This is a genomic window from Pedobacter sp. 05T44 (assembly GCF_056395985.1).
Map to the genome: position 1 here is coordinate 57672 of NZ_JBFTKO010000017.1, position 52157 is coordinate 109828.

At 36.3% G+C, this 52157-nt stretch carries 41 protein-coding genes (1 of these 41 only partly in view); 13 read left to right on the forward strand and 28 right to left on the reverse strand.

What is annotated here, in order from left to right; genetic code table 11:
• The 5 genes in view from AC1DDK_RS21460 to AC1DDK_RS21480 are tightly spaced (at most 60 nt apart) and all read left to right on the forward strand, a layout consistent with a single transcriptional unit that may run on beyond the window.
• A protein-coding gene (locus AC1DDK_RS21460) for an electron transfer flavoprotein subunit beta/FixA family protein (protein WP_477634038.1) crosses the window boundary here: on the forward strand, positions 1 to 481 show its 3' portion. It extends 257 nt beyond the left edge of the window; the window shows 481 of its 738 coding nt (coding positions 258–738); its start codon lies off the left edge, out of view; the stop codon is at positions 479 to 481.
• A gap of 45 nt (positions 482 to 526) precedes the next feature.
• The gene (locus AC1DDK_RS21465) at positions 527 to 1498 is read left to right on the forward strand and encodes an electron transfer flavoprotein subunit alpha/FixB family protein (protein WP_172663185.1); all 972 of its coding nucleotides are present in this window, start codon (positions 527 to 529) and stop codon (positions 1496 to 1498) included.
• Positions 1499 to 1545: 47 nt separating this feature from the next.
• The gene (locus AC1DDK_RS21470; protein ID WP_172663186.1) at positions 1546 to 2160 is read left to right on the forward strand and encodes a bifunctional nuclease family protein; all 615 of its coding nucleotides are present in this window, start codon (positions 1546 to 1548) and stop codon (positions 2158 to 2160) included.
• A gap of 60 nt (positions 2161 to 2220) precedes the next feature.
• The gene (locus AC1DDK_RS21475; protein ID WP_172663187.1) at positions 2221 to 3486 is read left to right on the forward strand and encodes a nucleoside permease; all 1266 of its coding nucleotides are present in this window, start codon (positions 2221 to 2223) and stop codon (positions 3484 to 3486) included.
• Positions 3487 to 3530: 44 nt separating this feature from the next.
• Positions 3531 to 4664 (forward strand): DUF3667 domain-containing protein, encoded by a 1134-nt coding sequence (locus AC1DDK_RS21480; protein WP_172663188.1) that lies wholly within the window; start codon positions 3531 to 3533, stop codon positions 4662 to 4664.
• 56 nt (positions 4665 to 4720) lie between these two features.
• Here the strand turns inward: AC1DDK_RS21480 and AC1DDK_RS21485 are convergent, their stop codons facing one another.
• The 13 genes from AC1DDK_RS21485 to AC1DDK_RS21545 form a co-directional block, all read right to left on the reverse strand.
• Positions 4721 to 6010, reverse strand: coding sequence for a citrate synthase (locus tag AC1DDK_RS21485; RefSeq protein ID WP_477634039.1), 1290 nt, complete (start codon positions 6008 to 6010; stop codon positions 4721 to 4723).
• A gap of 122 nt (positions 6011 to 6132) precedes the next feature.
• Positions 6133 to 6669 carry a DUF3347 domain-containing protein gene (locus AC1DDK_RS21490; protein WP_288883320.1) on the reverse strand — a complete coding sequence of 179 codons (537 nt, stop codon included), beginning with the start codon at positions 6667 to 6669 and terminating at the stop codon, positions 6133 to 6135.
• A 184-nt stretch (positions 6670 to 6853) separates the two neighbouring features.
• The gene (locus AC1DDK_RS21495; RefSeq protein ID WP_172663191.1) at positions 6854 to 7357 is read right to left on the reverse strand and encodes a hypothetical protein; all 504 of its coding nucleotides are present in this window, start codon (positions 7355 to 7357) and stop codon (positions 6854 to 6856) included.
• Positions 7358 to 7498: 141 nt separating this feature from the next.
• Positions 7499 to 8437, reverse strand: a complete 939-nt coding sequence (gene miaA, locus AC1DDK_RS21500) for a tRNA (adenosine(37)-N6)-dimethylallyltransferase MiaA (protein ID WP_172663192.1) — start codon at positions 8435 to 8437, stop codon at positions 7499 to 7501.
• Positions 8437 to 9234, reverse strand: coding sequence for a hypothetical protein (locus AC1DDK_RS21505; RefSeq protein WP_172663193.1), 798 nt, complete (start codon positions 9232 to 9234; stop codon positions 8437 to 8439). The genes miaA and AC1DDK_RS21505 overlap by 1 nt, the downstream gene beginning before the upstream one ends.
• Complete coding sequence (locus AC1DDK_RS21510) at positions 9225 to 9602, reverse strand: DUF1801 domain-containing protein (protein WP_172663194.1); 378 nt, start codon at positions 9600 to 9602, stop codon at positions 9225 to 9227. Before AC1DDK_RS21510 ends, AC1DDK_RS21505 begins: the two co-directional genes overlap by 10 nt.
• A 60-nt stretch (positions 9603 to 9662) precedes the next feature.
• Entirely contained in the window at positions 9663 to 10754 is a 1092-nt protein-coding gene (locus AC1DDK_RS21515) for an MBL fold metallo-hydrolase (protein WP_477634040.1), read from the reverse strand.
• 57 nt (positions 10755 to 10811) lie between these two features.
• Positions 10812 to 12671, reverse strand: a complete 1860-nt coding sequence (gene topB / locus AC1DDK_RS21520) for a DNA topoisomerase III (protein ID WP_288883317.1) — start codon at positions 12669 to 12671, stop codon at positions 10812 to 10814.
• Positions 12672 to 12673: 2 nt separating this feature from the next.
• Positions 12674 to 13573, reverse strand: a complete 900-nt coding sequence (locus tag AC1DDK_RS21525) for a histone deacetylase family protein (RefSeq protein ID WP_477634041.1) — start codon at positions 13571 to 13573, stop codon at positions 12674 to 12676.
• 1 nt (position 13574) lies between these two features.
• Positions 13575 to 14435: a bestrophin family protein gene (locus AC1DDK_RS21530; RefSeq protein ID WP_172663198.1), complete on the reverse strand. Its 861-nt coding sequence runs from the start codon at positions 14433 to 14435 to the stop codon at positions 13575 to 13577.
• A 20-nt stretch (positions 14436 to 14455) separates the two neighbouring features.
• On the reverse strand, positions 14456 to 15742 hold the full coding sequence (kynU, locus tag AC1DDK_RS21535) for a kynureninase (protein ID WP_337714828.1): 1287 nt from the start codon (positions 15740 to 15742) through the stop codon (positions 14456 to 14458).
• A 92-nt stretch (positions 15743 to 15834) separates the two neighbouring features.
• Positions 15835 to 16440 carry a DNA-3-methyladenine glycosylase gene (locus AC1DDK_RS21540; RefSeq protein ID WP_172663200.1) on the reverse strand — a complete coding sequence of 202 codons (606 nt, stop codon included), beginning with the start codon at positions 16438 to 16440 and terminating at the stop codon, positions 15835 to 15837.
• Positions 16433 to 16909, reverse strand: coding sequence for a GAF domain-containing protein (locus AC1DDK_RS21545; protein ID WP_172663201.1), 477 nt, complete (start codon positions 16907 to 16909; stop codon positions 16433 to 16435). Before AC1DDK_RS21545 ends, AC1DDK_RS21540 begins: the two co-directional genes overlap by 8 nt.
• Before the next feature lie 121 nt (positions 16910 to 17030).
• Here AC1DDK_RS21545 and AC1DDK_RS21550 point away from each other — a divergent pair, with 121 nt between their 5' ends.
• The 7 genes from AC1DDK_RS21550 (at position 17031) to AC1DDK_RS21580 (ending at position 32603) form a co-directional block, all read left to right on the forward strand.
• Positions 17031 to 19199 (forward strand): S46 family peptidase, encoded by a 2169-nt coding sequence (locus AC1DDK_RS21550; RefSeq protein ID WP_477634042.1) that lies wholly within the window; start codon positions 17031 to 17033, stop codon positions 19197 to 19199.
• A gap of 108 nt (positions 19200 to 19307) precedes the next feature.
• Complete coding sequence (locus AC1DDK_RS21555) at positions 19308 to 19559, forward strand: hypothetical protein (protein ID WP_288883310.1); 252 nt, start codon at positions 19308 to 19310, stop codon at positions 19557 to 19559.
• Between the two features lie 319 nt (positions 19560 to 19878).
• Positions 19879 to 20442 carry a hypothetical protein gene (locus AC1DDK_RS21560; RefSeq protein WP_172663204.1) on the forward strand — a complete coding sequence of 188 codons (564 nt, stop codon included), beginning with the start codon at positions 19879 to 19881 and terminating at the stop codon, positions 20440 to 20442.
• 316 nt (positions 20443 to 20758) lie between these two features.
• The gene (locus tag AC1DDK_RS21565; RefSeq protein WP_232325457.1) at positions 20759 to 20920 is read left to right on the forward strand and encodes a hypothetical protein; all 162 of its coding nucleotides are present in this window, start codon (positions 20759 to 20761) and stop codon (positions 20918 to 20920) included.
• Between the two features lie 394 nt (positions 20921 to 21314).
• Positions 21315 to 27911 carry an amino acid adenylation domain-containing protein gene (locus AC1DDK_RS21570; protein WP_477634043.1) on the forward strand — a complete coding sequence of 2199 codons (6597 nt, stop codon included), beginning with the start codon at positions 21315 to 21317 and terminating at the stop codon, positions 27909 to 27911.
• Positions 27912 to 27922: 11 nt separating this feature from the next.
• Positions 27923 to 31900, forward strand: coding sequence for an amino acid adenylation domain-containing protein (locus AC1DDK_RS21575; protein WP_288883306.1), 3978 nt, complete (start codon positions 27923 to 27925; stop codon positions 31898 to 31900).
• Between the two features lie 4 nt (positions 31901 to 31904).
• Positions 31905 to 32603: a 4'-phosphopantetheinyl transferase family protein gene (locus AC1DDK_RS21580; RefSeq protein WP_172663207.1), complete on the forward strand. Its 699-nt coding sequence runs from the start codon at positions 31905 to 31907 to the stop codon at positions 32601 to 32603.
• An 8-nt stretch (positions 32604 to 32611) separates the two neighbouring features.
• Here the strand turns inward: AC1DDK_RS21580 and AC1DDK_RS21585 are convergent, their stop codons facing one another.
• The 6 genes from AC1DDK_RS21585 to AC1DDK_RS21610 all read right to left on the reverse strand — a co-directional run bounded on the left by AC1DDK_RS21585 (position 32612) and on the right by AC1DDK_RS21610 (position 40037).
• A complete protein-coding gene (locus AC1DDK_RS21585; protein ID WP_288883304.1) occupies positions 32612 to 33778 on the reverse strand; it encodes a glycosyltransferase family 2 protein in 1167 nt (388 codons plus the stop codon).
• A 5-nt stretch (positions 33779 to 33783) separates the two neighbouring features.
• Complete coding sequence (locus AC1DDK_RS21590) at positions 33784 to 34695, reverse strand: glycosyltransferase family 2 protein (RefSeq protein WP_172663209.1); 912 nt, start codon at positions 34693 to 34695, stop codon at positions 33784 to 33786.
• Positions 34692 to 36260 carry a hypothetical protein gene (locus tag AC1DDK_RS21595; RefSeq protein ID WP_172663210.1) on the reverse strand — a complete coding sequence of 523 codons (1569 nt, stop codon included), beginning with the start codon at positions 36258 to 36260 and terminating at the stop codon, positions 34692 to 34694. The genes AC1DDK_RS21590 and AC1DDK_RS21595 overlap by 4 nt, the downstream gene beginning before the upstream one ends.
• A gap of 76 nt (positions 36261 to 36336) precedes the next feature.
• Positions 36337 to 37245, reverse strand: coding sequence for a phosphoribosyltransferase (locus AC1DDK_RS21600; protein WP_477634044.1), 909 nt, complete (start codon positions 37243 to 37245; stop codon positions 36337 to 36339).
• A gap of 12 nt (positions 37246 to 37257) precedes the next feature.
• Positions 37258 to 38772 (reverse strand): lipopolysaccharide biosynthesis protein, encoded by a 1515-nt coding sequence (locus AC1DDK_RS21605; protein ID WP_337714831.1) that lies wholly within the window; start codon positions 38770 to 38772, stop codon positions 37258 to 37260.
• Positions 38773 to 38834: 62 nt separating this feature from the next.
• Entirely contained in the window at positions 38835 to 40037 is a 1203-nt protein-coding gene (locus AC1DDK_RS21610; protein ID WP_172663213.1) for a glycosyltransferase, read from the reverse strand.
• Between the two features lie 541 nt (positions 40038 to 40578).
• Here AC1DDK_RS21610 and AC1DDK_RS21615 point away from each other — a divergent pair.
• Positions 40579 to 42006, forward strand: coding sequence for a hypothetical protein (locus tag AC1DDK_RS21615; protein ID WP_477634045.1), 1428 nt, complete (start codon positions 40579 to 40581; stop codon positions 42004 to 42006).
• Between the two features lie 9 nt (positions 42007 to 42015).
• Here the strand turns inward: AC1DDK_RS21615 and AC1DDK_RS21620 are convergent, their stop codons facing one another.
• From AC1DDK_RS21620 to AC1DDK_RS21660, 9 genes are all read right to left on the reverse strand, one after another.
• Complete coding sequence (locus AC1DDK_RS21620; protein WP_172663215.1) at positions 42016 to 43377, reverse strand: lipopolysaccharide biosynthesis protein; 1362 nt, start codon at positions 43375 to 43377, stop codon at positions 42016 to 42018.
• A 29-nt stretch (positions 43378 to 43406) separates the two neighbouring features.
• A complete protein-coding gene (locus AC1DDK_RS21625; protein WP_288883300.1) occupies positions 43407 to 45098 on the reverse strand; it encodes a GMC oxidoreductase in 1692 nt (563 codons plus the stop codon).
• A gap of 7 nt (positions 45099 to 45105) precedes the next feature.
• The gene (locus AC1DDK_RS21630; protein ID WP_288883298.1) at positions 45106 to 45678 is read right to left on the reverse strand and encodes a gluconate 2-dehydrogenase subunit 3 family protein; all 573 of its coding nucleotides are present in this window, start codon (positions 45676 to 45678) and stop codon (positions 45106 to 45108) included.
• Positions 45679 to 45697: 19 nt separating this feature from the next.
• Positions 45698 to 46837: a glycosyltransferase family 4 protein gene (locus tag AC1DDK_RS21635; protein WP_288883296.1), complete on the reverse strand. Its 1140-nt coding sequence runs from the start codon at positions 46835 to 46837 to the stop codon at positions 45698 to 45700.
• Between the two features lie 23 nt (positions 46838 to 46860).
• On the reverse strand, positions 46861 to 47961 hold the full coding sequence (locus tag AC1DDK_RS21640; protein ID WP_337714832.1) for a glycosyltransferase family 2 protein: 1101 nt from the start codon (positions 47959 to 47961) through the stop codon (positions 46861 to 46863).
• Between the two features lie 71 nt (positions 47962 to 48032).
• Positions 48033 to 49235 (reverse strand): glycosyltransferase, encoded by a 1203-nt coding sequence (locus AC1DDK_RS21645; protein ID WP_172663220.1) that lies wholly within the window; start codon positions 49233 to 49235, stop codon positions 48033 to 48035.
• 33 nt (positions 49236 to 49268) lie between these two features.
• Positions 49269 to 49826: an acyltransferase gene (locus AC1DDK_RS21650; RefSeq protein ID WP_477612277.1), complete on the reverse strand. Its 558-nt coding sequence runs from the start codon at positions 49824 to 49826 to the stop codon at positions 49269 to 49271.
• Between the two features lie 171 nt (positions 49827 to 49997).
• Positions 49998 to 51500: an O-antigen ligase family protein gene (locus AC1DDK_RS21655; RefSeq protein WP_477634046.1), complete on the reverse strand. Its 1503-nt coding sequence runs from the start codon at positions 51498 to 51500 to the stop codon at positions 49998 to 50000.
• 9 nt (positions 51501 to 51509) lie between these two features.
• On the reverse strand, positions 51510 to 52157 hold a 648-nt coding region (locus AC1DDK_RS21660; RefSeq protein ID WP_477634047.1), incomplete at its 5' end, for a P-loop NTPase family protein.

The following is a 52157-nucleotide window of genomic DNA, read 5'->3' on the forward strand; positions in this document are numbered from 1 at the left end:
CGCTACTCCGAGAGACGCTTATTTTACAGCTTATCAGATAGCAGAATACGCTAAAACTACTGAATTTGATATGATCCTTTGCGGTCGCGAATCTATAGACTATAATGGGTCTCAGGTTGCTGCAATGATTGGCGAATTCCTTGACATCCCGTCTATCTCTATCATTAAAAAATTAGATTACGATGGAACAACTGMAACAATTGACCGCGAAATTGAAGGTGGTAAAGAAGTTGTTTCTGTAACTGGCAGGTTTATTGCAAGTTGTGCAGAAGGAACTGCAGAACCTAAAATACCTAACATGAGAGGAATTATGTCTGCTAGAACTAAACCTCTTGTAGTTGTTGAAGCTAAAGAAATTGAGCAGGTTGCTAAAGTGCAGCAATTTGAAACCCCTCCTCCACGTGGTGCAGTTAAGCTGGTTCCTGCTGAAGAGACCGCTAAATTAATCGACTTATTACATCAGGAGGCTAAAGTTATCTAACTGAAGTTCTATTTCAGAGTTTAAAAATTATTTAATAAAGATCGTATGTCAGTTTTAGTATATGTAGAACAAGTAGATGGCAAATTTAAGAAATCTGTTTTCGAGGCAGTATCTTATGCAAAAGCCATTGCAGATAAACAAGGTGGCGGTTTAACCGCTATATCTATTGGTAATGTTGATGAAAGTGAACTTAAAGCATTAGGTAAATACGGAGCTTCTAAAGTTTTAAATGTTTCTAATGATCAGCTCAAGAATTTCGTAAATCAGGCATATGCCTCAATTATTGCTGAAGCAGCAAAAAAAGAAAATGCAGACGTAGTTGTGTTGTCAAACTCTTTCTCAGGAAAAGGCCTGGCTCCTCGTGTGGCTGTTAAACTTAAAGCCGGATTAGTAGATGGGGCTGTAGAACTACCTCAATTAGACGGTGGTAAGTTTCTTGTAAAAAAGACTGCTTTCTCAGGTAAAGCTTTTGCAATTACAGAATTAACTTCAGCGGTTAAAATTATAGCTTTAAATCCAAATGCGTTTGGCGTTAAAGAATCAGCAGTTGATGCAGCCGTTGAGGCATTTAATCCGGAAGTTAAAGCAACTGATCTTACTGCTATCGTTAAAGAAATAGTAAGAGCAACCAATAAGGTTTCCTTACCTGATGCAGAACTTGTTGTATCGGCGGGAAGAGGGTTAAAAGGTCCTGAAAACTGGGGTATGATTGAAGAACTAGCTGATCTTCTTGGTGCAGCAACTGCTTGTTCTAAACCGGTTTCTGATGCTGACTGGAGACCTCACTCTGAACACGTTGGTCAGACAGGTATCGCCATCAGTCCGAACTTATATATTGCAATAGGTATTTCAGGTGCAATACAGCATTTGGCCGGTGTTAGTTCATCTAAAGTTATTGTTGTAATTAACAAAGACCCTGAGGCACCTTTCTTTAAAGTAGCCGACTACGGAATTGTTGGCGACGCATTTGAAGTTGTCCCAAAATTAATAGAAGCATTAAAAGCACATAAAGGTTAATTAAATATCCGGCAAGGGCAATCTGCATTTGCCGGATATTATTTAATATGAAAAAAGTAAAACTCGATATTGTTGGTTTATCCTATAGCCAAACCCAATCAGGAGCATATGCCCTGGTTCTTGGCGAAGTAAACGGAAGAAGACGTTTGCCTATAATTATTGGCGCCTTTGAGGCACAGGCTATTGCCATAGAAATTGAAAAAATGACGCCAAGCAGGCCATTAACTCATGACCTGTTCAAAACATTTGCCCAAACTTATAACATTGAAATACAGGAAGTTTTGATTTATAACTTGGTAGAAGGTGTCTTTTTTGCAAAATTGATCTGTACCGATGGTGAAACCACTCATGAAATAGATGCCCGGACTTCAGACGCGATAGCTTTGGCTGTTCGTTTTAATGCCGCTATCTATACCTATGAATTCATTTTATCTTCAGCAGGAATTGTAATTGAGGGAAATGATTTCCTATTTCTTGAAAATATAGATAGCATTCCAAAAGAACAGGGCTCAGAAGATATCAGCACTTCAATTCCAGGCACTAACTACAAAGCTTTGAGTATGGAAGAACTCCAGCAAAAACTTCAGGATGCGATTACTGAAGAAGCTTATGAGAAGGCTGCCAGAATTCGTGATGAAATAAATAAAAGAAATTCAGCTTAACAATTTTAAAATAGTTCTATATTCAGCCATTACTTTAAAAAACCAACTAAACTATTATTTATGAATGTTAAGTTTCGCTTAACTCTAATGAATTTTTTACAATTCTTTATATGGGGTTCCTGGCTCATTACTATCGGAGTTTATTGGTTTCAAAATAAAAGATGGTCTGGCTCAGAGTTTGGAGCAATCTTCTCTACCATGGGTATTTCGGCTATTTTTATGCCCGCTCTTATGGGTATCATTTCCGATCGTTTTATTAATGCAGAGAAACTATACGGAATTTTACACATCCTTGGAGCAGTTAGCCTTTTCTCTTTGCCTCTTGTAGACAATCCCACTACCTTTTTCTGGGTTATATTAGTAAACATGTTCTTTTACATGCCAACGCTATCTTTGTCTATTACAGTAGCTTATTCAGCATTAAAAAGTGCTCAGAAAGATGTTGTAAAAGATTATCCACCTATCAGGATTTGGGGAACTATTGGATTTATTGCCGCTTTATGGGTTGTAAGTCTTTCAGGAAACGAGGCATCCTCTAATCAATTTTATATTGCTTCGGCTGTTTCACTGGCTTTAGGTATTTATGCCTTTACATTACCTAAATGCCCTCCCCTTGCGAACAGAATTGATTCGAAGTCATTTGTTGATGCGCTGGGTTTAAGGGCATTTACATTATTTAAGCAAAAGAAATTTGCGGTATTTTTCTTTTTCTCTATGTTTTTAGGGGCAGCTCTACAGCTTACAAATGCCTACGGCGATACCTATTTGCACGACTTTAAAAATATCCCGGAGTACGAAAACCTACTTGCTGTTAAATACCCTGCAATTATAATGTCCATTTCCCAGATATCTGAAACACTATTTATTCTTGCAATACCTTTCTTCTTAAGGAAATTTGGAATTAAGTATGTGATGTTGCTAAGTATGCTTGCATGGGTGCTAAGATTTGGTCTTTTCGCTTTTGCTGATCCGGCAGGAGGTTTATGGATGATCATCCTATCTTGTATTGTTTACGGTATGGCTTTCGACTTTTTCAATATCTCGGGTTCCTTATTTATGGAAACTCAAATTGATGCCTCAATAAGAGGCAGCGCACAGGGTTTATTCATGATGATGGTAAACGGTTTTGGAGCACTTTTTGGAAGTTTCACAAGCGGGTTAATTATTGATAAGTTTTTTACTTATGCCGACCATAGTAAGGATTGGCAGGGAATCTGGATTACTTTTGCATCATATGCCTTAGTACTTGCTGTTATTTTTCCTTTTATTTTCAAGTATAAACATAACCGTGCAGAGGAATCAGCTATAAAAGCAATGAGCCACTAAGTCAATTGTTTTAGGATTTTTTAGTAACCGTTTTTAATAGATTTATGTCGACTGGTAAATATAGAAAAGAACATAATTGCCTGAATTGCGGGCAGAATGTAGAAAAACATTATTGCAGTAATTGTGGACAGGCTAACCTGGAGCTTAAAGAAAATTTCTGGCAGTTCATAAGTCACAGTATAGCTCATTATTTCCACTTCGACAATAAGTTTTTTCAAACTTTATCACCCTTACTTACAAAACCGGGAGAAGTTACACTGGATTATTTAGCTGGTAAAAGGGCCAGATATATCAATCCGGTTAGTATGTATATCTTTGTTTCTATTGTTTATTTCATTGTAGTTCCAAATAAATTGGAACACAAAGCCGAAGCAGTAGAGTTTCATTCTTCTGCAAGTAAGGATTCAGCAAAATCAAAAACAGAAGCACTAAAAAAAACCCTGGAGGATGGAGATTTTGAGGATGATTCTTTTATTGGAAAATCGGCAACATATGTGCAAAGAAAGCTCGACTTAGCCGAATTTAAATCACTTAGTTTCTCAGATCAGGAAAAGAAAATTACTGAACTTAAACATATAGTAGATAGTTTAAAGACCAATGAATACGACGATGTGTTAGAGTCTTATGAGAAATCACACATTATTAAACAAGACAGTACTTATAGTTCATACTTGCTAAGACAGCAAAAGCTAAATGAAGCAGATCGTGATTCATGGATCGATAGAATTTTTAAGAAACGTGAAATTGCTATAAACCAAAAATCGGCATCAGGTAATTGGTCCGTAAAAGAAGAACTTGAACATTACAGGCCAAAACAATACTTCCTATTGATGCCTTTACTAGCTTTATTTATTATGTGGAATTTCAGAAGAAACCACATCTATTATCTAGATCACCTTATATTTACTATACACGGAACAACTGCTTTTTTTATTACCCAAATAGTTACAGTTCCTTTGAGGAGGGATTTATTCGGTACGGGATCCTCAATAAGTGATCTCATCAAGTGGGCAGTAATTATTGGGATTATCTGGTATCTCTATAAAGCTTTAACTGTATTCTACCAGCGTTCCAGAAAGGTGACCATTAAGAAAATGATAACACTCTGCTTCTTGTATATGATGGCAGCTTTCATTTCTGAATGGGTAATTGAGCGATTCATATATTACTTTGTATAAATAAAAAAGCCTTAGCTGAACAGCTAAGGCTTTTTTATTTAAGATATATGTTTAATCTATTTTCTTTTTTCTATAGCAACAAATTCTCTATTTGTATGACCTACATATATTTGACGTGGACGGCCAATAGGCTCTTTATTTTCGTGCATTTCTTTCCACTGAGCAATCCATCCTGGTAAACGGCCCAAAGCAAAAAGAACTGTAAACATATCCGTTGGGAAACCAAGTGCTCTGTAAATTATACCTGAATAGAAATCAACATTAGGATAAAGCTTACGCTCAACGAAGTACGGATCACTTAATGCTGCTTCTTCTAGTTTCTTAGCAATTTCTAAAACAGGATCATCAATACCTAATTTCTCTAAAATATCGTCACATGCCTTTTTAATGATTTTAGCTCTTGGATCAAAGTTTTTGTAAACCCTATGTCCAAAACCCATCATACGGAAAGGATCATTCTTATCTTTTGCTTTGTTGATCCATTTTTCGGTATCTCCACCATCTTCTTTAATACGCTCCAGCATCTCAATTACAGCTTGGTTAGCTCCACCATGTAATGGCCCCCATAGGGCATCAATACCTGCAGATACCGAAGCATATAAATTACAATCAGAAGAACCTACCATTCTTACAGTTGATGCAGAACAATTTTGCTCATGATCAGCATGAAGAATAAGCAATGTGTTCATTGCACTGACTACTACAGGGTCTATTTCTATTTCTTCGGTGCGTTGCCCAAAGATCATGTTTAAGAAATTACTAACGTAATCGAACTTATTTTTAGGATAAATAAGTGGGTGACCTAATGATTTTTTATAAATGAAAGATACAATTGTAGGAAATTTAGCCAACAACTTAATCATTGTTAAATCCATCGTTTCTGCTGATGAATTTGCATTTAACGATTMAGGATAAAATGTTGATAATGAACAAACCAATGAAGATAATTGCGCCATTGGATGAGATTTTGAAGGGTATCCATCGAGGAACTTCTTCATATCTTCATGAATTAGCGTATGTCTGCTAATTTGAGCCTGAAAATCGTTCAGTTCGTTTTGTTTAGGTAAATCTCCATATATAAGTAAATATGCTACCTCAAGAAATGTTGACTTTTCCGCTAATTCTTCAATTGGATAACCACGATATTTTAGAACTCCCTTTTCACCATCAAGAAAAGTGATGGCACTTTTTGTTGACCCAGTGTTTTTATAGCCAAAATCTAAAGTAATATGACCTGTTAAGTCTCTAAGTTTGGAAATATCTATGGCCTTCTCTCCTTCGGAACCTGTTATAACTGGGAATTCGTATATCTTCCCATCAATCTTAATTTCTGCAATATCTKACATATATATATCTTAAATTTATAATAAACAAAACTAACTAATCCTTTTCTATTAGCATTAAATCAACTATAACAAAGCTGTTAAATAATTATTAAATGTGGGTCAAAATCAAGTAAGATTAACAACTACTTACTGGGTTTGATCTCTTCCAAAACTGCGCCGCAATCCATCATTTCATCTCCATAATAAGGGTTCTGAATCTGTTTTTCGGAAGCCAGCCAATCCCCGCCCTCTCCTTTATTGGCCATAGGGCAATGTTGAACATAAATAGAGCCTTTTTTCAAATCTGCGTGTTTAAACATCGCAATTACATCTGAGCTCAAATAAGTAAATTCTTTTCTTTGCGAGGCTATGTCTTTGGCCGAAGCTATTTTTTCTGCAATTATAGCCGTATTCTCACAACCTGGAAAATTAGTAAGGCTGGTCTTTAATTGTGTTGCAGCTTTTTGGGCATCTTCAAACTTTGATTCTACTAAAGCATCTTTTAAATAGATATAACCATCATAAATATTTTGAACTTTACTATCGGTTAATTCAACAACAGCAGTAGTAGCTACCTTACTTTCAGATATATTATCTGTTGAGGCTTGCGTATTTGTTTTATCTGTATTTGTACAAGACAGAGCCATTAAAAGCACTCCGGCCGCAAGATATTTTTTCATACTTTATCTATATTTTTATGAATCTATGAATCTATTGTAGCTCTAAAATAGCAAAATCATGCTTGTACAGGCCTAAAATAGCTCCATTGCATTGTTTTTTGGTTAAAATACCTATTTTATATTTAAATAACTAAAAAAGCCCCTGAAAAATTCAGAGGCTTTAAATAAATATTCAATTTCAGCATTATAACTTGAACCCGTAAGCTACACGTAAAGCTACTTGTCCTAAATTTCCTCCTCCTTTTGAAAGTCCTTCATATTTCACTCCCAAATCCAAACCATTGCTCCATGAATAACCTAATGCAGGTGAATAAAGAAACGAAGTTCCTGAACCATTGGTAACTCCGAAAGCAGCTCCCAGTTCACCTAAACCGTAAAGACCTGAACCTGTTTCATCAAAGAATATTTTCACACCAGCTTTTAGTGGAATATAACCAAAATCAGGCACATCAACTCCTGCCACTTCTTTTCCAAGAAAATGAGTATAACCTGTAGTTACAGGAATAGATATTTGTTTCGATACGTCAAACTGAAGTCTGGCATCAGCCCCTAAAGCAAAACTATAACCATCGTTCGTTGGAACACCCAGGTTCACTCCAATACCTAGTTTTTGAGCACTGGCATTAGTGGTAAAAAATAACGCCACTGCAGCTACTGCAGTCGCAAAGAATTTTGTAGAATTTTTCATTTGATCGTTTATTTAAATTTAATGCATAGTTTTTTTGCTATACACCTGATCATTTACAAATTGCATGCCATACATTGAAAAGAAATATATTATTATACGAATAACAACTTTTAAATAACACTAACAATTATATCACATAGCTTAACTACGATCCTTATATTTCAATTTATAAATACTTAGAACACCATCAAGTAACTCATCCGGATTTAACTCTGTATTAAACCAGTTTATTTTAACACCATCCTTCTCCATCTTCCTAAAAAAGGTCATTTGGCGTTTTGCAAATTGGCAAATCGCTATAGCAAGTCTTTCTTTTAATTCCGAATAGCTAAGCTCATCGAAAAGATAAGCTGCAATAAATTTATACTCCAGGCCATAAAAAACAAGATCTTCTTTAGTAACTCCTTCAGCAATTAACCCTTTCACTTCATCTATCATACCTTCATTAAACCTAAGCTCAAGACGATTGATCACTTTCTGTCTCCGCAACTCAACATCCGATGTCAAACCAATCACCAGTGGATCAATTCCAGGTCTTTCAATTGATTGCAAATCGTTATGTATCAGGTATTCTGCAATCTCAATTGCCCTGATCATTCTTTTATGGGATGATTGATCTGCCTGTTTTGTAAATTCGGATGGATAAGCAGACAACTTGTTCCTTAATAACTCATTGTTCAGTTCTTTTAAGGTGTCCCTCAGTTCACTATTTACTGGTATAGCGGTGTATTCATGATTTTGAAGAATACTGTGAACATACATCCCTGTACCACCACAAAGTATAGGAAGTACATTTTGGTCAGTTAATTTCTGAAAAATAGCAAAGAAGTCCTCTTTAAATTCGTTTACGTTATATCTTTCTCCTGCTTGTTTAATATCGATCAAATGATATGGAATAATTTTTCCATTCACCGCATACTCACTAAGATCTTTGCCAGTACCAATATCCATACCCCTAAAGATTTGCCTGCTATCTGCACTGATTATCTCGCCATTTAGCGCTTCGGCCAATTTCACAGCGAGCTTGGTTTTACCAGATGCAGTTGGCCCCAAAATGATCAACAAAGGATTTTGATGCATTATAAGTATAAAATATATTTTAAATTACCAGTATTATAAATCTCTAAATACTCCTCTTGGATAAACTCAGCCGGTAACCTATGAGGAAAGTACCTAACCAAAGTATCTTTCTTCAGCCAAATCTCCAAAGGCGGTGTAACATCAGCGAGTTTAAAACCCGATTGCTCGTAAGCTTTCCCTAACGACCAATCCTTATCCGCATAACTCATTATGTCATCTGGCTTATAGGTCTTAATAAAATGTTGTAATAACTTTGTAAAACCTCCGATAACCGTATAACCAGATAAACTGGCAAACCTGATTAGCTCAGCAGATCTGTAGCCTGGACTAAGTCCTTTCATATACCTGAGGTTACTAAAACAAGCAACTGCAATAATCTGATCATCTAAACTTAGCCCGAATTTGTAATTAGATTTGGCCGATGCCTGCAGATGATTATTATTTAAGAAATCATCGGCCTGTTTTTGTGTAATTTGAATAATCTTAGTTTTGCGCGCATGAATACGTTTATTCAGACCAAGAATAGAAGAGATTCGTCCTATTACCTGTGCTTTTCTAGTTTCCCATATATCTTCCCATAAATGCACTACAGAAATATTTTTCAATTGATATTGCTCTTGCAACAATATCAGATCTTCAGGGCGATAAGCATTTATAAGTGGAATAAGGTTAATTACAACCTCCCCTGCTCCAATGGTTAGCAGTTTGTATTCTAACGATTCAATATCATGTGTGGTAATACCAATATTCCCAAAACTGGTAATTACATCTTGTTGCCAAACTGGTTTTATACCCAACCCTTTTCTTTATAAAGTTTAAACCCAGCCGCCAGAGCTTCCTCTATTTGCAACATCAATGCGTCATCCAGTTTGTTGATATGGAAACATGATTTACCATTTAACAACTTAAGCAGATCAGGACCAAAAATCTTTTTCATATCAGGCTCTGTGTATACCGGCATATAATAAAAACCCACATGTCCCTTTTGTATAATTACGCTTGCAAAGAAAACTTCATTTCTTTGCTTTCCTTCAATCACTACATTCTTGTCACTCCAAAGGTCAAAGGAAGTTTCACTGTTTACTCTATTACTAAAACCCACAGTAGCATAAGGCTGCAGCGATGCCCTAATGGTTTGAAAAATTTCTACAAAATCAGTTTTCATTGTTTTAAGTTATAGATGACTATCAGATAAACAACATCTATTTATCAATATTGTTTAAGATTATAAGTTATCGGCCAACCACCATTTGCTAGAAGGATAATTCTTATTTAAAATTACAGATTCACCCATTAATGGAGTAGCAATTTTCAAACTTTCTTCGTTTGCCTTATTAACAACCCTAATAATCGGATCATTCCAGTCGTGCATAGCTAATTTAAATTTCCCCCAGTGAACAGGCAGCAGAACCTTTGCACCCAAATCTATTGCAGCCTTAACAGTTTGCTCAGGGAAYATATGTATTAAAGGCCAGTAGGTATTGTACTGCCCGCATTCCAATATTGCAATATCAAAGGGTCCATATTGCTCGCCGGCATCTTTAAAATGTGTATCATATCCCGAATCGCCCCCTAAATACAATTTATCTTTTGATGTTTGTAAAACAAATGCAGACCATACCGTCTGATTTCTTTTAAACTTCCTTMCAGTAAAATGACGGGCAGGAAGCGCAGTAAATTTCAGCGTATTAAAAACAATTTCCTCTCCCCATGACATTTCAGTAATCCTTGAAGCAGGCACTCCCCACTTCTCCAAATGTGATCCTACACCTAATGAAACTATGAAGCGATTTGTTTTATCCTTTAATTTTAAAATGGCTTCATAATCCAGATGATCATAATGATCATGAGTAATTAACACAATATCCAGTTCAGGAAACTCTTCGACCTTTAAAAAATCTGTCCCTAAAAACCTTTTGGTCCCGATAAATGAAAATGGAGATGGCCTTTCGCTTAACACGGGGTCAACCAATATATTTTGGCCATCTGTTTGTACCAGATAAGAAGAATGCCCAAACCAGGTTATTTTAGTCTCGGAAGCATCTTGTGTAAAGTCGGGTTTAATGGTAGGTACCGGACTTTTAGGAGCCCCATTTACATTGCCCCGTAACATTCCTTTTATCATATCCCAATAACTTACGTTATCAGGTTTCATAGGGGTTGGCGACAAGTTTTCAAGTGCACCATCCCTATAATTAGGTAATTTTTTTATACGCGCTAAGCGAGCACCTTCAGGTACTCGCCCGAAAATAGGAAAGTTAAGCACCCAAACTGTAAACAGCACAAACACAGCAATAAAAATCAGTATGGAATACATAATCTTCTTTTCATATGGTTAATGTAAGCGAATATACTTACAAAAAATTCTGATCTCTTAACTTACTTTCTCTTCCGGCTTCTCGTCTTTTGCGAACTTTTCTGCCAGTCCCATTCCCGATTGTAACAACTCGTTCGTAATAGTCCTGGTATAATCAGTAATTTCAGCTTTAAAATCAGCTACCGACGCGCCTGAGCGGATTTCCTCCAATCTCTTTTCCCACTGTCCGGTTAATTCTGCTTGTGCAATTTTCTGATCTTTTACCACATCATAAACCGCTAAGCCTTTAGTTGTAGGAACAAGGTTTCTTTTTTCCCTAACAATATATTCACGGTTAATCAAGGTTTCAATAATAGCAGCCCTGGTAGCGGGAGTTCCCAATCCGCTGTCTTTCATTGCATACCTCAATTCTTCATCCTCTATATCTTTTCCTGAGGTTTCAAGGGCTTTTAATAAGGACGCTTCATTATACAGCGGTTTAGGCTTTGTTTGCTTCTCAAGTAAAGCCTTATTTACAATGGGAAGCTCTTCGCCTGCCTTTACTTTCGGTAATGATGGATTTTCTTCATCCTTCTTTTCGTCATCCGATTCATTAAATACCGATCTCCAGCCAGCAGAACGAATTACTGTTCCATTTGCCATAAAAACTGATCCGGCTTCAATTGTTATCTTTGTAATTTCTTTTACGCATTCCTGGTGGAACGCTTCAAGCATCCGGCCAACTACCATATCATAAATGGCCTGTTTATCGCCACTCAATTGATAAGGAGATTCTCCTGTAGGCAAAATAGCATGGTGATCCGTTACCTTCTTTGCATTTACACTTCTCTTATTCAAAGGTGCCGTTTGTAGAAAATCGGCCTGTTTCCCAAAATCCTTATGCACCTTCAGCTTATCTATCAGGTTAGGAACACCAGCAAAAACATCATCACCGATATACCTGCTCCCTGTACGGGGATATGTAACCAATTTACTTTCATATAAGCCCTGCAACAAGTTCAGCGTCTGATCTGCTGTAAACCCTTTGCGTTTGTTGGCTTCTTGCTGTAAGCTACTTAAATCATGTAATAAGGGAGGTGGTTCTTTTCTTGGTTTTGCTTCTACAGTTAAGATCTTACCCCCATTTGGAAAACCAGATGCAACGTCCTCAATTTTTGCGAACAATTCTTCTGCTTCCTCCTTCTTATCAAAGTTATTTACGGAAATTGCTTTAAACAGCTGACCATCCTTGTCTAACTGTATGGCAAGCTGATAATATAGTTGCGGCACAAAATGCTTAATTTCCAGAAAGCGGGAGCAGATCATTGCTAAAGTAGGTGTTTGAACCCTTCCCAATGAGAGCACCGACCGCGCTCCTGCCGATATACTAAGTGCCTGGGTTGCATTCATTCCTACCAGCCAATCTGATTCAGATCTGCAATGTGCCGAATTAAAAAGTGTATCATAATCTGTTCCCGGCTTTAGATTTCTAAAACCTTCCTTAATCGCTTCGTCAGTTTGCGACGAGATCCACAGCCTTTTGAAGGGTTTTTTACATTTCAAAAAATAGTAGATATAACGGAAAATAAGCTCACCTTCCCGCCCGGCATCCGTTGCCACAATGATCTCGGTAGCTTCATCAAACAATTTCTTAATGATGTCCAGCTGTTTCCTAACGCCCGGATCTTCCACCAACCCATCCTTGGTTTTTATTTTTCTAATACCAAGCTTAAATTTTTTAGGCAGCATTGGTAAATGTTGCCTCCTCCATCCAATAAAACCATACTCTTGAGGAGGAGCCAATTGAAGCAAATGCCCAAATGCCCAGGTAAAAGAATATCCCTTACCCTCTATATAGCCGTCTTTTTTTGTAGTAGCGCCGAAGACTTTAGCCAACTCACGAGCCACTGAAGGCTTTTCTGCAATAACAATCTTCATAATTATTCAAAAATATCTATACCAACTTTAAATGTGTTGCAATGTGCATCCACTATATCTTTTATATCTGGCGAATACCCTCCGCCCATACTCACCTGAACGGGTAAATTATTGTCTTTACAAAACTGCAATACCATCCTGTCTCTTTCCATACAAGCCGCTTTTGATAAAGCCAGCTTACCTAACTTATCGCTTCTAAGTACATCTACTCCTGATAAGTAAAATACAAAATCAGGTTTATGTTTTAGCAGCGCGGGCAAACGTGATTTTAATTTACTTAAATACAATTCGTCTTCAATTCCATCCTCCAATGCTATATCTAAATCAGATTGCTCTTTTCTAAATGGGAAATTTTTGTCGCCATGCATAGAAAATGTAAATACACGCGGCTCACCATAAAAGATCTCTGCTGTACCATTTCCCTGGTGAACATCTAAATCTACAATTAAGATCCGATTAGCTAAGCCATTATTCAGCAAATAATTGGCCGCGATAGCCTGGTCGTTCAACAAACAAAACCCCTCGCCCCAATTGCTCCCGGCATGATGTGTACCACCTGCAACATTAAAAGCTGTACCAAACTGCTTTGCATAAATGGCACCATCTATCGTTCCCTGGGCAATTCTCACCTCGCGCTCTACCAACTGTGCTGTTAAAGGAAACCCAATCCTTCGCTGTTCCTTTGCAGGAAGCGTTAAATCCCTTAGCTTCTCCMAATACTCTTCCTTATGCGTCAGCAAAATCACCTCTTCACTTACTTTATCAGGAGCAAAAAGGTTCTTACTAGTTATAAATCCCTGGTGTAATAACTGCTCGGGGATCAACTCATACTTAAGCATTGGGAAACGATGCCCCTCTGGTAAAGGATGTGCAAATAAAGGATGCCAGGCAATTTTAACCATCTTATCGCAATATTTGCTCTACATGCTTTTCAATGTTATTACAAATCTCGTCAACAGGCAAATCATTTGCATCAGATCCAAAAGGGTTCTCAATCTCTTCTGCAATGAGCTCCAAACTGGCCAGTACATACAGTATAAATGGCACAATAGGAACCACAAAGTAACCTAAGCTAAACACCCATCCAAATGGCAAAGTAATTACATATATGAAAATGAATTTCTTAATGAAAGCACTATAAGAATACGGAATAGGTGTATTCTTAATTCGCTCACAGCCACCACATATATCAGTAAACTGCTGAACATCTGCATTAAGTATAATTAACTGCTCCTGACTGATAGTTCCTGCTGCCTGCAACTCAAAAACTTTAGATGAAATACTGGCCGCTACCTGATTAGGAATGTGCTTCCCACCATCAACCTCAATAAGGAAACTGTTTTTTCCGAAATACTGTTTTTCCCTCAAATGCTCTTTTAAAGCAAAGGCATACTTCGGAATTCCATATTCAAAAAACTCTACATGTTCTTCTTTTAGTTTTAACGACTTAATCTTTATTGCAAAATTACGACTCACATTGGTTAGTGCGCCCAGAAGCCTCCTACCTTCCCACCACCTGTCGTAAGAAGTATTGGTTCTAAATACCAATAACATAGAGATTACAAAACCCAGCAGGTTGTGCATCATTCCTATATTTTTAACATAGGTAGTTTCTGCCAGTTTCAGATAGTTAAGTTCTAAAAAGGCGATTATAGCCGAAAAAATGGCTACGCTAATCATTAGTGGCCACAATTTCCGAATTGTATCCGCCTTATGGACATGAAAGATAAAAGTGAACCAGTCTTTTGGATTATAGTTTATCATATTAAATCTCTTAAATAGTACTAAATAATACCTTTAGCAATCTGAAGTAAAAGTTCGCCCGTACGAAATACATCTTCAAATGAATTATATAAAGGAACCGGACTCAGTCTGATTACATTAGGTTCCCTCCAATCGCCCAGAACATTATTTGCTGTTAATTTCTCAAAAATCTCTTTTCCATTCTGTTTTGCAATAATAGATACCTGAGCGCCACGATCGTTTTCACTTAGAGGGGTTATAATTTCAAATTGCTCAAACCCCAATACCATATTAACCTGATCTATAATATAAAACAAATAAGAAGTTAAAGTTTTACTTTTAACTCTTAATGGCTCAATAAACCCTGCTTTTTCGAAAATTTGCAATGAGGCAAAATACAATGTCATAGGCATTACCTGAGTGCAGCTCACCTGCCACCCATCTGCACTTGCTTCTGGCAAAAAGCCCTTTTCCATTTTAAATCGCTGCGCTTCCTGATATCCCCACCATCCTGCAAAGCGATTCAGTGTGGTATCTGTAAAATGCTTTTCATGAACAAAAATGCCACTTATTCCACCTGGTCCTGAGTTCTGATATTTATAAGAACACCAACAGGCAAAGTCGATATCCCAATCGTGTAATTTTAATGGAACATTACCTGCAGCATGTGCCAGATCAAAGCCTACAATAGCCCCTTTAGCATGCCCTGCCTTGGTTATGGCTTCCATATCGAACCATTGCCCGGTAAAGTAATTTACCCCTCCAAATAAAACTAATGCTACTTCATCGCCATGTTCGTTAATCTGTGTTAAAATATCTTCTGTTCTTAATGTATATTCACCTACTCTTGGGGCCACCTCAATAATCGCTTCTTTAGGATCATACCCGTGAAATCGAACCTGGCTTTCAACTGCATATTGGTCTGACGGAAAGGCACCTGCCTCCATGATGATCTTGAATCTACCTTTAACGGGTTTATAAAAACTTACCATCAATAAGTGCAAATTAACCGTTAAGGTATTCATCGGACAAACCTCTTTAGCGCTTGCTCCAACCAATGGTGCCATCAGTTTTTTCAGCTCTTTATGATAGAACATCCACGGATTATCACCTTCAAACCAACCCTCTACAGCCAGATTATGCCAGTTGTTTAACTGCTCATCAACTACCTTACGTACAGCTTTAGGTTGCAATCCTAAAGAATTACCACACAGATAAATAAATGGTTTTCCATTTTGTTGCGGAAATAAGAAATCATGCCTAAAACTACTAAGCGGATCTGCCTGATCTAGGCTTTGAGCAAAGGCCAAATTGTTCTCAAAATTCATCGATTCAAATATMAATAAAAAAGGCAGATAAATAAATCACCTGCATCATTTGTTATCAACAATAATGGTTTTACCTACTATAAAAATCAGTTTTATTTGTTGGGTTTGCTCACAAATTTATTCCCCCTGATGTAATATCTCCAGGGAAGCAAAGCATGATCTTCGGCATAATCAACACCAACTCTTGCTGATGAAACGATCTGATCACCAGGAAAAACAATTCCTTTATCTTCAATCCATATCTCATCTCCCAATAGATCTTTTGCATTTAAGCCTTTATCTATCCCCATCGCTTTTGAAAGTGCTCCCGGACCTGCAGTAATATTAGGCTTTAATATTACCATATTCCTCCTCCTAAGCATTATATCTATTCCCTTTACAGGTTCAATCCCTCTAATTAAAACAGCATGTGGCGTCCCTTTTGGTGCGGTAACAACATTAAAAAGATGATGAATGCCATAACAGAGATAAACATAGGACAAGCCACCCTCTTCATAAATAACCTGAGTGCGGTTTGTAAAGCGCCCTCCATACGCATGAGACGCTTTATCATCTATTCCTTTATAAGCTTCTGTTTCAACTATAACTCCAGCAGTCAATTCGCCATCAATTCGGGTAAACAACATCTTACCAAGCAACTGTACAGCAAGATCATTTACGTCGGTATTTTGATAAAAAGAATAGGCTAATTTAGGCATCTATTAAATTAACTATTTCCTTTAGATACTTAGCATCAATATCATCAAAATGAGAAAGATATTCACTATCTACATCTAACACTCCTATAATTTCATTATTGCTAAAAACGGGCAAAACAATTTCTGATCTTGACGCAGAAGCACAAGCAATATGACCAGGAAACGCATCCACATCCGGCACTACCAAAGTCTCTGCCTGTTCCCATGAAGCACCACAAACACCTTTACCTTTTTTTATTCTGGTACAAGCTACAGGGCCCTGAAAAGGCCCAAGCACCAACTCGTCACCTTTTACCAGATAAAAACCAACCCAAAACCACTTAAACTGTTCTTTTAAAGCTGCCGAAATATTAGCCAGGTTAGCAATCTGATCGTCTTCTCCACTTATCAAAGCCTTGATTTGCGGAATCAAAGAGCGGTATTGCTCCTCCTTACTTATATCGGTTATTATGTGTAAATCCTCTGCCATTTTAATCTATGTAAATGAATTGCAAAAATACAAAACCACGCAGTCAATACTGCCATCTATGGGTAAAAGCATAATTAAAATCCCTAAATTTGCGATTTTAACTATCATATTAATCATAAAGATGAATAAGAAAACCTTAATTATCACTTCACTCCTTACGCTCGGAATAATCCAATCGGGTTATAAGCCATGGGAAGAAGGAATGTTCCCATTAAGTGAAATCCATAAACTTGACTTAAAAAAGGCTGGTTTAAAAATTGACCAAAACAACATATATAACCCAAAAGGCACCAGCCTGGTTGATGCACTTGTAAATGTTGGTGGCTGCACTGGATCTTTCGTTTCAAATGAAGGCTTAATCATCACCAACCACCACTGCGCCTTCAGCGCGGTACAACTCGCCAGCACCGCAGAACATGATTACCTGACAAACGGATTTGTTGCCAAAACACATGAACAGGAAATTGAAGCAAAAGGACTAACATGCCGCATAACTGACAGTTATGAAGATGTATCTGATCGCGTTTTAGGAGCTGTAGCACAGATAGAAGATCCTGCCTCCCGATTAAAAATAATCGATGATGTAATGAAAAACATCGTTATCGAAGCAGAAAAGAAAGACCCAAGTATTAAAGCAGAGGTATCCGAAATGTTTATCGGAAAAACCTATGTACTATTCCGCTACAAAACCATTCAGGATGTCAGACTTGTATATGTACCTAACAGACAAATCGGCGAATTTGGAGGCGAAACGGACAATTGGGTATGGCCTCGTCATACCGGAGATTTCTCTTTTATGCGTGCTTACGTAGCACCTGATGGCTCTCCCGCCAAATTCTCTAAAGACAATGTACCTTACACACCTAAAAAATTCTTAAAAGTAAACCCCAAAGGCACTAACGAGGAGGATTTTGTTTTCATCTTAGGATATCCTGGAAAAACATTCCGCCATCGTCCGGCTGCATTTATAGAGTATCAGGAAAAATTTCTACTCCCTTATGTATCCAACCTATATGATTTCCAAAATTCAACAATGGAAACTATTGGCAAAAAGGACAAGACTACTGAAATTAAACTGGCAACACGCATAAAAAGAAACGCTAATGTTTTAAAGAACTATAGAGGCAAACTACAGGGACTAAAAGGGATAGATCTAATTTCAAAAAAGAAAAAGGAAGAAGAAGCCCTTATCCAGTTCATCAACAACAATGTTAATGCTAAAGCAAAATACGGAAACCTGATGTCCGACATAGACAATCTGTATAAACTTATCAATACTGATGCCCAGCGTGATCTTTGGCTTACACAGATTTATACTTCAACAAACCTTTTAACGGTTGCTAAAAACATAAACGCGTTCAAAAACGCTCTTAAAGCTCAGCCCGCAGCTCAAAAGCAAGAGTTTTTTGATCAAAACATCCAAAAACTTAAGCAAACATTATCAAGCACCTAYGAATCATATGACATAGACGCAGATAGAAAGATATTCAAAAGAATGCTTGAAGACGCTTCTCGGTTCAGCCCAATCCAAAAGGTAACTGCCGTTAACAAAATCACTAGTAAAGGTGCAAATAGCAATGATGTTATTGATCAATATGTAGAAAGTCTTTTTGAAGTAAGCAAGCTAAAAGAAGTCAATTATGTTTTAAACGTATTACTTCAATCTCCAAAATMTATTTCTACATATAATGATGGACTACTTCTCTTTGAAGATGATATCGCAAAACAAATCAATGAGTTAAAACCTGAAAAAGACCGCAGAGATGGACTATTAAATAAGCTTATGGGCGACTATGTAAACATCAAAGAGAAGTTCTTAAACAAAGACTTCATTCCTGATGCGAACAGCACTCTCAGGTTAACCTACGGCTATGTTAAAGGCTATTGGCCGGCCGATGCCTCATACATGAGGCCATATACCACAATAAAAGGAATACTTGAAAAAGGTGCTACAGGGAATCCTGAATTTGCTTACCCAGAGCAAATCAAAACACTTTGGAACGCCAAAGATTTTGGTCCATATGCAAAGAAAGACCTTAACGACGTCCCAGTTTCCTTTCTTTACAACATGGACACTACTGGCGGAAACTCAGGCTCTCCTATCATGAATGCCTATGGCGAGCTGGTAGGCGTAAATTTTGACCGTGCATTCGGAGCAACAATAAACGATTATGCATGGAATGATAGCTACAGCAGATCAATTGGCGTAGACATCCGTTATGTACTATGGGTTGCTTCAAAAATTGACAAAGCCGATTTTCTTATAAAAGAAATGGGCGTTAAACTTTAATCTACAGACTCGTAAAATAACCATCATAAAAAGTCGCCCGATAAAATGAAAGGCGGCTTTTTCTTCCAATACAAAATCAAATTTCTTACTTAATAAATTACAGAAAGCATGAGAGTAATAGCAGAACTTCCACATCCAGAATGCAAGATCACCTTATTTAACATGAACCAAAAATACATCATCAAATTCGAGCAGGGAACCCTCGAACAAAGTTATAAATTGTCAGAACTCGACCTCAGTGGAGGAGGGGCAAACGAGATCTTTCAAATCTTGGATGAAGCCTTTATTGCCACTGTAGTTGAACGATTTAAGAGTATGAGAAGTGATTTTTCGGCTGCGTACAATAGACAGCAGTACTAGTACACCAAAGCCAACATAACTAACTGTATTACAGATAAATTGACAAACAAACAGAATATTATTCTGCATTTTATCACCCTCAAACCACCTCAAACATCTGCTTAAATAACCAAAAACTTAAACAAAATACACGTAATAATTCTGTTTTACAGATACTTAAATAAACACACAATATAATATTCTGTGGTTAAAAATCGCCAAATATATGAGAAGTTTAGCAAAAAAATAGCTTTTGAGACTCGCCGCTCTCCAAACAATTAATTGGTGGTATGGAGAATAATGTGAACCTTTGTGAAGATGAAAAATCAAATTAAAGTATATGAGAACTAAAATTAATACTTTGCTGGCATCCGCTCTAATAATTGCAACGGTACTTCTATCTTGCAATAACATTAAAGAATCCATCGAACGTGATCTTTTCATTACCCCTGCCGAGGGCATATCTTTTACGATACCAAAGATCACAAGTACCGAATCCGGAACAATCCTTGGAAACCTCAATGTGAAAAACTTTAATCTCGATTCTTTGATCAATAAAGAATCATCAAAATTCGGATTAGGTAATGTAAAAAACATACGCATCAAAGAATTCAACTTAGAACTTTTGGATGCAGATAGTTTAAATAACATTCAAAACATAGAAAACATAATTGTCAAACTGCAAGCATCCGGACAAGCAGACCAATCAATTGCTACAGTAAACCCTCCAAATACTCGAGCCACTAAACTTAGCATTCCAATAACATCCGGAAGTTCAGATGTCAGAACCTTCCTTACCTCCTCTTCATTCACCTATAATCTTTCAGCTAAATTAAGAACGGCTACTACTAAGGAATTAAAGGCACGCGTTAAAGTAACCTATGCCATTAGGGTTGGTTTATAAAAAATATAGTTATGGTTTAACTTCCCGTTAAGCATCTAGTTGTTTCAAATATTGATTCTTAACCAGAAATTTAGTATATTTGCACAAACGGGATATCATTATACTATTCTCTTAATATTTACTTGCCAATCAAACCTTTTGATTGGGTTTCAATTCCTCCTGGCTACTGGTCCGTTGTCGCCCGAGAATTAATTATATTAAGCCATATTAACAGTAAACAGCAATAAGTTTACATGTTTGGCAAACAGGTAAAACCAGAGGAGAGTTATTTTTTAACTAATACATTGAATTTATGGCTAAATCTCAGGCTACCTTCATGAAGAAGCAACTAGAAAAAAACAGACAAAAGAAAAAAGAAGATAAAGAGCAGCGTAAACTTGAACGTCAACAGAATTCCTCTGGTGGTGATCTTGAAAGCATGATGGCCTATGTTAACGAGTGGGGAGAAATTGTATCCACTCCGCCAGAGAAAAAATAATTTAGCCTTTAAAGCTAAAATCTCCAAAAGGATTCTTATTGTTTCAATAAGGGTCTTTTTTTTGCGACATTATTTCATTGTCATCTCACCTTGTGTCCGGGTTTGGAAATGGTTCGGTTCAGGTTAGGCAACACCAGGTGTTACACAGGGGTTACATAGGTGTATTACAGGTATGATGCAGATCCGTACCCCAACGAAAGGGGTCTCATGGGCATCTGATATCCGCGTATCAGAGAAAGAGCTAAGCAAGCTGAACCGAACAATTTAGTTCTGATTCTTCTTCAATAATCTCCCTATTAAAACATACAATGAACCCAAATGAAATGAAAGTTAATAAAAAGGAATAACTTTTGCAAGTAAGCATATGTCAGGTTAATTTATTCAATCCTCTCAAATGTTTACAGACCAAATATTAATTACCCAAAACAAGTTAACGGTTCATCAGTTATTTAATATTGCAGCTCTGGATTTTCCAGAGATTATTGCCGTGGTTTTTGGCGAAAAGTCCATTACMTACCGTGAATTAAATAACAGAGCTGAGAATTTAGCAAACGTTATTTTAAATCAAGCTTTTGATCAGGAAATTATAGGATTAAGTGCAACCCGCTCTATAGAAATGATTATTGGATTATTAGCAATCCTAAAAGCAGGAAAAACCTATTTGCCATTAGATTCTAGCTACCCAGAAAACAGGTTATTACAGATTAAAGAAGATTCTGGAGTAAGTACATGTATTTCGTTGTTAAACGAATTCAATGTCTTTACTGACCTTGGGCTTTATCCTATAGCTTCAGATAAATCATACCTTGATACGGTTAACAATGACAATTTCCAACAATCTGAAAATGGATGCATTCTTTATACATCAGGCTCTACCGGAAAACCAAAGGGAGTATGTATCAGTCATAAAAGCCTGATTAATTTTTTACAATGGCAAAATGATCATGCGCTTAATGGCAAAGGCATCAATGCGTTACAGTTTTGCCATCTCAGTTTTGACGCTTCATTTCAAGAAATCTTTGTGCCGTTAACAACAGGTGCTACTCTTTACCTTATTAATGACGATTATAGACTTGATGGCACAAAACTTTTAGATTTTATCATCGCAAACAAGATAAATAAAGCCTTTTTACCTTATGTTACGCTTCAATATTTAACAGAAGCTGCTGTCAAAGAACAGCGATTTCCAGCTAATTTAAAGGAGTTAATAACTGGTGGCGAACTACTTAAAATCACCCCTAATATAAATGAATTCTTTTCTTCTATTTCCAATTCATGTTTGGTAAATGTGTACGGCCCAACCGAAACAACCATATGGGTAACCGAATTAAAACTTAAAGGTAACCCCAATAATTGGGCATCAATACCCACAATTGGGGAAACAATAGCACAGTCATCTATTTATTTTATTGATGAAAAATTAACCTTTCTTGAAAATGGAGAAATTGGTGAAATATGCATTTCAGGTCCCTGCCTGTCAAATGGATATTTTCATCAGCCAGACCTAACAAATGAGAAATTCATTGAACTTAACCATTCAACACTTGGACAAATTAAAGTCTATAKAACCGGAGATCTCGGTAGGCTTTTAGACAATGGAGAAATAGAGTTTAAGGGCCGGAAAGATGGGCAAATTAAGATCAGAGGCAACAGGGTTGAACTAGGCGAAATTGAAGTTGCCCTGATGAAAGAAGAAAGCGTTAACCAGGCCGTGGTGATATTAAGAGAAGACTACCCCGGCAGAAAAGCGCTGATAGCCTATTTGACAGGAAATAAGGCCACAGGAGACAGCAATAAGGTTAGACACCATATAAGTAACCTCCTGCCGGATTATATGATCCCATCCGGCTTTGTTTGGCTCGAAGAGCTTCCTAAAACTACAAGTGGAAAAGTAGACAGGAAAGCACTACCAAAACCAGATCTTAAAAGGCCTGAACTAAACACGCTTTATAAAAGCCCAAAAACAAAGCTTGAGAAAGACATTATTGGTCTATTCATCGATATATTTCAATATGATAAAATCGGAATTGACGATAATTTTTTTGAGCTTGGGGGCAATTCGCTTCTTGCTCAAAAAACAGTAGCAGAGTTAAAGTACCAATTCAATTGTCATTTACCTATCACCAGATTATACCAATATCCTACTGCCGCAGGGATGGCCGATTTTCTTGAAAACAAGGCCCCTGAACAGACTACCTTCGTTAAAGAAAGTAAGCATAAAGATACCTCTCATGATATAGCTATAATAGGAATGGCAGGTAGATTTCCAGGGGCCGAAACTATTGACGACTTATGGGATCTACTTATCGAAGGTAAAGAAACCACCAAATTTTTCAGTAATGAAGAACTAGACATCAGCATTCCCGACCGCCTAAAAAATGATAAGGCATATGTTAAAGCGAGAGGGATAATTAAAGATGCGGAAAAATTTGATCCTGCCTTTTTTGGAATTAATCCGAAACTGGCAGATTTGATGGATCCGCAGCAAAGAATATTCTTAGAGATAGCTTGGGAAGTATTGGAAAAAACGGGGCATTTATTCCCTGTTTATTCTAAAAAAGTCGCCATTTATGCAGGTAGTGGAAGTAATACTTATTATGTAAACAATTTATTACAATATCCCGATTTAATAGAAAACATTGGAAGCCTGCAAGTACTTACAGTAAACGAAAAAGATTATATTGCTTCGAGAACGGCTTATCATTTAAACCTAAAGGGACAGGCTGTTAGTGTAAACTCTGCCTGTTCAACCTCGTTACTTGCGGTGGCAGAAGCGGTAAAAAGCCTTCGTTCCGGTTATTGTGATGCAGCTATCGCTGGGGCCTCCAGCATCACCTCTCCTATTAACAGCGGACACATTTATCAGGAAGGTAGCATGTTGAGTGCTGATGGCCATTGCCGTCCTTTTGACAATGATGCCACAGGAACTGTATTTAGTGACGGTGCCGGTGTTGTTCTACTCAAAAGATTAACAGACGCCAAACGTGATGGTGATGTTATTTATGGCGTTATTAAGGGTATTGGATTAAACAACGATGGTGCAGAAAAAGGAAGTTTTACAGCTCCCAACACTGAAGGCCAGGCAAATGCAATTAAAGAGGCAATAACAGATGCAGATATTGATGCTTCAGAAATCAGCTATATTGAAACACATGGCACCGGAACCCCAATTGGCGACCCAATTGAATTTGATGGATTGGTTAAAGCTTTTGGTCATCAGAGTAAAACTCAGTTTTGTGCTATAGGATCAATTAAGAGCAATTTCGGTCACCTTACGCAGGCCGCCGGCGTTACKGGCTTAATTAAAGCTTGCCTATCTCTACATCGCAAGAAAATACCCGCTTCTTTGGGATACAAACAGGGAAATAAGAACATCGACTTTCTAAACAGCCCTTTTTATGTTAACAATAGCCTGAGTGATTGGACATCTGAAACTAAAAGAATTGCGGGCGTAAGTTCATTTGGTGTTGGAGGTACAAATGTACATGTGATTGTTGAAGAATATGAAAATCTGGAATCAGAGTCATCAACCGGCAGGCCGTACGACTTAATTACCTGGTCGGCCAAATCAGAGAACAGCAGGGAACAATACGCATCCTCAATATCTAATTATGTAAAAAAGAATAAGAATACTAATCTTGCGGACATTGCTTATACTCTTCAAAAAACAAGGAACGACTTCTCTTATAGAAGATTTGCAGTTGTAAACAACATTGAATCTATTGTCAGCCAACTCAATTTGGAACTACCTAAAACAGGTACCACAAATAATCTTCGCGAAGTGCCTGAAGAAATTGTATTTACATTTCCAGGCCAAGGTGCGCAATACCTAAATATGGCTGCTGATCTATATAAGGACGAGCCAGTAGTTAGAGAAGCTATAGATTGCTGTGCCGAAATTCTTAAGCAATATATAGATCGTGACATTAGAGAGATCATATTTACCAATTCATCTAATGACGAAGCCGAACAACTATTAAAACAAACCAGATACACACAACCAGCACTTTTTGTAATTGAATACGCACTTGCCAGGCTGTGGATGAATTGGGGTATCACGCCTACGCTACTTTGCGGGCACAGCATTGGCGAGTATGTTGCAGCACACCTTTCGGGAGTCTTTTCATTAGAGGATGGGTTAAAACTAATTGCAGTTAGGGGGGCAATGGTTAATGCACTTCCTCCAGGATCTATGTTATCCGTAAGAAGCGAGTCAGATCAAATAGCCAGCTTCTTAAGCGAAGGACTATCTATCGCAGCAGTAAACAGCCCGAAACTTTGCGTAATAGCAGGTCCGGAAAATCAAATATTGGAATTCAGCAAACTACTTGATATTAAAGAGATCCCTAACAAACTACTCTTTACCAGCCATGCCTTCCATTCATCTATGATGGATCCAATAGTTGATGATTTTCAAAAAGTAGTTTCTGGAATCGCTCTATCTGCCCCTAAAACTCCAATTATATCAACAGCTACCGGCTCACTGCTAACCGATGAAGAGGCAATAAATCCACAATATTGGGCAAGCCATTTAAGAAACACGGTACAATTTTCTACAGCTATTGATACAATACTTACTTACAATTCTCCAATTTTTCTGGAGGTGGGTCCAGGATCGGTAACTACAACCCTTGTAAGGCAAATTGCTGCACTAAAATCAACTTCTGTAAGGGCTATGCAGAGCCTGGCAAATAATGAGAACGATTATTGCATTCTATTAAACACATTAGGTCAGCTTTGGAATTGTGGCCTGCAACCAAATTGGGATAATTTTTATAACGGTCAGCAAAGATTGTTATTAGATCTTCCAACCTATCAGTTTGATAGAAAGAAGCACTGGGTAGATGCAATTGCAATTAACAAATTAATACCCGAGGACAACAACTATAAACCAAACAACAACAACACTCTTGTAATGAAAAAAAATAACCTGGCAATAAAAATCAGACAAGTATTAGAAGATGCATCTGGAATTGAAATGCAAAATGTTGCCGCCAATCAAAACTTCGTTGAAATAGGATTAGATTCTTTATTACTTACTCAAATCGCAATCTCTTTGAAAAGAGAGTTTAATTTGCCTGTTACATTTAGGAAATTAAATGAAGAATATCCAACTATTGAATCGTTGACTGATTACATAGATAAAAACACCGTTCAGGAAACCCCTGCTCCAATACAAAACAATACGCCAGTTCGTAATGGAAGTAATCATCAGGTTGTTGCACCTGTTTCATTTGGAAACGCTAACGACTACAACAATTCCGCACTGGGACTTATCGCTCAGCAGTTAGAAATCTTATCTAAACAGGTTTTGCTAATGAATGGGAATAATTCTATAGCGCCCCCTACTGCAATAGAATCACCAAAGCCTAAACAACAAGAAGAATCTGAACTAACCCTTCAAGAAAAATCTGAAATTCAAAAACCGTTTGGAGCTACGCCCAAAATAGATCGGCAATCAACAGAACTTAATATAAATCAGTTGAGCTTTCTCAAAAACTTAATTGAAAGTTATAATCAGAGAACATTTAAAAGCAAAAAATATGCGGAGGAAAGCCGGAATTACATGGCCGACCCAAGGGTTGTTTCTGGCTTTAAACCCTTAACAAAAGAGCTCATATACCCTATTGTAATAAATAAATCGAGTGGTAGTAAAATGTGGGATCTGGACGGTAATGAATACATTGATGTATTGAATGGGTTTGGTTCCAACTTACTTGGTTACCAACCAGATGTTATCAAAAAAGCAATGCACGATCAAATTGAAAGCGGATATGAGGTGGGCCCACAGCACGAGCTTGCAGCCGAAGTGAGTAAATTAGTATGTGAATTTACCGGATTTGATAGATCAGCGCTTTGCAGCACTGGATCTGAAGCAGTACTCGGCTGTATTAGAATTGCCAGAACCGTTACAGGCAGATCGTTGATTGTCGCCTTTACAGGATCATATCATGGTATTATTGACGAGGTATTGGTTAGGGGAACCAAGAAATTAAAATCATTTCCGGCAGCGGCCGGCATAATGCCCGATGCAGTTAAAAATATACTTGTGCTCGATTACGGAACAGAAGAAGCTTTGGCTATAATTAAAGAGAGAGCAGATGAGATCGCTGCAGTCCTTATTGAGCCGATACAAAGCAGACGTCCCGAGTTTGTACCAATAGATTTTGTTAAAGAAGTAAGAAAAATCACCTCTGCCAGCGGATCAGCTTTAATATTTGATGAGGTAATCACGGGTTTCAGGATGCATCCTGGCGGTGCACAGGCTTTGTTTAATGTCCGTGCAGACCTTGCGTCTTACGGCAAGGTTGTTGGCGCAGGTATTCCTATTGGGGTGATTGCCGGAAAAAAAGAATTTATGGATGCGCTTGATGGAGGCACCTGGAATTATGGAGATGGTTCATATCCAGAAGTAGGTGTAACTTACTTTGCAGGAACATTTGTTCGTCACCCTTTAGCTTTGGCTTCCGCAAAAGCATCTTTAATATACATGAAAGAAAAGGGACCAAAATTACAACAAGAGCTAAATGAAAAAGGAAACTATATTGCTAAAACACTTAATAAGGAAATAGAAAAAAGACAGCTGCCTTTCTTTATTGCCAATTATGGATCCTTATGGAAGGTTAAATTCCACGAGGAAATTCCTTATAGCGAATTAATGTTTACCTTAATGAGGCAAAAGGGCATCCATATACTTGATGGTTTCCCATGTTTCGTAACAGAAGCAACCTCGCATGCTGATATTGAACAATTGATTAATTGCTTTATAGAGAGTATGGATGAAATGATTAATGCCGGTTTCTTTTTGAACAGAGCTGTTACTGAGACCAATTCAAAAACATATTCAAAATTCAGCACAGATAAAATCGTGATCAATGCCGATAATCCTCCTGTAAGAGGTGCCAGACTGGGAAAGGATGTTGAAGGAAATCCGGCATGGTTCATTAAAGATGAACAGAATAAAGATCAGTATTTACAGATACGTTTCTAACGCCGTTACTAATGAATAAAGATTTTGAATACGTTGCTGTAGATTTTAATCCTTTCGGTGAAAATGAGATTGAAAAAGTAACAATTACTAATGAACCGCAAAGAGAACTATGGCTATCCTGTATTTTAGGTGGTGATGAAGCTAGTCTGGCCTATAATGAGTCTGTTTCTCTTGAGTTAAGAGGTGTTTTTTATCAGGAGGCATTTAAAAAAGCCATCGATAGCTTAATTGCCAGACACGAAGCATTAAGATCTACTGTCAGTAAAAATGGAGAAAACTTAATAATATATAAAGAACTCTCGTTTTCAATCATTACGGATGATTTAACCGGTATTGACTTAGATAAAAGATTGAACAATTTTCATGAGTTTGTCCAAAAGGAAATGGCTACTCCTTTTGATCTTTATGAAGGTCCATTATTTAGAATATACCTGCACAAGATTGAAGAAAATGTTCATTACTTTACGCTCATAATACACCACATTATTGGCGATGGCTGGTCAATTGGAATTATTCTGGAAGACTTAAGTAAAATGTATAATTCCTATGTACATGACACTTTTCCTCAATTAGAACCTGCAGAACAAATCAGTGATTATACCTTACAACAGATTAACTTTACAAATAGCAGTGAATATATTGAAACCCAGAATTTCTGGATCAATAAGTATAAGCATAATGTTCCTACACTTAATTTACCAATAGATTACACACGGCCTTCAGTTCGGACTTATACTGGTCAACGAAATGATTACATTCTGAAAAATGATCTATTGAATCCAATAAAGTTGTTATCAGCAAAAGCAGGTAGCAGTGTAGTTATTACTCTTCTAAGTGTATTTGAAATCTTGTTACATCACCGAACAGGGCAACAAGATATTGTTATTGGTCTTCCATCATCCGGACAGGCTGCAACAGGGAATTTTGGACTGGTTGGCCATTGTGTAAATTTACTGCCACTTGACAGCAAAGTTGATCCGAAATCGTCTTTCTTAGATTATTTAAAAAGAAGAAAGGGTGAAGTGTATGACGCTTACGATTTCCAAAGACTAACTTTTAGTGAATTGCTCAAAAAGTTACCCATTAAGAGGGATAAAGCTCACATACCACTGGTTCCTATTGTTTTTAACATAGACATGGGTATGGATGAAAAAGTATCATTTGATGGTTTAACTCATAGACTTTTTTCCAACGCAAGAGTAGCCCAAACCTTCGAAATTTCGTTAAATGTTACCGGCTCTAAAAACGCAATGACATTTGAATGGGCGTACAATACAAATCTATTCAGATCCGATACCATCGACAGTATGATGTCGGAATTTGAGTCTTTATTAAAAACCGTAACGGATAATCCTGAAGTACTAATCAAAGACTCATTAATAAACAAGAATCCGTTTCCCACCACAATAAATCAGACTCTAATTGCCGACAGAACAATTCTAGACCTATTTAATCAAAGAGTTCTTGACAGCCCAGATAGTAATGCTGTAGTCTATGAGGGTAAAAAATTAACTTACAATCAGTTAAACGAAAAGTCTAATCAACTGGCAAACCATTTAATCAGCAAAGGAGTCAAAACAGAAACACTTGTAGCAATTTGCATAAAACCATCTATAGAGACAATAATTGGAATAATCGGAATTCTAAAGGCTGGGGCAGCTTATATTCCAATTGATCCTGAATTCCCGGAACAAAGGATTAGCTATATGATTTCTGAATCGACAGCAAGCATGTTAATATGCGACACTGAAACGATAAAACGAATTAAGGAAGCAGGCAATCGAGAACTTATTTGCCTGGACGATAGTGAAAGCCAGATCTGGCATACTAGCAAATCCAACCCTACCATCAAAATATTTCCTGAAAATCTGATCTATGTTATTTACACCTCTGGCTCAACCGGAAACCCGAAAGGAGTTATGATTGAGCATGGATCAATAATGGATTATTTTGAAGGATTAAATTCAAAATTAAATACACTAAAAGACTGTAAAAGTTTTGCACTTGGGTCTACAATAGCAACAGATCTAGGCAATACGATTCTCTTCAATTCCTTAATATCAGGTGGAGAATTACACTTATTTGCTAAAGACAGGTTCAACAATCCTGAGTACATACATCAATATTTTAATAATTATAACATCGATTGTTTAAAGATCGTTCCGTCGCACTGGAGGTTTTTGAGGCATCAGGGAAACTTACTTTTGCCTTCTAAACTACTAATGTTCGGAGGAGAATCATTGCCTGGCGAGTATATTAAAGAAATTCGAAGGACCAATAGTGAATGCGTGGTTGTAAATCATTACGGACCTACCGAAACTACAATAGGTAAGCTAATACATGTAGTAGATAAAAATGCAGATTATCCGGCATCAGCTCCCATTGGTAAACCTTTTGGAAATACCATCCTTCATGTCCTCAATAAAGATTCAAATTATTGCGCAATTGGCGTTCCAGGAGAACTGTATATTGGAGGCTTCGGAGTAGCAAGAGGTTATTTAAACAACCCTGAATTGACTAGTAAAATGTTCACAGATCGCTATGCTGAAGGAATAGAAACCGGGTTTTATAAAACTGGCGATTTAGTACGATGGTTAGCTAATGGAGATATCGAATTCTTAGGTCGTATAGATGATCAGGTTAAAATCAGAGGCAATAGAATAGAACTTGGTGAGATACAAAATGCATTGCTTAAATGTAAAGACATACGGCAATGTGCCATAATTGTAGATGAAGACACTAATCAAGAAAAAAGGCTGGTAGCCTATGTTGTAGTTGATTCTATTTTTAATAAGGATGCGATAATAAATCATTTAAAATTGACGCTTCCGGAGTTTATGGTTCCAAGGATTTTAATTCAGATAGATAAAATCCCCTTAACTGCGAACGGAAAATTAGATAGAAAATCACTTCCAAAAGCGGCAATGAACCCGATCACAGAAAATGGTTATGTTGCCCCTGGAACCGCTGAGCAAAATCTACTTACAGAAATATGGGTTTCCAATCTGGGGATTAACAAAATAGGAATTACTGACGATTTCTTTGAGTTAGGAGGCCACTCTTTAATTGCGGTTAAGGTAATGGGCGCAATAGAAAAGAAAACAGGTCTCCGTTTGCCCTTATCCAGCTTATTTGAAAACCCAACAATTGAAACACTTGCTAAGCTCTTAACCCCCGACGATAAATTAAATTGGGACTCTCTGGTTCCATTAAAAACAAGCGGAAATAAACCTCCAATATATCTTGTTCATGGTGGAGGCTTAAATGTTTTCGTATTCAAATCTATCTCTGGATTTATGGATGAAGATCAACCGGTTTACGCACTTCAAGGTCTGGGCTTAAACGGTGATAGAGAAATTCCTGACACAATTGAAGAAATTGCCGCTAAATATAATGCTGAGATTCTAGAATCAAATCCGGAAGGGCCATATTTAATTGCCGGGTATTCTATGGGAGGAAAAATAGCCTACGAGATGGCCAAACAATTACTTGAAAAGGGTAAAGAGATAAAAATGCTTGGAATATTTGACACTTATGCCGGGTCATCTGCAACCGGTATAGAAAAGGTCAAAGAGAAAATAGTTCGTCAGTTAAAAAAGGGTCCTTTTATAGCTAAATTATTCTTGGATAATCCTATGCAGACTCTATCCTACCAATTGCGAATATCTAAAAGAAAACTAAAACCTATTTTCTTAAAAAACAAGGAGATAGATAAAGAAGTTTTCACATATAAAAGAGAGGTTTATGAAAGCTACGAAATGGCTTACAAAAAATATCAACTACAGCCTGTAGATCTTAAAATAGATCTGTTTAGAGTAGAAAAAAGAATTTATTTTCTAGACGACCGTGTATACTTAGGCTGGCGGAAGTATGGCAAAAAAGGTATAGATATCCACTCTGTTCCAGGTGATCACAAAACATTTTTAGCTTCACCCAACGATCAAAAGCTAGCAAAAGTTCTGCAAAGAGTAATTAACACTAAGGTTTAAAATTATGGAGCTATTAAATATTAATAACGATGTAAAGTGGACCGCTGCAAAAAAGGACGTTGCATTCGATAAGAGCGCAATTAATATATTTCGAATAAATGTAAACGAATATTTCAATCAAATCAGCAATGTGTATGAGTCTAATCTCTCATACACAGAACTTGAAAAGGCCTTTCGTTTCTTCAAAGAAAGTGACCGAAAAAGATACATCGTTTCTAAATATGCCTTGAGAAATATTTTATCATATTTTCTTTTAGTATCACCAGCAAAAATATCTATCTATAAATCCGAGAACAAGAAACCAGCAGTTAGTGGTATTGAATTTAATGTAACCCATAGTAAAAGCTACATTCTCATTGGTGTAAGCCCATTTAAAATAGGAATTGATATTGAACATATAGACCATCATTTCAATTATCACGATATTACCACTTCTAGTTTTAGCCCAGAGGAACTACAACTAATAAGCAATCAAAATACAAGCGCCAACTTCTATTCCATATGGACAAGAAAAGAGGCTGTACTCAAAGCTTCCGGAGAGGGTTTAATAGACAATATGAATGAGCTTAACAGTTTGAACAGTTCAATTACCAGAAAACAAGTTAAATACTACCTCCAAAGTTTTATGCCAGATAAAGAATATGCAGGCTGTATTGCGTTTGAAGAACCTGAGGCCACACTAAATTACTGGGATTACCAATAAGATCAGATCTATTTTCTTTTTGATTTCTCCCAGGCGGCACTTTGGCTCTTTTTAAAATACCTGATTATTCCAGCTATTACGGCATAATTCATCAAACAAAAATAATAAGGTACAAAAAGCGCCTTTATGCGTATATTTTTACTCTCAAAAATGTATCCGAGTATACTTAAAGTATAAAATAAAATCTGTAAAATAAATATCGTTTTATAGAACAAAGAATCATAATGATACACGATAAGACCATTTACAACAAACAGAGCAATTAGTAAAAATGGAGTTATAGTCCACCTCAACACACGATGACTGATGTATTGAAATGTAAATACCGGATTATTAAAGGGATTTGCAGCTTTTTTTAAACGGAAGATAGACTGTATGCCACCTGCCGCAATCCTTATTTTTCGTTTTAACTCCTCCGCGGTATTAGCAGAGGCCGTTTCCATAGCATAAGCTTTTGGCTCATAGGCTATGATATACCTTTTTTCAGCTATCCTCATTGCAATCATATGGTCGTCAATGATAGTATCTGATTCAACATTTTCGTAAAGCCTGGTTCTTATGCTGAATAATTCTCCTGCAGCTCCTACATTTGAATACAATTCATAATCCCATTTTTTCAACAACGATTCATACTTCCAATAAAAGCCTTCACCCGCAGAGCTTGCATCAGCAGTCTGATCCACAAAAATTCGTTTTTCTCCTGCTACTGCACCAACTTTATGATTCCTATAATGCTTAACCAATTCCTTAATCGCTTCATCATTTAGAAATGTATTTGCATCCGTAAAAATCAATATTTCGCCCTCAACAAATGGCATTGCTCTTTTAATAGCAGCCATCTTTCCCGCTCTCGAATCTTCATGTAATACCAATACATCATTAAATCTGTTAAGTTTTTCCGTAGTACTATCCGTGGAGCCATCGGTTACAAAAATAATCTGCTTTTTTTCCTGTGGGTAATCCAATCTTAAAGTATTTTCCACTTTAGCATCAACAATATCTTCTTCGTTATAAGCAGCTACAAGTATGGTTACGCTGGGAAACTCCAGATTAGCATCAAATGAAGCTGGGGTATAGAATAGTCTCTTTATTTTTATAAGTAAAAATAAAACAAACCCATACCCAATAAAGGTGTAAAGAATAATAAAAAGAGAAACCCAAAAAGCTATTATCATTTCCCTTAAATTTTAAATCCTAATTTACTACTGCTTTTTGAATTCGTAAGATTCCAAAACACACCCTTAAAAACCCACTTAACTAGATTCAATCTTTTTTTGAAGATATAAGATATAATCTGCTTTGGACATGCAAAACAAATGTAATAGATGCTAAAGATAATTGTATTTAATAAAGATGTATTTCTTCTAATATATAGCATCCTATTTCTAGTCATAAAGTATGTCTTAATTTTACTTTCCTTACCTACACTCATCGATTCCTTATGGTAAATTGTCGATTTGCCGGTGAACCATATTTTTTTACCTATTTTCTTAAACTTATCACACCAATCTAGTTCTTCATAGTAAAGAAAAAAATCTTCAGACATTAAACCTGCAAGCTCAAGATCCTTTTTCCTGCACATCATTGCTGCCCCATGGCAATAACCGGTTTCTCTGCTATCCAAATTGTATTGCCCGCAATCAACCTCCTTATTCCCTATCCCCCTGTTTCTGCCTGTTAAATAATTCATTTCCGTAAAACCCGCGTATTGAATAATTTTCGGGTCCTCATAATACAAGATTAATGGCGAAATCAACCCAATATCCGGACGCAGCTCCATTTCATTTAAAAGAACCGGAATCATATTTTCAGTTATTTCCGTATCATTATTTAGCAGTAAAATATACTCGCCTTTAGCAGCTCGTATTCCTAAATTGTTGCCACCGGCAAATCCCAGGTTTTTATCCGACCTTATATATACTACGTCAGGATATATGTTTTTAAAATAAGCTTCATTGTCATTACTACTCCCATTATCAACCAATATAAGCTCAATGTCTTCGTTCGGGGCATTGAGCAACACAGATCTTAAAAAATCCTCAGTTACCCTAATTTGATTAAAATTTACAGTAATTATGGTAATTCGACTCATTTTGCCTCTATAAAAATTGGGGTCTCTGTTACTTCCACTTCCAACAGCCCATTTTTAGTCGCTACCTCCTTGGTTATCATCTTATCAGAACCAGGATTCAACTGATGTATTAAAGCTTTTTTTGCCCGATTTAAATCTAACAAATATTTCTCCTTTCTATCTATTTCATCAGGAACAACCAAAACATACATTCTTTTTTGCCCATTCTGGTAAATATCAACTACTGGATCCTCATTAATAGAATTGAAATAATAGTAGTCGCCCATTAGGTTAGTAACCTGATGAATATAATCTGCAGCAGGCCTCCTTTTTTTACTTTTTTCTACAAGTCCTGAATATCCAAATGAAGTTCCGGGATCGGTCCCTGGATCATTGTTATCATATAATTGGTAATAAAACACCTTATCAATTCCTAATCTGGCATACAATAAACCTAAACGGAGCAACCAATCTGCCTGGGTAATAAGATTAGACTTTGATCCTATCGGAATAGCTCTTTGAACACTTTTTTCACTTATGTCATATCCGGTTTCAGTAGACCATACTGGCATGTTTCCTAGTTTTGACGATAAATCAGTGAAACTTTTCGCAATTTTAGTCATTTCATTAGTTTCAGGAGCAACTCCTCTCTTTTTACTTTTGAACCTTGCAAACCATCCTGTATAATCATTAGAATACATATGATAATTTATAACATCAAAACATAAATCAACCTCACCATTCTTTTTATATCCCCTATTCTTTTTACACCACTCAACCATCCGCTCTACAAACTCTACATTTGGTTTTGCTAACCCTCCCATAACAACATTCATAGTAGAATCGGCTGTTTTAACTCCTACACCTTTTCCTAATTTGCCTTTGTGGCCATCGTAAAATGCTGAAAGCTGAGCTGCATATTCTTCAGGACTTTGTTCACAATCTTTACCTTTCCACCATTTATCAGGCTCGTTACTACTTTCTATGTATTTTATATAGCCTAAACCTATAATTGGTTCATGAGATTCCTTAGGAACTTTTATCAGGTTTTTATTGATTTTCTTATTTTGTCCGTATCTGGCGGCAAACTGAAAGCCGGCCTTTCCAATTTCTATGTATGATAATGGTGCATCTCTTTTGTCTCCGAATTTTATTGGCATCAAATCTCGCTGACGCCTGTGTTCAGGGTACGTATTTATTAGCCAGCTGGGTGTAACCTGTAAATCTACTACCACCAACATACTATCTTTAAAACACTTTTGATAAATTTCATCATAACTCCATCCGCCCTCKGGCTTATGGTTAAATCTAAAAACATCTTTTTCAGGTTCAATCCTTTCCCAATCCAAAAAATGTCTAAATCCATTAAAATTGGTTATCAGATTATATTTTGTGGTATCAAAATTATATTGCAGATCATAAAAATCCCATTCAAAGCCATTAATACCAAACATATCCTTAATCTTGATATGCTTATCCCTAAGCGGGCCAACTTCTACATACTCCTTCCTATCGGGGGTACAGCAAGTAAAAAAAACGATAAATGTTATTAAAATGCTATTAATAATTTGGTTTGTTTTTTTCATCTTTTTAATATAAAATTCATTAACAATATAATCATTTCGGCAGGGCCATAAACGCAAAACCATACGGCCTTAATTTTTACCTTCTAATTAGCTTTTTAATTACTTTTCTTAATAAAAATTTAGATTTCCCCATACTATTCGGGAAAACCATTTTTCTTTCATCGGTACAATAAACAGGCTTACCTGAAAGGTCAGCTATCTGTTTTGCTTGCCAAATTGAGCTTTCAATAAATAAATAGCAATCATATTTCACATATACAGATGCTTTAAAACCGCCATGATTATTAGCCTTTAATCTTGCCGCCTTATCAGGAAGATCTAACATAATCAGATGATTGTATTTTACGTTGTGCTTCGCTAACCAAGCCTCTGTTAACGCTCTGTACTTTTCTAACCTATTGGTAACTAAATAACCTATGGTTTTACTTGGTCTAAAAAATGGTTCTACATTTTCTAAAAAATGTTCATACTTAGGCCCATCATCATTTTCTTCTTCTGTTGGATCTATGCACAATACGCCGTCGATGTCAAAACAACAATTTTCAAGTAGATCATGATGCATCATATTCCATTCAAAAATTCTTGGTCCTGGGCATATTTCAAAGTAAAAGTCAATATTATCTTTGGTCTCTTCTACAGCATATACAGCTGTATATAGCACTTTCTTTTCCGGATAAAGTCCTTTAAGCTTATTTTTAACGTTAATTATGGAGCTGCCAGACCAAATACTATCCTCAACAATAAGTACATTTTTATATTCACTAAAAGGCTTGATATACGATTTTAATCGCTCTCCTGATTGAAGGATTCTTCCATTAACATATCCTTCTACGTCAGTAAAGGGAAGATTTAAATGCAGGGCCAGCAAATTARCCGCAAGCAATCCACTTCTGGGAACCCCCACAATTAAATCTATCTCCAAAGGTACTTTAGAAAGATTAGTAGTAATTGCATGATTTAAATCTTCAATTGATCTGTAGTTCATTTTTTAGATTATTTAAGCTTTTAATTTATTCTTATTAATTAGGAACTGACCAATCTCAAGAATCCTATTCATTTTATTTCTCGTAAACTTTGTCAGAAACCATAGTCCTATATAAATAATGGCTCCTGCAAGAAAACCAATTATACAAATCAGAAACGAATTGGTCCCCGCTAGGTTTGCTCTTACAAAAAACATACCTGCACCACTAATTAGCGCAAACACCGCAGGCAGGCAAATTTCCTCTAGAAATTGTAAAATTGAAAGATGCGAATCCTTTAAACTATAAAGCAGCAAGGGAATAAACAACGCGTAAGTTACAATTGCATACGATATGGCAATACCTGTGGTGCCCCAATTTATTCCAATACAGAATCCGGCTACAACTAAAGTAGAGTTAATAATACCTAAGTAAAAGTATTTTTTTGCTTTCCCGGTAGTTATCAATAGTAATCCCTGAGTACTCGCAACAGGCTGGATAAATGCAGATATAGCTAGCAATTTAAATATAGAAGATGCTGCGATCCATTTATCTCCTAAAACAATAAAGATAATTTCGTGCGAAAAAACTGCAAAATAAATCACAATAGGCATAGAGAAAAATGCCAATGTAAACAGGTACCTGCAAAAAAAATGATTGTATTTCCACTTATCGTTTTGAAGGTTACTTAAAGCCGGCAGCGCAACAGCATTTAGTGGATCCCGTAATTGAGTAATCGGCAAAAGCAACAACTGATAGGCTTTTGAGTACATTCCCAATGCACTTGGCCCCGAGAACTTTCCGATTAAAACATTATCCATGTTTCTGGAAAAATAATTTACCAGATCAAATCCTGTTAAACCAGCGCCAAAAGATACCAATGTTTTTATCCCCTTTGAATTAAAACCAAGTCGAGGCCGCCAATCGCATAAAAACCAGAGTGATATAGTTGAATATATTGGGCTGGAGACTGAGATAGCTACAATTGACCAGTAACCAAATCCTTTCCAAGCTAAAAACATACCAGTAAGTAAACTACCTACAGTGCTTAAAATCTGAATTCTCGACAAAGTTTTAAACTTCATCTGCCTCTTCATTAACGCATTATGCTGAAGAGAAAATCCTGTAATAAAAATACTTGCGGCAAACACAAGAGTCATATTCAGAAGTCGCTCTTCCTTATAAAAGGCAACTAAAAGTGGTGCTAAAAGCGACACAATTAGTGCTATAACAAAACTAACACCGATGCTTATCCAAAAGATGGAGTTCACCTGGTCATCTTTTAGTTCCTTTGTTTGAATAACTGCCGAAGATAAACCTAAGTCTTTAAATACAGTGATAAACCCAGTTATTGTAGTTACCATAGCTACCAAACCGTAATCTCCCGGCACCAATAACCTGGCTAGGATAATGGTAGACAGCATATTTATTCCAAAAGACAATACCTGGCCGGCAACAGTGTTAAAACCACCTGAAATAGAATGCGACTTTAAATCTTGCGTCAGATGGGACGTTTCTAGCCATTTATTATACTGTTTGTCTCGGTTCATCTATGAGCGTAGTAGTTTAGGGTGCTGATTAAAATATAGTAAATCAATATTTATGCTAACATTTAGATCAGCGTTGGATTATTGGTAGTACAAGATCTTATTGATTCATTTAATAATGAAACAACCTTATCCCAACTAAAGCCCTTTGCAAAAGAAATCCTTTCTGAATGCAAGGCAGAATTATCTTCAGACAAGGCCTTAGTTATTAGATCTGCGAACTCTGGCGCATCATTAGCAAGATAAGTATGTTCTGAAAATACTTCTTTCATTGTATTAGTAGACTTTGCAACTACAGGTTTCCCCATCGCAAGATATTCTACTATTTTTAAAGGAAAGTTACCAATAGTAATTTCATTAAGTAACTGTGGATTTATACAAACGGAAAAATATTGCACATAAGAAGGAATATTTTTCTTATCTATTTTACCAAAAAAATGAACATTTTTCATTTCATGTAAAATACTCTTACTAAATTCCTTGTCCTCTTCACCAATTAAAACGAAGTTATATTCTGGTTTTGCAGTTGCTATATTGATGATTAAATCCAGATCAAGTCTTAAAGAGCTTAGCGCCCCAACATAACCTATTATTGGTTTATCCAGATTTTTTAGCCGCGCCGGGATATCATGCAATATATCATTATTAAAAAGCTCAAGATCTACGCCGTTTCCAATGTAAAAACTATTTGGGTTATATTTTTTGGCGCTTCTAACGAAGTCATTGGAGTTACAAATCACAAGATCCGACTTTTTTATCAATTTAGGTTCTAGAGCCTCACCATGTCTTTTCCAATAATCAACACCAAGCGTATAATCCCTATCAAGATATATATATAGGTCTGGCTTCAATAATTCCTTTAAGTAAAAGCTCCTGAATATATCTTTATCATTGATAAGAATAAAGGAGTCAAAGTTTAGCGCCGACAATGCTTGTTTAATGTCCCTGGCAAACCGCCTGTTATTTACATAATTGAAAAGAGAAAATACTTTTGTTGAGGGGATCCAATTAATTGACTCTAACAAGCTATTCGTATTTAATACGTATAGATTATCAGTTAAACTCCTTGTTCCGGTGCCTCCATTTTTTATAAGCTTAATATGCTCTTTTACATAACGGTCGTTGTCCTTTGACAGTAATGTTTTTCTATCAATAGGAGGATTTACGAATAATACTCTGTGCTTTTTTGCCAATTCTTTAGCTAAGCTTGTGGAAGTTGACTCCCGATCTGTATTTATTCGCTGCAAACTGACAAAAACAAAATTCATTAAAATACGCTTTTATATCTATTAATAACTGGTAGATCGATAAGATACAATAAAATTCAAAACAATAAGCTATCCAAAACAAGTCTGTTTTCTACGATTGTTTTTAATATCCATTAAAGATAACCTAAACTAAGTAATACCGCAACTCTTTCTAATAGATAAAGCTTTCACAATTAACAACTTAAATTAGACCCGACAATAATTCATTGCCGCGTTTAATTAATGATATAAGTTCAAGGAAAGTTGAATTTAGGAGAAAGAAATAATAAAAATTGGGGAAAATTTTCCACACAAAACACATATTATTACTGCTCCAAAMTATCAAATCAAGCGCTAAATGCTTTTAAGCGTAGAAAAAAAATAAAAAAACTTTCTTTCTCAATAAAAAAAACTATTTTTATTGAGAAAAACATTCCCCATTACAAATATTACGCCACTTATTATAGGATAGGGATTTATAATTAGACAGTGTCGCAATGGTAAATGTTATTTGTTTAGAACGAAAATCAACAGTAATTAAAAATTATTTTACATGTAAATTATGACAGTGAAAACAAGGAGTTACCTATTCTTATTTACAATTATCATTTTATTAGCCTGTAAAAAAAGTACAATTCCTGTAGAGGAAGTTCCACTCCCCGAAACCGAAAAACCTGTCCCTCCACCAAAGGATACGGTTGCTGCCMCCGAAAATGCAACTGTCTTAAATTTAGGAACCGGCTCAGGTAATCTATCTATCGATGGAAAAACACTGGGAATAACATCAAATACTATAATAAAAATAAAAGGTGGTTCATATAATGGTATACAAATAAGTAATATCAATGGTACTAATAAACCTGTAATAGTTCAAAACGACGGACTTGTTCAACTAATTGGAAACAAACAAATAAAACTCTCCAATTTAAACAACGTTACTATAAGTGGAAATGGAACCCCCGGAATTTCAAGAGGATTTCTCTTTAAAGACAGAACTGTAGATGGAGCCCCATTCCAATTAACAGATAACATCAACAACTTCACAATACAAAATGTATCATTTCAAAATCTTGTGACCTATGGTTGTATTCAATATACCCCGCAAAACATCTACAATGGGTCAGAAAATTCTTATAGCAAAAATTTAAAATTCCTGAACATTGATTGCGACAACACAGGTACCTTAATCAGGTTTAGAGGATCTGCTCAAGACAATATCATAAAGGGGCTGATAAAGGATATTGAAATTGCTTATGTTACATTTAAAAACTCCACAAAAGTAGGAAGTGCGGTGGTATTAGAGAGCGTAGATTCCTATAATATTCACCATAATGTTATAAAAGACATCAATCAGGAGAGCAGCAATCATAACGGAATTTTCTATCTGATTGGTAATGGTAAATTTTATAATAATTACGTAAAAGATCACCAGGGAAATGCAATAAGAGCGTGGTGCTTTAGCTTAGGAGATAGTCCTAAAGAGGTTTTAATTTTTAATAATATTGTTGCCAATTCAAGAGAGTATAGTGCCTTTGAACTCCAAACGTTCAAAAGAAACATTATGCCAGGAAAAACAACATATGTAAATGCGAAAGTCTTTAATAATACATGTGGAAATTTACTGCCAAAATCAGGTACCTTCCCTGCTCAGATTTTAGACTTGTATACACAGGAAGGTGGAAAATGCGAAGTTTTTAATAACCTCGGATATCAATTCCCTTTGGTTGGCCAATATAACACAAACCCAATTTGGAACCAGCTGGGTAACACAAAACCTTCCTCTTATTCCAACAAATATTTCAAAACCTATGCGGATGCCGGAATAACAGATAACGTAAAATTCAGTTTAGCTTCCAATTCAGCAACCAAAAGTTCAGGAGGAGCAATTTCGCTGCAAAATTTCGATCCTTCTTTAATCAAACTAATAAGCGTAGACTATTACGGTAAAGCCAGATCAACAAGCAATCCTTCAATTGGGGCAGTAGAATAAAAGATTTTCTTATTTAAGTTGATATTTCTTACCAAAAAACTTTGAGTAATATCTTTTTAACAATAAAACTATCTCTCTATACCCGTTTATAAACATATCAAAGAAAGTAAATTTTTGATAATAATAATTTAAGGCAAAATAACCTACTATAAGTCCTGTAAGTGTAGAAAAAACAGAAGCTGCAGCAACTACATAAACATTTCCTGTAATCACTATTGCAAGCCAATCGGTTAAAACTGTTACAAACAGCATAAGTATAATCTTCAGTAAATTAACCTTAGGCATATGAATTACATCTAATGTAACAGCAAAAAAGCGTTCAGCCGGATAAAGAAATGCGATAACCATAAATATCCTCAATATATTTGGTGCCTCGGTTGCAACATACTTAGGCCCACTAAATATCAATATGGCTACATCTGCAAAAATGATGACCAACACACTAACCGACATCAGTGCTACCGTTATCATTCCAATGTACTTTTTCATCACAAGAATAACCTTCGCCTTTTCATTTGAATTAAAGCAAGCTGATAAGGTTGGCATAGCTGTATAAACAAAGCTTCTTAAAGGAATCTCAATAATCTGCACCAATTTAGTTCCTGCATTATATACCGCCAGAACCGATGGACCAAGAAAAAATTTGATGATAAACGAGTCAACAGAACCTAACAGATTTGCACTCAGGTTTGTTCCCACGCTGTATTTCCCAAAATTATAGATTTCGGATATAGCGGATCTGGTTTTATATTTCAACATGCTTATATCGGTCCATCTAAAAAACAAAGCTATTGAGCTCGACACAAAATTTGCAGACAAATAGCAATACAAAACCGTATGTATAGTAATTCCTTTTAAATTCAGAAGAATCAACAACAAGAAGCAACCTTGATTGGCAAAGTTTAAAAATAATAAGCGGTCATATCTTTGTTTTCCCTGCAAAATGCAATTTGAAACAAAAAATGGTAGTGATAAGATGTAATTAATACTAAAGAATTGGAGAAAAAGCTTAAAGCTAGGATCCGCGATATAACCCGAAGCAAAATAAGCAGGAACATTCAGTATCGCAAAAAACAGCGTTATCATAATCGCGATAAACCACGTTGAACCTATTATTTCCTTTTTCCTGTCCTCAGTTGATCCCGAAAAGAACTTTACAAAAGCGGTAGATAAAAAGCCAGACCTAAAGGTATCCACTAATAACAAAATCGTTAAAAAGAAACCCCAATTACCCATATCTTCCCTTGTTAAATGTCTAAAAAGAATAGACAGGGTAACAACCCCAATTACAGCGTTTATGCCGTTGCTGGTCAGAGATAAGATATGTTTACTTTTAGCTAAACTTAATAAGAAGGCAATCTTCGATTTCATTGTATTGATCTACTTTAGTAAGCTAAAATTTAAATATTCCCCTTTTTCATTTCACTAACAGCATAATCACATGCACGGGCAGTTAACGCCATATAAGTCAATGAAGGATTTTGGCATGCAGATGAAGTCATACAACTTCCATCTGTAACAAACACATTTCTTACAGCATGTATTTGGTTATGTTTATTTAATACAGATGTTTTAGGATCATTACCCATTCTGGCAGTTCCCATTTCATGCACTGTTGCCCCACCTGGTGTGTTATAAGAGAAAGTATTAACATCTTTAAATCCAGCCTTTTCAAGCATAATCGCTCCTGTATTCTGAATGTCTTTCATCATCAGATGCTCATTTTCTCTAAATGAGAAATCTATCTCAATCAATGGCAATCCCCATTTATCTTTCTTATTCTCCGAAAGCGCTATTTTGTTGTCAAAATACGGAAGGCATTCACCCCATCCCCCCATCCATACAGACCATGAGCCTGGCTTAGTTAATTGATCTTTAAATGTGGCTCCAAAACCCTTTAAATTGTTTTTTTTCTCCTGCCACCCCTCTCTTTCGCCTCTTCCCTGAAAATTGTATCCTCTTAAAAAGTCCACTTTTTCTCCCTTTCCTATATTCCTAAATCTTGGGATAAGAAAACCACAGGGTCTCCTCCCCTTGTAATATTCATCTTTAAAGCCCTCATGTGTTCCCGAGGCACCTGAAGAAGAGTGATGATCCATCAAGTTATGCCCCAATTGCTCACTATCATTACCAATTCCATTTGGAAATCTCGATGATTTAGAATTTAATAGAATCGAAGTGGTATTAATTGTCGAAGCATTAACAAAAATAATCCTCGCATTAAATTCAAACTCCTCAAGTGTGTTCAAATCTATTATCCTTACCCCTGTGGCCTTTTGAAGTTTTTCATCATAAATAATTTCCTTAACAACTGAAAAAGGCCTGATTGTCAAATTTCCTGTTGCAGCTGCTGCTGGTATTGTAGCACTATTACTGCTAAAATATCCGCCATATGGGCATCCCCTGGTGCATAAATTTCTATTCTGGCAAGGTCCTCTATCAGTCAGTCCCCTTGTTAAATTTGCAACACGGGCAATAGTTAGCAACCTATGCTCCTCATTCTTTTTTATAGATGCAGCAAGATGTTTTTCTATACAATTAAGCTCCATCGGAGGCTGATAGCAACCATCAGGTAAATACGGAAGGTTTTCATGCCTACCACTAACACCAATAAACCTTTCCACATAGTCATACCACCCAGAAACATCTTTATATCTTATTGGCCAATCGATAGAAACACCATCTTTAATATTTGCTTCAAAGTCAAGATCACTTAACCGATAACATTGTCTTCCCCAGATTAGAGATTTACCGCCAACCTGATAACCTCTTATCCAATTAAATGGTTTATGCTGAATATAAGGATGCTCCTTATCACTCACATAAAACATCCGGTCACTTTCGTCAGATGTTCCGCTTCGTATCGGATTCTCTGTTGACTCCTTATTTGTATTATTTAATCTATATTCAAAATCCCATGGATTCAAATTGGCAGTTGGATAATCTTTAATATGACGTACATCTCTTCCTCGTTCCAGCATGAGTGTTTTAAGACCCTTCTCACACAATTCCTTAGCTGCCCACCCACCGGTAATTCCTGATCCGATTACTATGGCATCATAAGAAACAGACTTTTCAAAAGTGTTTACCATTTATAAATTATTTTGTTGCCCAAGATTTTTGTTTATCCCCAATTGTAATACATGCCTCAAAAGTTGAGGGTAAATAGTCATATGATAATCCTTTGGTAGCGCCCAGCTCCGAAGTACAATAGCCAGTCACCGTGTAAGACTTAAACATATGAAAGAAATTGTCTCCCAATATTTTCTGTTTTAGTTTACGAATCAGGTAATGTGATTCTTCTAAATTCTCAAAATGAGTTAGTACAGCTTCCCGTTCTTTCACATTACATGCTACATACGTCTTATTGTAATTCTCTTCGGTATACGTTTCTAAATCAGCTAGTCCTTTTATAAAGTTATTTTGGGATTTTGTTGCTGTACAATCTCTTACCATCTTAATAATAAAATCTTCAACCTTTGCCATTTTAGCCCCTGGGGTATCCGTAGCTGGTATAATAGTCTCAGCTATTTCTGCTATAAGCGATTTTTTACTCGTTAGATATAAAAGATCCGGTTTCTTATAAATATTCCAATACTTCCAAAAACCGGCTCCACTTACAGCAATTGCTGAAATTCCTAATATCCTATATATGACCTGTCTCCGATTCATAGCATTCTTTTATTACAAGCTAAAGGATAAATGAATTATAAATAGAGAGCAATTGCTCCGCTGCAGATTTCCATGTAAAGCTCGCAGCTCTTTTCAATCCCAATTCCCTCATTTCCGACCGTAAAGCACTATCGGCAAAAAAACGAATCATTGCGTCTTTTATCTCATTATGATCAAAAGGGTTTACGAACAATGCTGCATTCGAAGCCACCTCTGGCATAGACGAAGTATTTGAAGTAATAACCGGTACCCCGCAAGCCATAGCTTCTAAAATAGGCAGTCCAAAACTTTCACGCAAAGACGGATATAAAAATAGGCTGGAGCAATTATAAAGCAGAGGCATCTCGTCAGACGGAATGTATCCCGGAAAAATAAAGTGCTCAATAAATTGTTCTTTACCCAATTCCTTCAGGGTATCTTCAACTAATTTCTTATCGTAATCTAAAATAACCAGAGGTAAGCCCTCGCTTATAGCAGAACGGTATTCAGTATATGCCTTAATTACATTTAAAGTGTTTTTTTTAGGGGCAGTATTCCCTAAAAAGAGGATAAATTCTTCTGGTAACCGATTAGCATTTCTAAAAGCAAGGAGCTTTTCTTTAGAATAGGCCGCATTAAATTTAGGATTCACAGCATTATAGATCACTTTAACCTTATCCTCCGGCAATTTCAGTTTGTTCAGAATCACCTCCTTCTCAAAATTCGAAACGGTGATGATCAACTTACTCTTATCAACAATTTTAGGTACTATAAACCTTCTGTACAGATTACCAAAATTTTGGTATGAAGTCCCCTTAAAGTCCGTTTTCTCAAGATAAATAATATCGTGTAAAGTAAGCATTAATGGAACCGAAAGGCTAAGCGCAGAAGTATTGCATGTTGAATGAAGAAAATCCAGGTTGTCTTTCTTTACAGCATTTGGTAAAGCAAATTGCTCCCATGTTGGGTACGAACTTGAAGAAAGCGTCCTGATTTTAAAATTGTCCTGCTCTTTAACGCAGGTATTATCTACATCGTTTCTTGCATATAGAATATATTCATTGTACTTATCTAACTTCTGGATTTCATTTATCAGTTCTAATGCAACAACCTCCATCCCGTGTTTTTTCGCTCTGAAAATACGTTGAACTTCTATTCCAATACGCAACTTCTTTTTCATCTATCGATTCTTTACTTTATAGTCTATTTCTTTATCTCTTCTTTATAATAGTGTTCTGTAGCTACCGAAATTTTATTGGCTTTTCGAACTTTCAAAAGTGCTAAAACCTGATAATACATAAATTTGTGCACGTTTTTTAAAGAACTATAGATTCTTTTATCCGCCTTGAAATATTTCAGCGCCGAAAACACAGAAACAATAAATACGATTGCTCCAAGTATCCAATAAATTGAGAATAGCGGGATAAAAAACAAGTCCAGCACAAAAAAAGTAGCTGAGAGAATGAGCAATATAAATAGTGGCGGTCTAAGCAGCATAAGGCTAAACAACCCCTGATTCAGATTAAAATTCACAATAGATTTACCAAATAGATTCAGGCCGAGAAAAAAATACTTAAACCAGGTATTCAGCCATCTTGATCGCTGATTTACCAACTGACCGGTTTTACTTGTTTTTTCGTCATACACAATCGCCTTCTCAGCAAATGCTATTTTGTAACCCCTATTTAAAATTTCATATTGCAATATTTTATCAAAACCTGCACCGGTAATTAGCGTATGTTCCAGGCAATCTCTGTAAACAGTTGTCGTAAAAGCCATCCCAGATCCAGAAAGCGCTGCAGATGATCCAGCTTCAAATAAAAGTTTTCGATCAATCAGCCTGTAAAATATATCTCCTGCCTCATCAAGGCACGCATATGGGGTATTTAAATTTTTAGCTGCCCTTACCCCTTGAACTGAGGTATAACCCGCTGAAATGAACTTGTTCAATTCAATAAAATATTCGGGATGAACTAAGTTGTCACTATCAATTATGGTTATTATTTCATGATCTCTTTGAAACCTGTCTATTGCATAAAAATGGGATTTGGTATTACTGGCCAATACTTCTTCCGGTTTCAAAACAACAACCTTATTGTCTGTAAAATTCAAATGACTAACATCACAGTTATCTGCCACAACATAAATAATGTAATTGGTATAATTCGCCTTCAAAATAGAATCTACCACCATTGGAATTAAAGTGGTCTGCTGGTATGCGGTAACAATAACAGCATAATCAAAATCGGTTCCGGTTAACTTATTAGTTATGCTTTGCTTATTAAAAAACTTAAAAAAACACAAAATTAAGGGGGTAAATAAATGTATCCCAATTAGAACTTGAATAACAATAAAGAGAGTATAAATTATATCCATTAAGATTCTTTTGTTTTTAAAGATTTAAAAATAGCTTTATAGATTTCATTGGCACAATTTTCCCAACTATGACTTGAGGCAAAAGCTCTTCTCGCCACCTGCAACTCTTCAGTATTTTCGTCGATAGCTCTTTGTATAAGCAGCGCAAAACTTTCTTTATTCTCTGCTAAATATACGTACGAAGAGAAAATTTCCATTGCTCTTGTTTGTGTTGCAACTATTGGCTTACCCATTGCCAAATATTCATCCACCTTTCTCGGATAATTACCAATTGTTACCATATTCACTAATTGAGGATTAATACATACATCAAAAAAGCTCATATACAAGGGAAGCTCTTCCGGTTTCTTTATTCCTGTAAAAATCACGTTTTCCAGATCATGTAAATTACTAAACGCAAAATCATCATCTTCTGGCCCTACCAAAACAAAAGTCAAATCCTTCCTTTCATTTGCAATATGGTATAATAGCGATATATCTAATCGTATGCTATTTAAAGCGCCAACATAACCAACAACCGGGGTACTAATATTTGCGAACTCCTTAGGTTTATCACTTACATCCGCATTCTTGAACATCTCAATATCACAACCCTGGCCAACATAATAAGAATTCTCATTATAGCTTTTGCAATAGTCAGTCAGGTACAGAGAATTTGCCAAACACAAATCATTTTGAGCAATAATTAAAGGTTCAAGTCTTTTCCCATGTTTTTTCCAGTAGTCAACAGCCAGAATATAATCCCGGGAATAATAAATACTTAGTGAAGGATGTAATAGATCTTTTAAATAAAAGCCTTTTAATAATTCATTGTCATTAAACAACAGAAAATCTTTAAAACCCAATTCCTCTAAAGCCCTTTTTATCGAATTAGAGAACTTTTTATTGTTTCTCTTGTTCAAATAATTAAATATGGATGGATTTGCAATCCAGTTTATTGATTCAACCATGCAATCCGGATACAGATTCCAAAGGTTATCCTTAATTTTTATTAATCCTTTCTCTTTTCCCTCAATTACCCGCAAACGTTTTTTAACTTTTAAATTGTCATGATCTTTATAACGGGTAATTCTATCAAGCGGGGAATTCACATATAATACAGTATTATTTTTTGAAAGTTCGAGTGCAATATTTTTGCAATTACTGCCAATTTCAGTATCCCAGGGTTGCTGTCCAATAATAATTACATTTCTATTGATCATCTTTAATTAATTACTTGCTCCTGTTTAGAAAAACTAAACAGACATCCAAGATTTAGTATCTTCAGAATACTTTTTTATTATTCTTGCCGGGTTACCTACTGCTACACAATAATCTGGAATATCCTTAGTTACTATACTGCCTGCCCCAATAACAACGTGTTTCCCTATTTTTACGCCAGCAGTAATCACACTGTTTGCCCCAATCCAAACATCATCACAAATCGTAATTTTCTTCCTGATCTCCTTCTGCTTACTTGGCGGAAGGTCAATATCCTCATAACCATGGTTCAGTCCCGAAACAACTATATTCTGTGCCAACATCACATTATTCCCTATCTCAACCGGACCAATTACCACACTGCCAATTCCAATAATCGTATTATCCCCTATTAACACATTACCTACTCCATTATTGATGGTTACAAAATCCTCGATTATAGATTTCTCACCTAAACTGAATTCATTAAATGGAAAAACATCCATTCTATTTCGACGCCTGATAATGCTCCCTGCCCCCTTTTTATGTATAAAAGGATTCACAAAAAGCCTGACCCAAAGTCGTGGCTTATGATCATTTTCAGGTATCAACATCTTATGCAACAGCTTTTTTAGCCTTGGATTTGATTTTATTTTATTGACTATCGACATAAATATTAAATTCTATTGCATTAGGACATGAAAATTAGCCCTTGTTCTTAATTTCTAAAAAAAAGGCAATCGCAAAACATATTACACCAGGAATAACAAAGATTTCAAATGGCATTAGCTGTAAATTATTTTAAGATCATTATCATTACTTCCTTCAGTATCCTTACTTGGTTCACTATTATTATTTGATGGCAAGGACTCCCTTTCATCAAAATTCACACTCTGAAAAATAAGTGCAAAAGATAAAGCGGCTACAATAGCCGATGGCATTGAATTAATCACTTCATTACCATAGCTGCATAAAAAAATACCCGCTGTAGCCGAAAGCATTGCAATACACTTATACCTCAGTCCCACATTCCTGATCTTCCAGATTATCCCACTACATTTACCCAGAATATACATCATCATAGAAAACCATATTGTTAACCCAACAACACCATACATGGCCCAAACCTTAACCCAGTAGCTATCCGGTTCAATTGTTGAAAGAAACTTATCCTTATTATAGAGTTTACCCCAGGTACCAATTACGCCTAGTCCTCCACCAAAAGGTTTGTTCTGCAAACGCTCACTAAGAACCTTTTGGTTGTTAAACCTAACATTTAATGAGGCTTCTTTAAAGTTCAATGCGCTTCGCAATCTATACAAACCATAATTACCATTACCAATGGTGGTGAACTTTAAAAACCCAAAAAACAACACAGCTACAACTACCCCAAGAATGATTACTTTCAAATTTTTGGTCAGAAAGAAAACACATAATGCACCTACTGCCAAAGCAAAAAATGCACCTCTGGTTCCCGAAATCAGCATTCCGTAAAAAGATAATCCGGCAGCAATCAGGGCAAGTACCCTTTTCCATGATTTGAACGGAGCTATTGCAAGCACAATAGCAATCATTACAAACGAAGCCTGGGAAACACCAAACTGTCCCGAATMACCATAAAAAGAAAAGACCCTTAATCTTCCCCATAATAAGTGGGTAACTGCTCCAACTTCATCTAAAAATTTTTGCTCACCAGATGAAACACCTATATGCTGTTGCTTCATACCGTTCAAAGTTGCCAGTAACGACAAAGCAATTAACAATATCAACACCCAGTTTAGTTTCTTCTCAGAGTCAATCAACAGAAATACCAGGGGGATGATCAGCATAGGAAACAGCGCAGTACTTCTTATCTCCTGCAACCACCCTATCACACTGGCTCCTTCAGGGTTTATAATTTCAACTACACTAATGATAAACCACATCAGCATTAGTTTGGTAAGCGGATTATTTAAGCGCGTCCAGTCATATCGCTTGTGCTGAATAATCACAATTACCCAAATCAGCAACAAAAGAGCCTCTATTCCTATACCATAGGCTATACCACCAACCTCACGTGATAAGATCCCAAATAGAAAGCAATAAGCCGTTAAGGCGTATAGACCTATATAAGGTTCTTTAAAAAGAAAGATCATAAAAACAACAAACAACGCCGCTAAAATCAAAAGCACCGCGCCCATTGGATTAATATATGTTATCAAACTAACTCCAAAAGCAACCAATATCCCTAAAACCGACAAAATAATTGTACGCCATGTTTGTGATAATGAGGATAAAAACTGGTACATAGGTTGTTATTATTTCACTTTGTTAAGAACCCAACCAATAAATCCAGGTTGCCCCTTAATATATGTCAACAGCTCTTTTTGAGGATCAGATATAGATCTGCCAGATTCAAAAACAGCTAAGTTCAGCTCTGTAAAAAGCAACCACTCTTTCGCTTTGTTAATGTCCTTAAGCCCGTCTACATCTATAATGATCACATCAAACTCGTCTTTTAAAACCTGAAAGCCTTTTCTTAAACTTGTGGTACTCTGGCTCTCCAGTAAAGATGAATTCGCATCATTCTTATTCAAAATTGTAATCAGRTCTTCTGTCTGAATTTCACGTTTCACTAAAAAGGTCTCAAAATCCTGGTTTATRGCCAACGCTTTTGAATCCGAYATYACYTTTTTTGTCTCCCCGCCAATTAGCAGCACTTTTTCTCCCATCATCGCAAAACCATAGGCCAAACTGCCCGACAGAAAGGATTTGCCCTCATTGCTGTCAAGACTTGTAATCCCCAATATTTTGGCATTGTTCTTTTTCAAGGCGTCAGAAATCTCAAAACGTAATGACCGTAAAAGGTTTTTAAAAGATAAAAACTCAGGATCATTCTCTTTGCTCTTCCATAACTCCCTGATGTTAATATCTGAATATGACAGGTATGGAACCGAACCTAAAAC

Excerpts from the sequence above, each read along its gene's own strand:
- AC1DDK_RS21465 (WP_172663185.1), top strand. The coding sequence starts at position 527 with ATGTCAGTTTTAGTATATGTAGAACAAGTAGATGGCAAATTTAAGAAA.
- AC1DDK_RS21470 (WP_172663186.1), top strand. The coding sequence starts at position 1,546 with ATGAAAAAAGTAAAACTCGATATTGTTGGTTTATCCTATAGCCAAACC.
- AC1DDK_RS21475 (WP_172663187.1), top strand. The coding sequence starts at position 2,221 with ATGAATGTTAAGTTTCGCTTAACTCTAATGAATTTTTTACAATTCTTT.
- AC1DDK_RS21480 (WP_172663188.1), top strand. The coding sequence starts at position 3,531 with ATGTCGACTGGTAAATATAGAAAAGAACATAATTGCCTGAATTGCGGG.
- AC1DDK_RS21490 (WP_288883320.1), bottom strand. The coding sequence starts at position 6,669 with ATGAAAAAATATCTTGCGGCCGGAGTGCTTTTAATGGCTCTGTCTTGT.
- AC1DDK_RS21495 (WP_172663191.1), bottom strand. The coding sequence starts at position 7,357 with ATGAAAAATTCTACAAAATTCTTTGCGACTGCAGTAGCTGCAGTGGCG.
- miaA (WP_172663192.1), bottom strand. The coding sequence starts at position 8,437 with ATGCATCAAAATCCTTTGTTGATCATTTTGGGGCCAACTGCATCTGGT.
- AC1DDK_RS21510 (WP_172663194.1), bottom strand. The coding sequence starts at position 9,602 with ATGAAAACTGATTTTGTAGAAATTTTTCAAACCATTAGGGCATCGCTG.
- topB (WP_288883317.1), bottom strand. The coding sequence starts at position 12,671 with ATGAAGATTGTTATTGCAGAAAAGCCTTCAGTGGCTCGTGAGTTGGCT.
- AC1DDK_RS21530 (WP_172663198.1), bottom strand. The coding sequence starts at position 14,435 with ATGATAAACTATAATCCAAAAGACTGGTTCACTTTTATCTTTCATGTC.
- kynU (WP_337714828.1), bottom strand. The coding sequence starts at position 15,742 with ATGAATTTTGAGAACAATTTGGCCTTTGCTCAAAGCCTAGATCAGGCA.
- AC1DDK_RS21540 (WP_172663200.1), bottom strand. The coding sequence starts at position 16,440 with ATGCCTAAATTAGCCTATTCTTTTTATCAAAATACCGACGTAAATGAT.
- AC1DDK_RS21545 (WP_172663201.1), bottom strand. The coding sequence starts at position 16,909 with ATGGCAGAGGATTTACACATAATAACCGATATAAGTAAGGAGGAGCAA.
- AC1DDK_RS21555 (WP_288883310.1), top strand. The coding sequence starts at position 19,308 with ATGAGAGTAATAGCAGAACTTCCACATCCAGAATGCAAGATCACCTTA.
- AC1DDK_RS21560 (WP_172663204.1), top strand. The coding sequence starts at position 19,879 with ATGAGAACTAAAATTAATACTTTGCTGGCATCCGCTCTAATAATTGCA.
- AC1DDK_RS21565 (WP_232325457.1), top strand. The coding sequence starts at position 20,759 with ATGAAGAAGCAACTAGAAAAAAACAGACAAAAGAAAAAAGAAGATAAA.
- AC1DDK_RS21575 (WP_288883306.1), top strand. The coding sequence starts at position 27,923 with ATGAATAAAGATTTTGAATACGTTGCTGTAGATTTTAATCCTTTCGGT.
- AC1DDK_RS21580 (WP_172663207.1), top strand. The coding sequence starts at position 31,905 with ATGGAGCTATTAAATATTAATAACGATGTAAAGTGGACCGCTGCAAAA.
- AC1DDK_RS21585 (WP_288883304.1), bottom strand. The coding sequence starts at position 33,778 with ATGATAATAGCTTTTTGGGTTTCTCTTTTTATTATTCTTTACACCTTT.
- AC1DDK_RS21590 (WP_172663209.1), bottom strand. The coding sequence starts at position 34,695 with ATGAGTCGAATTACCATAATTACTGTAAATTTTAATCAAATTAGGGTA.
- AC1DDK_RS21605 (WP_337714831.1), bottom strand. The coding sequence starts at position 38,772 with ATGAACCGAGACAAACAGTATAATAAATGGCTAGAAACGTCCCATCTG.
- AC1DDK_RS21610 (WP_172663213.1), bottom strand. The coding sequence starts at position 40,037 with ATGAATTTTGTTTTTGTCAGTTTGCAGCGAATAAATACAGATCGGGAG.
- AC1DDK_RS21620 (WP_172663215.1), bottom strand. The coding sequence starts at position 43,377 with ATGAAATCGAAGATTGCCTTCTTATTAAGTTTAGCTAAAAGTAAACAT.
- AC1DDK_RS21625 (WP_288883300.1), bottom strand. The coding sequence starts at position 45,098 with ATGGTAAACACTTTTGAAAAGTCTGTTTCTTATGATGCCATAGTAATC.
- AC1DDK_RS21630 (WP_288883298.1), bottom strand. The coding sequence starts at position 45,678 with ATGAATCGGAGACAGGTCATATATAGGATATTAGGAATTTCAGCAATT.
- AC1DDK_RS21635 (WP_288883296.1), bottom strand. The coding sequence starts at position 46,837 with ATGAAAAAGAAGTTGCGTATTGGAATAGAAGTTCAACGTATTTTCAGA.
- AC1DDK_RS21645 (WP_172663220.1), bottom strand. The coding sequence starts at position 49,235 with ATGATCAATAGAAATGTAATTATTATTGGACAGCAACCCTGGGATACT.
- AC1DDK_RS21650 (WP_477612277.1), bottom strand. The coding sequence starts at position 49,826 with ATGTTGATACCTGAAAATGATCATAAGCCACGACTTTGGGTCAGGCTT.